Source organism: Acidobacteriota bacterium (assembly GCA_028875575.1).
In the GTDB taxonomy this organism is placed as follows: domain Bacteria; phylum Acidobacteriota; class Terriglobia; order Versatilivoradales; family Versatilivoraceae; genus Versatilivorator.
On record JAPPDF010000002.1, the window covers coordinates 1 to 52,461 of the forward strand.

40 protein-coding genes are annotated in these 52,461 nt (G+C 63.7%); 21 read left to right on the plus strand and 19 right to left on the minus strand.

Going from position 1 to position 52,461, the window contains the following annotated elements; genetic code table 11:
- Nucleotides 1-602, minus strand: a 602-nt coding sequence (locus OXI69_00385) for a hypothetical protein (GenBank protein MDE2664585.1), incomplete at its 3' end; no start/stop codon positions are given.
- A gap of 390 nt (nt 603-992) precedes the next feature.
- Between OXI69_00385 and OXI69_00390 the strand changes: the two genes are divergently transcribed.
- Nucleotides 993-2,348, plus strand: coding sequence for a hypothetical protein (locus OXI69_00390; GenBank protein MDE2664586.1), 1,356 nt, complete (start codon nt 993-995; stop codon nt 2,346-2,348).
- 185 nt (nt 2,349-2,533) lie between these two features.
- On the opposite strand, the gene OXI69_00395 is transcribed toward OXI69_00390, so the two are convergent.
- The 3 genes from OXI69_00395 to OXI69_00405 all read right to left on the minus strand — a co-directional run bounded on the left by OXI69_00395 (nt 2,534) and on the right by OXI69_00405 (nt 5,537).
- Nucleotides 2,534-3,616 (minus strand): amidohydrolase family protein, encoded by a 1,083-nt coding sequence (locus tag OXI69_00395; protein ID MDE2664587.1) that lies wholly within the window; start codon nt 3,614-3,616, stop codon nt 2,534-2,536.
- An 85-nt stretch (nt 3,617-3,701) separates the two neighbouring features.
- Nucleotides 3,702-4,727, minus strand: a complete 1,026-nt coding sequence (locus OXI69_00400; GenBank protein MDE2664588.1) for a cyclase family protein — start codon at nt 4,725-4,727, stop codon at nt 3,702-3,704.
- 24 nt (nt 4,728-4,751) lie between these two features.
- Nucleotides 4,752-5,537 carry a phosphodiesterase gene (locus OXI69_00405; GenBank protein MDE2664589.1) on the minus strand — a complete coding sequence of 262 codons (786 nt, stop codon included), beginning with the start codon at nt 5,535-5,537 and terminating at the stop codon, nt 4,752-4,754.
- Between the two features lie 287 nt (nt 5,538-5,824).
- On the opposite strand from OXI69_00405, the gene OXI69_00410 reads away from it, so the two are divergent.
- The 5 genes from OXI69_00410 (at nt 5,825) to OXI69_00430 (ending at nt 13,099) form a co-directional block, all read left to right on the plus strand.
- Nucleotides 5,825-6,571 carry a phytanoyl-CoA dioxygenase family protein gene (locus OXI69_00410; GenBank protein MDE2664590.1) on the plus strand — a complete coding sequence of 249 codons (747 nt, stop codon included), beginning with the start codon at nt 5,825-5,827 and terminating at the stop codon, nt 6,569-6,571.
- Nucleotides 6,572-6,709: 138 nt separating this feature from the next.
- The gene (locus OXI69_00415) at nt 6,710-9,091 is read left to right on the plus strand and encodes a penicillin acylase family protein (GenBank protein MDE2664591.1); all 2,382 of its coding nucleotides are present in this window, start codon (nt 6,710-6,712) and stop codon (nt 9,089-9,091) included.
- Between the two features lie 33 nt (nt 9,092-9,124).
- Nucleotides 9,125-10,321 (plus strand): DegT/DnrJ/EryC1/StrS family aminotransferase, encoded by a 1,197-nt coding sequence (locus tag OXI69_00420; GenBank protein MDE2664592.1) that lies wholly within the window; start codon nt 9,125-9,127, stop codon nt 10,319-10,321.
- A gap of 22 nt (nt 10,322-10,343) precedes the next feature.
- Nucleotides 10,344-11,141 carry a creatininase family protein gene (locus tag OXI69_00425; protein ID MDE2664593.1) on the plus strand — a complete coding sequence of 266 codons (798 nt, stop codon included), beginning with the start codon at nt 10,344-10,346 and terminating at the stop codon, nt 11,139-11,141.
- A 149-nt stretch (nt 11,142-11,290) separates the two neighbouring features.
- Entirely contained in the window at nt 11,291-13,099 is a 1,809-nt protein-coding gene (locus OXI69_00430) for a family 10 glycosylhydrolase (protein ID MDE2664594.1), read from the plus strand.
- Nucleotides 13,100-13,101: 2 nt separating this feature from the next.
- On the opposite strand, the gene OXI69_00435 is transcribed toward OXI69_00430, so the two are convergent.
- The 3 genes from OXI69_00435 to OXI69_00445 all read right to left on the minus strand — a co-directional run bounded on the left by OXI69_00435 (nt 13,102) and on the right by OXI69_00445 (nt 15,973).
- Nucleotides 13,102-14,049 carry a carbohydrate kinase family protein gene (locus OXI69_00435; protein ID MDE2664595.1) on the minus strand — a complete coding sequence of 316 codons (948 nt, stop codon included), beginning with the start codon at nt 14,047-14,049 and terminating at the stop codon, nt 13,102-13,104.
- A 296-nt stretch (nt 14,050-14,345) separates the two neighbouring features.
- Nucleotides 14,346-15,128, minus strand: coding sequence for an aldolase/citrate lyase family protein (locus OXI69_00440; protein MDE2664596.1), 783 nt, complete (start codon nt 15,126-15,128; stop codon nt 14,346-14,348).
- Nucleotides 15,125-15,973 (minus strand): hypothetical protein, encoded by an 849-nt coding sequence (locus tag OXI69_00445; GenBank protein MDE2664597.1) that lies wholly within the window; start codon nt 15,971-15,973, stop codon nt 15,125-15,127. Before OXI69_00445 ends, OXI69_00440 begins: the two co-directional genes overlap by 4 nt.
- A 353-nt stretch (nt 15,974-16,326) precedes the next feature.
- On the opposite strand from OXI69_00445, the gene OXI69_00450 reads away from it, so the two are divergent.
- Complete coding sequence (locus OXI69_00450) at nt 16,327-17,313, plus strand: NAD(P)-binding domain-containing protein (protein MDE2664598.1); 987 nt, start codon at nt 16,327-16,329, stop codon at nt 17,311-17,313.
- A 7-nt stretch (nt 17,314-17,320) separates the two neighbouring features.
- Here the strand turns inward: OXI69_00450 and OXI69_00455 are convergent, their stop codons facing one another.
- From OXI69_00455 to OXI69_00480, 6 genes are all read right to left on the minus strand, one after another.
- Nucleotides 17,321-18,304 carry an NAD(+)/NADH kinase gene (locus OXI69_00455; protein MDE2664599.1) on the minus strand — a complete coding sequence of 328 codons (984 nt, stop codon included), beginning with the start codon at nt 18,302-18,304 and terminating at the stop codon, nt 17,321-17,323.
- Between the two features lie 82 nt (nt 18,305-18,386).
- Nucleotides 18,387-19,448 (minus strand): alpha/beta fold hydrolase, encoded by a 1,062-nt coding sequence (locus OXI69_00460; GenBank protein ID MDE2664600.1) that lies wholly within the window; start codon nt 19,446-19,448, stop codon nt 18,387-18,389.
- A gap of 40 nt (nt 19,449-19,488) precedes the next feature.
- On the minus strand, nt 19,489-20,526 hold the full coding sequence (locus OXI69_00465; protein ID MDE2664601.1) for an alpha-ketoacid dehydrogenase subunit beta: 1,038 nt from the start codon (nt 20,524-20,526) through the stop codon (nt 19,489-19,491).
- A gap of 51 nt (nt 20,527-20,577) precedes the next feature.
- Nucleotides 20,578-21,546 (minus strand): thiamine pyrophosphate-dependent dehydrogenase E1 component subunit alpha, encoded by a 969-nt coding sequence (locus tag OXI69_00470; protein ID MDE2664602.1) that lies wholly within the window; start codon nt 21,544-21,546, stop codon nt 20,578-20,580.
- Between the two features lie 154 nt (nt 21,547-21,700).
- Entirely contained in the window at nt 21,701-23,245 is a 1,545-nt protein-coding gene (locus OXI69_00475; GenBank protein MDE2664603.1) for a M81 family metallopeptidase, read from the minus strand.
- Nucleotides 23,246-23,306: 61 nt separating this feature from the next.
- Nucleotides 23,307-24,488: a mandelate racemase/muconate lactonizing enzyme family protein gene (locus tag OXI69_00480; GenBank protein MDE2664604.1), complete on the minus strand. Its 1,182-nt coding sequence runs from the start codon at nt 24,486-24,488 to the stop codon at nt 23,307-23,309.
- A gap of 403 nt (nt 24,489-24,891) precedes the next feature.
- Here OXI69_00480 and OXI69_00485 point away from each other — a divergent pair, with 403 nt between their 5' ends.
- Entirely contained in the window at nt 24,892-26,598 is a 1,707-nt protein-coding gene (locus tag OXI69_00485) for a radical SAM protein (GenBank protein MDE2664605.1), read from the plus strand.
- 423 nt (nt 26,599-27,021) lie between these two features.
- Nucleotides 27,022-28,317 (plus strand): MFS transporter, encoded by a 1,296-nt coding sequence (locus OXI69_00490; GenBank protein ID MDE2664606.1) that lies wholly within the window; start codon nt 27,022-27,024, stop codon nt 28,315-28,317.
- A gap of 125 nt (nt 28,318-28,442) precedes the next feature.
- On the opposite strand, the gene OXI69_00495 is transcribed toward OXI69_00490, so the two are convergent.
- Together OXI69_00495 and OXI69_00500 are read right to left on the minus strand one after the other, a co-directional pair.
- The gene (locus tag OXI69_00495; protein MDE2664607.1) at nt 28,443-29,057 is read right to left on the minus strand and encodes a polymer-forming cytoskeletal protein; all 615 of its coding nucleotides are present in this window, start codon (nt 29,055-29,057) and stop codon (nt 28,443-28,445) included.
- A 128-nt stretch (nt 29,058-29,185) separates the two neighbouring features.
- Nucleotides 29,186-32,353 (minus strand): TonB-dependent receptor, encoded by a 3,168-nt coding sequence (locus tag OXI69_00500; GenBank protein MDE2664608.1) that lies wholly within the window; start codon nt 32,351-32,353, stop codon nt 29,186-29,188.
- Nucleotides 32,354-32,517: 164 nt separating this feature from the next.
- Here OXI69_00500 and OXI69_00505 point away from each other — a divergent pair, with 164 nt between their 5' ends.
- The 3 genes from OXI69_00505 to OXI69_00515 all read left to right on the plus strand — a co-directional run bounded on the left by OXI69_00505 (nt 32,518) and on the right by OXI69_00515 (nt 36,098).
- Nucleotides 32,518-33,309: a nucleoside-binding protein gene (locus tag OXI69_00505; GenBank protein ID MDE2664609.1), complete on the plus strand. Its 792-nt coding sequence runs from the start codon at nt 32,518-32,520 to the stop codon at nt 33,307-33,309.
- A 141-nt stretch (nt 33,310-33,450) separates the two neighbouring features.
- Nucleotides 33,451-35,244 carry a hypothetical protein gene (locus OXI69_00510; protein ID MDE2664610.1) on the plus strand — a complete coding sequence of 598 codons (1,794 nt, stop codon included), beginning with the start codon at nt 33,451-33,453 and terminating at the stop codon, nt 35,242-35,244.
- A 125-nt stretch (nt 35,245-35,369) separates the two neighbouring features.
- Entirely contained in the window at nt 35,370-36,098 is a 729-nt protein-coding gene (locus OXI69_00515) for a class I SAM-dependent methyltransferase (GenBank protein ID MDE2664611.1), read from the plus strand.
- A 21-nt stretch (nt 36,099-36,119) separates the two neighbouring features.
- Here OXI69_00515 and OXI69_00520 read toward each other — a convergent pair whose 3' ends face one another.
- A complete protein-coding gene (locus tag OXI69_00520; GenBank protein ID MDE2664612.1) occupies nt 36,120-38,891 on the minus strand; it encodes a TonB-dependent receptor in 2,772 nt (923 codons plus the stop codon).
- Between the two features lie 12 nt (nt 38,892-38,903).
- Between OXI69_00520 and OXI69_00525 the strand changes: the two genes are divergently transcribed.
- The 5 genes from OXI69_00525 (at nt 38,904) to OXI69_00545 (ending at nt 43,138) form a co-directional block, all read left to right on the plus strand.
- Nucleotides 38,904-39,080, plus strand: coding sequence for a hypothetical protein (locus tag OXI69_00525; protein MDE2664613.1), 177 nt, complete (start codon nt 38,904-38,906; stop codon nt 39,078-39,080).
- 300 nt (nt 39,081-39,380) lie between these two features.
- On the plus strand, nt 39,381-40,676 hold the full coding sequence (locus OXI69_00530; protein MDE2664614.1) for a hypothetical protein: 1,296 nt from the start codon (nt 39,381-39,383) through the stop codon (nt 40,674-40,676).
- Nucleotides 40,673-41,542 carry a DUF547 domain-containing protein gene (locus tag OXI69_00535; GenBank protein ID MDE2664615.1) on the plus strand — a complete coding sequence of 290 codons (870 nt, stop codon included), beginning with the start codon at nt 40,673-40,675 and terminating at the stop codon, nt 41,540-41,542. Before OXI69_00530 ends, OXI69_00535 begins: the two co-directional genes overlap by 4 nt.
- Nucleotides 41,543-41,764: 222 nt before the next feature.
- The gene (locus tag OXI69_00540) at nt 41,765-42,139 is read left to right on the plus strand and encodes a hypothetical protein (protein MDE2664616.1); all 375 of its coding nucleotides are present in this window, start codon (nt 41,765-41,767) and stop codon (nt 42,137-42,139) included.
- Between the two features lie 48 nt (nt 42,140-42,187).
- Complete coding sequence (locus OXI69_00545) at nt 42,188-43,138, plus strand: hypothetical protein (GenBank protein MDE2664617.1); 951 nt, start codon at nt 42,188-42,190, stop codon at nt 43,136-43,138.
- A gap of 274 nt (nt 43,139-43,412) precedes the next feature.
- On the opposite strand, the gene OXI69_00550 is transcribed toward OXI69_00545, so the two are convergent.
- A complete protein-coding gene (locus OXI69_00550; GenBank protein MDE2664618.1) occupies nt 43,413-44,384 on the minus strand; it encodes a hypothetical protein in 972 nt (323 codons plus the stop codon).
- A gap of 109 nt (nt 44,385-44,493) precedes the next feature.
- Here OXI69_00550 and OXI69_00555 point away from each other — a divergent pair, with 109 nt between their 5' ends.
- Nucleotides 44,494-45,324, plus strand: a complete 831-nt coding sequence (locus OXI69_00555) for a MerR family transcriptional regulator (protein MDE2664619.1) — start codon at nt 44,494-44,496, stop codon at nt 45,322-45,324.
- A 199-nt stretch (nt 45,325-45,523) separates the two neighbouring features.
- Here OXI69_00555 and OXI69_00560 read toward each other — a convergent pair whose 3' ends face one another.
- Nucleotides 45,524-46,690 carry a Fic family protein gene (locus OXI69_00560; protein MDE2664620.1) on the minus strand — a complete coding sequence of 389 codons (1,167 nt, stop codon included), beginning with the start codon at nt 46,688-46,690 and terminating at the stop codon, nt 45,524-45,526.
- A 254-nt stretch (nt 46,691-46,944) separates the two neighbouring features.
- Nucleotides 46,945-47,802, minus strand: a complete 858-nt coding sequence (gene aroE / locus OXI69_00565; GenBank protein MDE2664621.1) for a shikimate dehydrogenase — start codon at nt 47,800-47,802, stop codon at nt 46,945-46,947.
- Nucleotides 47,803-47,988: 186 nt separating this feature from the next.
- On the opposite strand from aroE, the gene OXI69_00570 reads away from it, so the two are divergent.
- The 3 genes from OXI69_00570 to OXI69_00580 all read left to right on the plus strand — a co-directional run bounded on the left by OXI69_00570 (nt 47,989) and on the right by OXI69_00580 (nt 52,290).
- Nucleotides 47,989-48,966 carry a substrate-binding domain-containing protein gene (locus OXI69_00570; protein ID MDE2664622.1) on the plus strand — a complete coding sequence of 326 codons (978 nt, stop codon included), beginning with the start codon at nt 47,989-47,991 and terminating at the stop codon, nt 48,964-48,966.
- Nucleotides 48,967-49,112: 146 nt separating this feature from the next.
- Nucleotides 49,113-50,480: an ABC transporter permease gene (locus OXI69_00575; protein MDE2664623.1), complete on the plus strand. Its 1,368-nt coding sequence runs from the start codon at nt 49,113-49,115 to the stop codon at nt 50,478-50,480.
- A 133-nt stretch (nt 50,481-50,613) separates the two neighbouring features.
- Nucleotides 50,614-52,290 (plus strand): family 10 glycosylhydrolase, encoded by a 1,677-nt coding sequence (locus tag OXI69_00580; GenBank protein ID MDE2664624.1) that lies wholly within the window; start codon nt 50,614-50,616, stop codon nt 52,288-52,290.
- Nucleotides 52,291-52,461: the final 171 nt, after the last annotated feature.

The following is a 52,461-nucleotide window of genomic DNA, read 5'->3' on the forward strand; positions in this document are numbered from 1 at the left end:
TCGAGGAACTCCACCTCCAGGGGTTGATTGACGTGGGCGGAGTAGTCGTAGCCGGACGTGCTCTGATCTTCTTCCCAGTGATAAACGAAAGTGTGCGGGTCCAGGGTCGCCAGGACGTATTCCCGGTCAACCTTACCGGGCGGAGGGGATGTGATCACGCCGCCTTCCAGGCGGAATCTCCTGGCGGGCGGCCCCCGATAGCCCGTCTTGCGCACCGTGACCACGTAGTCGCCGTCCGGCAGCCCTGCAAAGGCAAAGCCGCCATCGGGCCCCGGAGCAGTTGTTTCAAGTACTCCGTTGCCGCAAGTGAGCAGCACCCTCACATCGTCAAACGCGCCCGGCCCTTCAACTCCGGACACGTGGCCCATGTAGACTCCGGTGCCAACGCCGCCGTCACTGCAACGGAGCGTGGCATCTCCGCCATCGCCAACGTCGCCGGCCTTGGGGCCGCGGATGCTTTCGTTCTGCCGCTGTCTGTGTTCGAGGTCGGAGACCTGGCCCAGCAGGAATCGCTCGCCGTTGCCGCCAACGACTCCAGCCAGGACAATTGCAATGATCGCAAGGCGAGCGAGGCTGCCCGCAACCCGCTTCGTAAGATTCATCCTGCCGGCCTGAGCCGGTGCCGGCCGGGACCAGAGTGGACCCGAGGCAATCGCAGGCGCCCGTCCGTGGCCATTCCCGGTCAAACATCTACCGATGATGATTGGGCGTTCCAAGTTCCTCTTCTCTCAAAGTGATTGCCCAGGGTTAGGGGGCAGGGCTGGCTTGCTCACTATCGGCCGGAAAACTATCAAAATTCAGTGAAATGTGCCACAGATGGCGTGAACAACACGTGGAATCTTGTAGATAGAAGGGGGGGAAAAGAGACAGAATGTCTGAGCCCTTTTGCTGGTTTCTTAAAAATGCCGGCCAGAACGAGCCTCTCTTGCCTCTGCCTTTCTCTCCCAGTCGAGAGCAGGTCGGAGACTGGCTGGACAGTTAGGAGAAAAGTCATGCGAATTCTTGAGCGGACAATATGGTGCCTGAGCGGTCTGCTGCTGCTTTCCTCGGCCGTGCTGGCCCAGAATCGGGCAATTGGACTTCACGGGGTCGATCAATGGCAGACCATGCAGGATCGGATTCGTGCCATCCGGCTCAGCCTGTCCAATCCCACGGCATCCCTGTCGAAGCTTCCGACCCAGGTGGAGCAGGCCAATCAGGAGGGGCTCGGGGGCGACAACTTCGTCAACATCATTCCCTTCGTGACCAGTGCGAACGGCGCGCGGACCAACATCGGGATCAACAACTTCAGCCAGTCTTCACTGGCTCAGGGTGAGAGCCCCTCGGCCAGTGTGGTCATCGGTCTCTACGGCCGCTCCGGAAGCCTGGACCGCACGGGCGCCTTCTCCGTACGGTCGAATGAAATGCGTCAGATCAACGGGATCATTAACGCCCTCACTCCGGTACAAGGGGGCGGAGCAGCCACCACCGGCTGGCTGTTGATCTTCTCGGACGAACCGGTCACCGCCTGGGCCTCCGTCATCCTGGACGAGACCAGCAACGATCCGGCCATGCTGGTTGCCATTGCCGACCAGATCTTCAAGCCCGCGGCTTTTGTCGAGAGCCAGGGGACACCCTCGAATCCGCTTCTGATCCACTCCTCGGTGAAGAGGGGGGCCTTCAAATCCCGTCTGACCGTGGTCAACATCGGTTCCGGGCAGGGACGCGTCAGCGTGAAGCTCCATACCCAGAGGGGAGTCCTGCAGGAAACACTGCCGGCCGTCGATCTCGATCCGAGCGGCATGTTCGTCAGCGACGATATCCGCATGTCGGTTCCCGGCACTTTCGGGCCAATCACCATCGAGGTTGAGGATCCGGATCCGGAAGATGACGGCATTCCGCGTATTGTCGCCACCTCTCTGATTGAGAGCACCACCGGGCCCTTTGCCGGATTCCTGCCGGCCTTCGCCCTGCCTCAGCACACCACTCCGGCGATGGCGGGTGTCTGGGAGGGTTCCGTCACCGGGGCCAGCACCAATGCCGAGGTGCGACTGACGCTCTACCAGGAAAGGGACATGCTCTACGGAAGACTGGATATCCTCAGCGGCACCTTTCCCACGACCGACCGTTTTTTCAGCGTCAAGGGGGACATCATCGAAGGGTCTGTATTGCTGGAGGTTCAGCAGGTGCTGGACGACTGTTCGTCCACTGGCAGGTCGCCCTGCACGATGTTCGCCTATCGGATGTTCGCCGAGTCTCTCAGCGGCAGTTCCGTGAGCGGCGATACGGTTTACGTCGACCGATCGGACCGTTCCGACAGCGGCAGCTTCGCGCTGGAAAGGGTCGGAGCCATTTACCCGTCCGAATAGCGTGGTCGGGGGGGACGGAATCGGCAACTCCCCGATGCCGATGCAGGAAACTCGATTGGGAAGAGAGTTGCAGGACAATGAACTAAAGAAGGACCAGGACGACCCCGTACTATCCTGCCCTGACCGGAGACTGCCATTGACGATTGCGTGATTCAGGTGGGGATGATCTCAAGAAACTTCCGTGGCTACTTCCGGGAGGCGGGGCCGGACCCGGCGCCACTTTGCCGCCGCTCCCAGTCTCGCACCTTCTTGTTGGCGGCATCGAAGATGCGCTCGTAGTTGCCGTAGCGGGTCTTGCGGCTGACCGTTTCATCCAACCGGTCCCAGAGAGGCTGGTAGTCCCGATAGGTTTTCAGGTAAGCATCGAGGTTGGCAGGCGCCACCGAGTCGGTGCCGAATAGGAAACGCTCGGGGTAGGCGTTCAGCAGCTCGGCCCAGGCCCGGACCGACCGGGGGCTTTCGACCACCCACTTGGCGACTTCGTCCCAGGAGAGGTCGCAATAGACGTGCGGGAGGGCGGGGTCGCGAAAGAGTTCCTCCAGCAACTCCAGGTGGTTGGGCGTGGGTCCCACGAAACGGCCCAGACCGGAGTGGGCCCAGATGATGGTGGTTTGGGGATGGGCCCTGAATATCTCTTTCAGGGCGTCGAAATGGGCCGGCCGGTCGCCCTTGACTGGCCTCACGGTGTTGATGTCGCAGTGCAGGATCACCACCAGCCCCACCTCCCCGGCAAACTTCAGAATCCTGTCCAGGGCCGGGTTGTGCAGGCCGGCGGTGTGCCCCAGCACCTTGGAGGAGACGAACTCCTTGTGAACGGAGAACTCGCCGATACCGCTGAACACACCGGGATAGAGGTTCAGCACCCGTCGAATATGGTCGGTTGCGTACATGTCGGTCGGGTTGAAGCCGGTGATCATGGGATCGAAGCGGCGCTGGTCCTGGGGTGAAAGGCCCCGGTAAGCCTCGGCGACCATGGCATCCACAAAGGAGTAGTAGTAGAGGGCGGAATCCGAAAGAAGATAGTAATCGGGCGCCCGTTCTCCCGACTCGAAGTAGTCCCACTTCTGCTGCAGCGGAATGCCGAACAGAGCCACGCGGCCCACCCTGTCTCCCATGATCTCCAGAAAGTCCGCCAGGCCGATGCCCCGCTGGACGTAGTTGGCAATGTGAAAGTGCGCGTCGTGGAAATCGACCTCCTCGGCCGGCGCCGGCAAAGCCCACAGGGTGCAGCCGGCCAGGATGGCCACGGCTGTGAACGGTGCTCTCATTGGTTTGGTCTCCTGGCTTTCCCGATGTTCCGAATCCCGGCCCGGCGGGAACAAACCCCGGTCGAAGTCGGCACTGGCAGCCGGCTTAGAAAGTGGCGATGGGGTTGAGCGGCGATCCGGTGCCGCCGCCGACCGGCAGCGGGGCCGCCGTGATCAGGAACTCCCAGCGGTTGAGGCGGCGGGCGGTGGCGCTGAGGGCCTCCAGGTCGCAGTTATCGAAGATGGGAACCCCCATGGCGATGATGGAAAGCTGATGCATGGGTGAGACGATGCCTTCGATGCCCGAAGGAGCCACCTCGCTGGCGGCATCGCTGCCCAGCAGGGCGATCTCCCGCTGGTGAAACCAGCGGGCGCAGGAAGCGTACATTCCGGCCGCCGTTTCGGAAACGTCCCAGGCTCCCTTGGCGTCCCGTCTGGCCCAGCGCCCCGTCCGGACCAAAACCACGTCCCCCCGGCCCACTTTCACTCCGGCCTTCTTTTCCCAGGCGTCCAGATCTTCCGGATAGATCGCTTCTCCCGGTTCCAGAAAGTCGACCCCTTTGAGGGCGGGAATGTCCATCAGGATACCGCGGCTGAAGACGCCGTCCTTCACCGTCTCAATGCCCAGCTTGTTCGCACCCCCGTCGGTGACCTCCATGCGGGAGAACCCGTTGAACATCTTGCCCCCGTAGAACATGTGGCACAGGGAGTCCATGTGGGTATGAGCCCAGCCGTGGTATTGCATGCGATAGGCGTCATTGGAGAACATCCCCGGACTCTTGCCGGTCAACAGCATGGCATGCTCGACCGGGAAGGGATTGTCCACGGACTCTTCCTTCTCGATGTCCCGGGCCAGAGAGACCGAAACGCCTTCCCGAACCAGAGCGGCAGCCTGCTTGCGCTTGGCCGGAGTAATGAAGTTCAGCGCACCCAACTCATCCGAGTCTCCCCAACGCCCCCAGTTGGACAGCTCTTCCATCCACCGGTCGATATCGGCCTTGGTCAGGCTGCGGCTGCCCTTTGCCGACATGTCCGGGACCTGAGAAGACCGTTGCCAAAAGAACCAGATCGCCAACAGAGCCACCAGCAAGGCGATGGGCCGCCAGTAACAGCATCCAAGAGGAATTCTCATTCGACTGTTCTCCTTGATTGACCTTCAGGCACGCCGCAGCTCGTCGGCGGTCAGCCGGTGCACCACCGTTCGCAGTCCCTGTTCTCCAAGGGAGATCACCCGGTAACCGCCCGGCAGCGACACCGACTTTTCGGACCAGGGGCCTTCTCCGAATTGGAATGAGATGGCCGGCACCGACATGAAGTGGATGCCCGCGTAGTGAAGGTGGCACTCGAAATGGATGTGGCCGAAAAAGACCGCCTCCACGCATTGGGACCCTTTGAGGATCTCCAGCAGCGGCTCGGCATTCTTCAACATCAGCGCGTCCATCCAGGAAACACCGCTGGTCAGGGGATGGTGGTGCATGAAGACCAGGGTGGGTTGGCGTTCCCGGAGCAACCGATCCAGCCATTGGAGTTGCTCCTCCTCCATCCCTCCCCAGACCTCCCCGGGACGGGAGGTGTCCAGCACCACCAGCCGCCATCCCGATCGATGCAGGCAGTAGTAGTAGGGATCGTCCCCCGGCTGCTCCTGGTTCAGCAGGTGCCGCCGCAGGCTCCCGCGGTCGTCGTGGTTGCCGACGGCAAAATGGACCGGAGGGTCGACCGTTTCCATTTGCGCCTTGAAGAGCCGGTAGGCGGCCTCGGTTTGCTCGGAAACCGAGTCGCCGGTGTAGATGCACAGGTCGGGGCGCGGCCGGATGGCGTTGATGGAGGCGATGGCGGCCTTCAGGGCGCGGGCGGGCTCCACCCCGTAGATCACGTGGGCAGGATCGCCGAACAGATGAGCGTCGGAAAAGTGGACGATCGAGAACTCGGAATCGGCGGTCATGGCGCAACCCCGGCAGACCGGCGCCGGAAGGTCGATTTCCGAAGCTCCTCGAGTCCGGCTTTTGGCCCGCCGCCAACTCTATCACGACCCTGAACGGGAGCCAAGTCGACGAAAACAGCGGTCAGCCGGCCGCGGTTGAAGCAGCCCCAAACCTGCCGAGGAGAAGGGTTTGACTTCCCCGGACACCGGCAATATCATTTCCGCCCTGACCGGTCCGGAACCAGAAACAGACCCGCATCCTTGCCCCAAGCCGGCCTCCGCAAGGACGAGGCCGCGGTGAATGACACATGCCCAGGCTAAGCCAGCAAACGCTGCAACAGTATCGGCAGCAGGGTTTCGTCCGGGGCGGGAAGATTCTGTCCGACAGCGAGCTGGCCCGGTTGCGGGAGGAGATCGACCGACTCATCTCCGGACTGCCGGCGGGAACCCGGCCCGAGAACATGCCGTCGGTGCACTACCGCAACCGCTACTTTCTGGATCTCTTCCTCAGCGAGCCCCTGGTGGACATTGCGGAACAGATTCTCGGTCCGGACGTGGCCCTCTTTACCTCCTACGTCATCAGCAAACGCCCCGCGGACGGGCTGGAGGTGGAGTGGCACCAGGATGCCGCCTTTTTTCCCATCGACCCCATGGAGACCTTCACGGTGTGGCTGGCCGTTGACGATTCGGACCGGCAAAACGGATGCATGCAGGTCATCCCGGGATCCCACCGCAACAAGGTGCTCTTGAACCATCGGGTCGACACGGACCGGCACACCACCCTGCCCCTGGCCTTCCAACAGGTGGATCAGACGCGGGCCGTCGACGTGGAGCTCAAAGCCGGGGAGTTCTCCGCCCACGACGCCTTCCTGTGGCACGGGTCCAACCCCAACCGTTCCCGGCGGCGACGCTGCGGCATCACCATCAAGTACATTCCGACTTACGTCCGCATCGATCGCACCTTCGTGTCTCCCACCGGGTTCGATTGGTCCGGCTTGAGACTCTATCTGGCCCGGGGCCGCCCGGGCGGGCACAATGAATATTTCAACCATTAGAATGCATGTCTCGGCCCGCATGGCTCTCCGCGGTCCGCAGTGTGCTTCCAGCCCAGCGGGCCAGCGGGTAAATCGGCGGCGGCCCGCTTCTCCGGAGCCAGGATACCGGTGGGCGATGACTCAATGCGGAGTTCCAAAATGAAAAAACCCATTGACGACCGTCTCAGGAGACTTGGGGCGGGCGAGTCCATCCAATCCCTTTGCAAGGCCTCGGGCATGTCGAGGCAGCAGTTTGATGCCTGGTGGCGGGACGAGATTCGTTCCAGAGTGCCCGAAATGGAAGCTCGTCATGAGCTGGCGGTGAAGCGTCCGGTCCGGATCGAGCGCGACTCCTGGGGAATTCCCCACATCTCGGCCGAGGACGACCTGGACCTGTTCTTTGGCTACGGCTTTGCCATGGCCCAGGACCGGCTGTTTCAACTGGACTACCTGCGGCGCAAGGGACAGGGAAGGCTGGCCGAGATTCTGGGTCCGGAAGGCAGCGAGTCGGACCTGCTGGTCAGAACCGTGGGGCTGCCGGGCATCGCGGTCGAGGAGGTGAGCCGCCTCCCGGAAGAGGTAGCCCTCAGGCTCCAGGCCTTTTCGGACGGGATCAACGCCTGGATGGAGCGCACCGCCTCTTCCCTGCCCATCGAGTTCGACCTGCTCGACTATGAGCCCGAGCCCTGGTCCCCAGCCGGCAGCCTGGCCATACAGGTGGAGTTTCAGTGGTATCTGACGGGCCGCTTCCCGGTCATCGTCATTCCGGAACTGGCCAAACGCCGCCTCCCGGATCCCGCTCTCTACCGTGCCTTCCTTCAGGGAGAATCCGACGAGGAGAGCATCCTGCACACCGGCGACTATACGGCCCGGCCCCGGCAAGCCGGGGCTCATCCGGCGGTGGGCCCCTCCGGCGGGGACCCCTGCGAGGGGGAAGGGAGCAACAACTGGGCGATCGCCGGATCGAGGACCCGAAGCGGCAAGCCGCTGCTGGCCAGCGATCCCCATATCGCCTTTGCCGCCGTCTCCTGCTGGTATGGAGTGCACCTGCGCAGTCCCTCCCTCGGTGTGGCCGGCACCGGATACGCGGGTGTTCCGGCCGTGATGATCGGCCGCAACCGGCGCGTTGCCTGGGGGGTTACCAACAACATCTGTTCCCAGCGGGACCTCTATCAGGAAAAGACCGATCCCGGCCATCCCGGCTGTTTCCTCCATGACGGAAACTGGGAGCCGGCCCGCGAACGCAACGAGGAGGTCAGGGTGAAGGGAGCCCCTTCGCTGACTCTGACTGTGCACCATTCCAGAAACGGCCCCATCGTGGACTCGGTGCTGCCGCCGTTGGCGAGGGATACGGGACCGGTGTCGCTCCGCTGGCTGGGCGCCCAAGGCTCGGGATGGCTGCCGGCCTTGCAGCGCATGAACCGCGCCGACAGCGCCGACCAGTTTCGCCAAGCGTTGAAGGAGTGGATCATGCCGACCTGGAACCTGGTGTTTGCCGACGTGGAAGGGAACATCGGACAGCAGTCCACCGGCAGGATTCCGATCCGCCAAATCTGGGAAAGAGGCTACCGTCCGGGTTGGGATCCTGCCCACCAGTGGAATGGGCTCATTCCATTCGAGGGCATGCCCGGACTGAAGAATCCGGAACGAGGCTGGATCGCCAGCGCCAACAACCGGCCGGCTCCCGACGACTACCCCTATCCCCTCTCCGGCACCTGGAGCAGCGGCCACCGGGCCCGCCGGGTTCGCCAGAGGATCGAAGACAGGAGAGACCTGTCACGGGAGGACCTGGTGGGGATCCAGCACGACGTTCTCTCCCTTCGAGCCCGGGAGTGCCTGCCGCACCTGCTGCAGATCCTGGACGAGCATGGCCCGGAGAATGAAGAAGCCGTGGAAGAGCTCAGGGGCTGGGACGGCCGCATGGAGACCGACAGCGCCGGCGCCTCCATTTTCGAGACCTTCTTCACCCACTGGAGCCGCACCGTGGCGGGCGAGCACTTTCCTGAGGACGAGGTGGAGCTGGTTTCGGGGGCCATCGGTGGATTGGCCACACAGATGCTCAGGGAAGACCCGGTGGGCTGGTTCGAGCGCCAGCCGCGCCCGAACGCGGTGGTCCGGGCCTGGCGCGCCAGCCTGGCCGAGCTGTCCCGGCGGATGGGTCCCGAGGTCTCAAGCTGGATCTGGGGACGGGCTCATCGGATTCATCTCAGGCATGTGCTCTCCGGCCGGGGCGATCTGGGACGCCTGCTGGATCGGGGAGGTCAACCGGTCAAGGGAAACGGGATCACCGTGTGTAATACCGGGTATGACCCCAACTGGGGCGCCACCATGGGGGCCAACTTCCGAATGATCGCCGATCTGGGCAGTCCGGAATCGGGCTTGTGGACGGTGGACGCCCAGGGACAGTCGGGACATCCCGGAAGCCCTCACTACGGCGACCAGTTGACCCGGTGGCTGGGAGCCCGCTACCACTACCTGGCTCTGGAGTCCAGGTCTCCCGACATCAAGACCGGAACCACCTTGAAACCGGCTGGCGGGTAGTTTCGGCGGCAACCCTAAAGAGAGCGAGTTACCTTGCAAGACATCTACCGGAGCCTGGGCGTGCGGCGGGTGATCAATGCCGCCGGGACGCTGACCCGCCTGGGCGGACCGCCCATGGTGCCGGAAGCCGTGGAGGCCATGCGGGAGGCCTCCCGCTGGAGCGTATCCATCGAGGAGCTGCAGGAGCGGGCGGGGAGCTATCTGGCCCAGGTGACCGGCGCCGAAGCGGGATATGTCACCTGCGGGGCCGCCGCCGGATTGCAGCTTGCGGCCGCGGCCTGCCTGGCGGGCCTGGACATTCACAGGATGGAGCGCCTGCCCGACAGCAGCGGCATGCCCAACCGGATCGTCGTGCAGCGCTGCCAGCGCAACGCCTATGACCATGCACTTCGCGCTGGGGGCGCCATACTGGAAGAGGTGGGGCAACTGGGAAACCCGGAGGTACGGCCAACGGCGCCCTGGCAGATCGAGGCGGCCATCCATGCCGGGACGGCAGCGGTTCTATGGGTGGACATGCAGGCCGAGGGCGCGGTCTCCCTGGAGGACACGGTGGCGGTGGCTCATCTCCATCGACTGCCGGTCATCGTGGATGCGGCCGCCTCGCTGCCCCCCAGAGATAACCTGCAACGTTTCGTTGGCGCCGGAGCCGACCTGGTGGCCTTCTCGGGAGGCAAGGCTTTGGGCGGCCCGCAGGCTTCGGGGATTCTGGTGGGCCGCCGGGACCTGATAGATTCGGTGGCCCTGCAGCACCAGGACATGGACGTCTGGCCCGAAACCTGGATGCTGCGCGATCGTTTTCTGGAGTCGGGCAGGCTTCTGGGCCCGCCCCTGCAGGGAATCGGGCGACCGCTCAAGGTGGGAAAGGAGGAAATCGCTGGCCTGGTGGCGGCCGTGAGAGCCTACCTCAAACAGGATCCCGAGGCCTGGCGTCAAGATCAGGCCGGCAAGATTCAGACCCTCCGGGCCGGTTTGGAAGGACTTCCCTACCTGGGGGTCACCGTCATGGACAGCGGTGAGCCGGGCTACCCGCTGCTGGAGGTGGAACTCGAAGAGAACCCCGCGGGGCTGACGCTGGTGGACCTGGTGTTGGGCCTGCTGGAGGGAGACCCGGCAGTGGCGGTCGGCCAGCAGGAGATGCCCCGGGGCCGCCTGATCCTGAACCCGGTGAGCCTGGGTGCAGACCAACTGGAGCTGGTCATCGAGCGCTTCGGCTCGATTCTGACAGGCTGACAGGCACTGAAACGAGGCTGTTATGGAACGCAAGAGCTACTGGTATCAGCAATACACCTGGCAGGAATTGAAGGACTTGGTGCCGCGCCAGCCGGTGGTGGTCCAGCCGATCGGCTCGGTGGAAGACCATGGACACCACCTGCCCCTGGACACCGACAACTTCCTGATCCAGTCCATCTGCGAGGAGGCGGCCCGCCGCGCCGATGGAGAGATCCTGCTGCTCCCGCCGATCCCCTATGGTTTTGAAACCCATCACATGGATTTCCCGGGAACCATCGACATCCGCATGGAACACCTGCTGAACTTCGTTCTGGATGTCACCAAGAGCGTGGCTCACCACGGATTCAAGCGCATCCTGATTGCCGACGGTCACGGCTCCAACATGCCCATCCTGGAACTGGTGGCCCGCAGGACCATTCTGGAAACCGACAGCCTCTGCGGAGCCTTCATCTGGCCCTCCCTGGCCGCCGAAAAAATCCAGGAGGTGCGGGAATCGGAGCGGGGAGGCATCGCCCACGCCGGCGAACTGGAGACCTCGGTCTACCTGCACCTGGACCCTGACCGGGTGCAGATGGACAAGGCCGTCAAGGAAATGGGCCTCCCCCCCTCCAACTTCATCTTCCTGGATCTCATGGCAAGCTCCCCGGTGCTCTTCATGGATATCTGGACCCGCTTCAGCAAGACGGGCGTAGTGGGAGACCCCAAGCTGGCGACCGCCGAAAAGGGCCGGGTGATCTTCGAGGCGGTGGTGGAGGCGTTCCTGCGGCTGGTCCGGGAGTTCAAGAACCGCCCCGACGGCCAGCGGGTGGATCACCACTAGCGCAAGGATTTTTTGCTCCCGGGGCGCCGCGTTTGCCTCCCTCCGGCTCGTAGGCGGGCTAGGCCCTTGTCTTGCCGACGCCCACTCAAGGGGGAGTGATCTTGAGATCCTGGAACGGCCGGAGAGGCACGTTTTGAAGGAGGACAGCCATGATCGATAACCATGAAAGCTCCCAAGGGCGGGGTTGGCGGCTCAATCGCCGGCAGTTTCTGGAAGCGGCAGCGCTGGCCGGTCTGACTCTGCGATTTCGGTCCCAAGCCTCGGGCGCCACGGAAGGCGGGACGCCCACTCGGGACGGAGCTGTCTACCTGACCGACCTGGACCGGTGCCGGCCCGCTTCAGCCCTGTCCACCCGTCTGAAGCGCGGGACCTGGAAGACGCTGGCGTACGAAACCGACGACTTCAGCGGAACCATGCTGGTGGCCTTGGAGGAGAGCGCCGCTCCCGATTTGACCTACACCCTGAAACGCAACGGGTGGCACCGGATCTATGTCGGCATCTACCGGAAGCCCTTCGAACAACCCAAGCAGGTTCAGGTCAAGTTGTCGGGGGATCCTGCCTACACCACCGTCACCGGCCGGCGCGGAGAAACCGACCATCGCGAAAACTGGATCGACGATATCTACTGGAAAAGCGCCGACCTGAGCGGGCGCGACCTGCTCATCCGCCAGACCCGGGTGCCTCGCATCCAGCACGGGTGGCTGGCTTACATCAAGCTGGTCCCCCTGTCGGCGCAGGAGGTGGAGCGACTGCGGCAGGATCGCGCTCAAAAGGCGAGCAAGCGCTTGTTCGTGCACACCGATGCCCACTTTTCCAACGTTTCCGGATCGGCCGAGGAGGTGCTCAAGTACCTGGAGCCTCTGCGTCATACCGACGTGTCGCGGGTGTACTGGGAGGCCGGCGGCGGAGACCGGGCTCTTTACCTGTCCAGGATCGCCGAGGACTACGGGCGGGCCTTCAACCAGCCCGACCCGGTCTTCCCCAGGGCCGTCGATCGGGAGCTGGCCGTGACCTGGAGAACCTATCGCCAGAAAGGGGTGGATCCCCTGCGCGCGGCCGCCGAGTTGGCTCGGGAGATGGGAATCGAGCTGCACGCCTCCTACCGCACCGCCGGCTTCGTCTACCCGGCGCCCCACGACCACATTGCGGGCAGCTTTTACGAGAAGCATCCGGAACTGGCTTGCCTGGATCGACAGGGCAGGCCCATGCCCCGAATTTCCTACGCCTTCCCCGAGACTCGCCGCTACGTGATCTCTCTTTTCAGGGAGATGGCCGAATACCCCATCGACGGGGTGGGAGTCCTCTACAATCGCCGCCCTCCGCTGGTGGCCTACGAGGAACCGCTGGTTAGCGAATTCCAGGCCCGCTACGGCCAGGACCCCCGCCGGCTGGACGAGCTGGACCACCGCTGGCTCACTTTTCGAAGCCAGGCCCTGACCCGGTTCATGCGGGAGCTGCGCCAGGCACTGGACGAGGTCACCCAACGCACCAGCCGTTCCAAGAGGCTGGCCATCTCGGCGGTGGTGTTCCGTCCCGAGGAGAACCTGTTGCACGGAATGGACCTGAAGACCTGGATCGCCGAGGGCCTGGTGGACACCATCATCCCCTATTCCTCCACCATTCGGCTCAACAGCTACCAGCCCGCCTGGGATAAGCCCGAGGACGTGGACTACTACGTCTCGCTGGTTCGGGGGACGCGCTGCCGCCTGGCGCTCAACCTGATGCCTCGAGGGTTGACCACCGAAGAGTACCACCGCAAGGCACACCGGCTCTATGAGGCCGGCGTCGAGAACTTCTTTTTCTGGGATGGAATCGTCCGGGCTCGCAAGGTGCCTCGATTGGGGCACAAGGAGGAGGTGGCGGCCTGGGCGGCTGCCGGCGAGCCGCAGATTCTGCCCACGGCCAAACGCCTGCGCAAACTGGGAGAATGGGAGCTCACCCTTGAGACGCCGGGGTAGAATTACCCCAGATTCTCGCCCCAACCCAGGACGCCGCGTCCCCGTTCCACCACCGTGGCAGCTATTTGCTGGGCCCGGGCCACGGCCTCGGCCAGGGGGCGATCCTCGGTGAGGCCTGCGATCAGGGCTCCGTTGAAGGCATCCCCGGCTCCAATGCTGACGTTGCTGGATGCCACCCGGACCGGGGGTTGGTGGGCATAGGGTTCCTTCACGGACTGGTAGGCGGCCCCACCGGAGCCCATCTTGAGAACCACCGTGTGGGGGCCGGCTGCCAGCACGCGCTCGGCTACATCCCGGCCGGTTCTCCCGGAAGTCCAGACCGTCAACTCTTCCAGGGTGCCCACCACCACCTCGGCCCGCGCCCACAGCTCCCTCACTCGCCCGGGCTCGGCCTTGCCCGTCCAGCCGAGACCCGTATCCAGCACCCGCACCCGGCCCCCTCCGCCGAAATCCTCCAGCAGATTCAGCACCTGGGGCAGCACCTCCAGCGGGATCTGTCCCGGCAGGCTGGCCAGCAGCCAGGTTGCTTCTCCGTCCTGAGCCGACAGGCTCCAGTCCAGAGCCGGGCCGACGTGCTGGAGTGTTCCCAGCCGCCTTCCGGAGGCGTCTACCGCGGTGATGGCCTGCATGGTAGAGCGGCCGGTCGGCGCGGTGCACTTCACCCCGGCCCGCTCCAGCCAGCCTCGGACCAGTTGCCCGGACGGATCCTGGCCAATGGGCGCGTTCAGGTGAACCCTTCGACCCAGTTTCCCCAGCACGTAGGAAGCCGACCCCCCATTGCCGCCCAGGCCCATTTCAGGGGGTGAATGCAGCGGCAGCAGGGTCCGGTGGGTGTAGACGTCCCGCGGCACCTCGCCGATCCAGTGGCGGGGCGGATCGCGCAGGGTCACGTCCAGGCCTGCTGACCCGGACACAGCCACCACCGTGGCTGGGATTTTTTCAGTGGACATGGCTGGTTGAAACGGGAGACCCAGTGTTCTGTCTCAGAAATAGGGTTGCCCTATTTCGGAGCGCAACGGTACCGGATTCCAGGAGCGACGACGATGCAATGCCCCTTCATTGTGAGGAGGAGCGACGACGAAGGCGGTGCCGTTCCGCCCGAACCCGGAGGGCCGATGGAGGTTTCCTAGAGGGGGAGCACCACGGTGCCTTTTGGCTGAAACCCAATGGGCCTCTCCTACCGACCGTTTCTCGGTGGAACCTCCGTCGGAGATGGCAGCCCTATTCCTGAGACAGGACAGCAGCCTCAATCGCCACGGTCTATGCCGCCCAGGATGTCGGCGGAACCGCGCTCCAGCAGCAGGGTATCGGAGCCGGCGAGAATGATTCGGTACCCCCGGCCGATCATGTCGTTGGCGGTGGCGTTGTCGAGGGCCAACCCGCCCAGGTAGGTGGGGCCGGCCAGAATGACCTCCTCGGCCCGACCGATGGCGTCCTGGACTTCCGGGTGGTCCGGACCATCCCGATACCCGTAGCTCATGGCCAGGTCGTTGGGGGCAATCTGGCAGGAATCCACGCCCGGAACGGTCACGATCTCACGGATGTTGTCGATCGCCTCACGGTGCTCGATCAGCAGCATGCACAGGATCTGGTCGTCCGCCGCGTCCACATAGGATTCACGGGGTGTTCCAAATCTGACAGGCGCGTAGAAGGGGCCGTAGCCGCGGTTGCCTCGCGGCGGGTAGCGAACGGACCGGGCGGCTGCTTCGGCCTCGGCCCGATTGTGGATCATGGGGAAGACCATCCCCATGGCGCCGGCGTCCAGCACCGGTTTGACCAGCCAATGCAGGTTCCAGGGCACTCGAACGATGGGGGTGGCAAGGGTCCCCTGGGTGGCCGTCACCATGGCATGGACCGAGGCAATGTCGATCGGTCCATGTTCCATGTCGAAGAAGAGCCAGTCGAAGCCCGCGGCAGCCAGAATCTGGGTAGTGGCCACACTGGGCATGGAGACCATCATGCCGATGGCAGGCTTGCCTTCAGCCAGGCGAGCCCTCAGGGGGTTGATGGCGGGGGTGGCGGGTCTCAAAGCTCCAGCTTGTCGTTGTAGACCATTTTCTTTAGCCTGAACTTGCGCTTGATCTTGAAGGGGCCGACCTGCGTTCGCAGCTCCACGTCCTTGTCCTCGAGGGCGATGGCTTCGTCTCGAGGGAAGAACATGAAGATCTCCACAAACTGGTCCCGGGGCAAGACCTCCACCGAAGCGGCCGCGATGGGTTCCTTCTTCTTCCGATGCAGGACCGACATCTGCTTGATGCGCTCGGTGCTTCGTTGCAGACCGCGCGCCATCCTGCTGGGCAGACCGCTCAACAGGACCACGTACTGCTCGTCCTTCAGGTTGAGAAGCTGCTTGTCCTGTTCCGATTCCTCGAAGTCACCCCGGTAGCGGGCCCGAATGACGGCCTGCTTCACCGGCAGGGCGCTGGCCCAGCGGACGGTCACATTGATGGGAGGCGGGCCACGCCGCGCCGCGGGCCGCCGGCCGCCCAGACCGGGGCCGCCGCCACCAAGCGGGCTACCGGATGGAGGGCCCGCTCCGCCGCCGGCACCGACGCTGCCGCTGGGAGGACTGGCGCCGCCGCCACCGAAGCCGCCATCAAGGCCGCCGCCTCCACCACTGCCCCGAGACTGGTCCGGATCGCCACGCCGCGCCGACGGATCCTCCGTGGGGCCGCCTTCAATGTTGTCGAATCCTCCCCGTCTCATCCGCATGGGGTCGAGGGAGACATTCTGGGCCCAGGGAGATTTGGTCAACAACTTGTGGACTTCCTTGGGCTTCCATTGCTTGTATTCCTTTTTTTCCCAGAAATCGGCGGCCCGGAGCCCGGCGCTGCCCAACAGGAGCAGCAGGGCCAGAAGGATGGATTTTCTCATGAGACTGACCTCTATGGTTCAGCGCATCCAGGGATGCGCCCTGACACAAAATCCGGACTCCCTGCAATCTGAATCCGGCGACAGCAGTATGCGTACCAGCCATCGCGCAAATTCTAACGGGGTCCTTGCCTGCAGCTATTCTAGCCCATCCCTCCGGGAATCTTCAAAGTTATCTTCCGGCCGGAGCGGCGCTCCCTTGGAATCGGAAATCCGCTTCTGATAGGCTTTTTCAGAGGGCCCTTCCCCGGCCGCTTGCGCGGCCGAAAGGTTGCTCAACCGGTTGCAGCCGCCCGCGGAATCCACCGACGGCGCAGAGGACCGCCGCGGCTCAAATCTCATTGAGGAGAACCCCCATGAGCCAACGACTGAACATCCTGCTTCTTCCCCACCCGCTCCGGGAGTCGATGTTCCGCCCCTGGGGCGAGGATGTGATGGCGGCGATCGGCGACCGCCATCGGTTGAGGGTCTACGATCCCTCCCAAGACCTGACCCGGCAGTTCGAGGGCGTGGACGTGGTGATCGACCAGAGCGGTTCGGCCGGGACCCGGGAAATGGCCGACCTGGCTGCCGGACGGTGCCGCCTGTGGCAGGTTCTGGGAACGGGCGTCGATGCCTTCGATCTGGACTACTGGCGGTCCAAGGACATCCCGGTGGCCAATACCCCCGGTCCCTTCAGTGGAGTGGCCCTGGCCGAATGCGCCATGATGTTCATCCTGATGCTGACCCGCAAGTATCCCGTGACCCAGACCTATATGCGGCAGGGGGACTTTTACGAACCGGTCGGCCTGGAGCTGGTAGGACTGAAACTGGGGATCATCGGCTTCGGCGCCAGCGGCAGCGAGCTGGCCAGGCGGGCACGCCCCTTCGGCTTCAAGATCCTGGCGGCAGACGTCCGGCAGATCACGCGGGAGGAAGTGCAGCAGTTCGGTCTGGAGTTCGCCGGCAAGGCGGAAGACATCGATCGCATCGTGGCCGAGTCCGACATCCTGTCGGTCCACCTGCCCCTTAACTCGAAGACCCGCCACATCATCGATGAGCGGCGGCTGGGCCTGATGAAGTCGTCGGCCTTTCTGGTCAACGTGGCCCGAGGAGCCCTGGTGGACGAGCCGGCCCTGAGCCGGGCCCTGGTGGAGGGACGCATCGCGGGGGCGGGACTGGATGTGTTCGGGAAGGAACCGCCCGATCCCGAGGACCCCATCTTCAAGCTGCCGACGGTTGTGACCACGCCCCACATTGCCGGAGTGACCGACGGCACCTCCCGCAAGCGGGCCCGGGTGGCTGCCGACAACGCCGACCGGGTAGCGGCCGGCCTCGAGCCCCTCTACCGCGTGGACCTTTAGGCAGTTCTCAGGTAAGCCCCAACGCCAAGCCGGCTGTTGCCGCCCGGGCCGTGTCCAACACCCAGGGACCGTCGGGGCTCAACCGAACCTCCAGCTCTTCGCCGATGCCGGCCAGCCGGTCCCGCTCTCCATCGAAAGCCAGGGTCACCGGCTCTCTCATCTCCAACGGCTTTTTCTCCTCCAGCGACAGGCGGTGCACGGCGCTGATGGAGATCTCCCGGAACAGCCCCGGCCCCAGCGGCGCCGTCACTCGCCGGCCATCCGGACCGAAGACCAGGTGAAGTCCCCGGGGACTTTCGGCGGTCACCGTTTCCACGAACCCCCCGATGGCCGACAGTCCGATGCTCCAGGGCTGGGCGCGGGTCAGGAAGAGCTCCTGCAGGTGGTCCACCTCCCAAATGGCTCGGGCTCCGATGAAGGTCCGGGTGGTGACGGCCAGGTCGACCAGGGCCAGGTCGACCACGCCCGAGGGGTCATGCAGCCACAGCACCTTGGACCGGGTGCAGGCCGTTTCCCGATCGGTCCGGCCCGTGGCCAGCAATCCGGCGGCAAGTCCGGCGGTGGTGCCTTCCTGAAATTCGGAGAAGACGTTGTTGGTCCCGGTGGAGATGGGAAGTAGAGGAACCTCGCTCCCGCTGCCCTTGAAGACGGCGCGATTGGTCCCGTCGCCGCCCAGGGTCACGATACATCCGACCCCGGCCTCCACCATGGCCGCCGCTGCCCGGGTGGAATCCTGGGGACCGCCGCTGACCGGGATCTCCAGCGGAGACACCCGCAACCGGGTCTCACCCATTTTCTGGCAGGCCTTGGGGCAGATTCCGGCGGGCTCGGGCATGTAGAGCACCTGCTCCACCCCGGCTGCTTCCAGGCCGCGCAGCAGGCGAGCGGTCAAGGCCGATTTTTCCTGGTTGGAGACCACCCAGGCCTGGGCCACCAGGCGACGGATGTCTCTACCCGACGCCGGATTGGCCACGATCCCGACTTTGCTCATGTCAAATTAATGCGGGGAGTAGCCCCAGCGCTGCACGACCAATCTTGCAAAAGGCTCATCCAGGAGAATGTCGGCTGCCCGGTCAGACGAACTCGGCCAGTAGCCGGGTGACCGGGGCGGGTTGCTCCACCGGGGCGGCGTGCCCGCAATCGGGCAGTTCGTGGAGTTGAGATCCCTCAATGGCGGCAGCCAACTGGCGGGAAAGGTCCGGCGGCGTAAGGCTGTCTTCCGAGCCCACCAGGACCTGGGTGGGGCAATTGAGGCTGCCCAGGCGAGGGCGCAGGTCGGCTTTGGCCACCATGCGGGTGGCGGCCACGATGCTGGCGGCGTCGCTGGAAAGGATGCTGCGACGTATGGCCTCAACCACTTTGGGATTGGCGTCCCGAAAGGCGGGTCTGAAGGTCAGCTCGATGAGGGTGTCGGCAATGCCCTCCATGCCGCCGAAGGTGGCTGCCGATGCCAGCTCGAAGAGGGTGTTTCGGGTTTCCTGGGGGAAGGCGGCCGTGGTGGACAGCAGCGATAGCGAACGCACGCTCTCGGGACGGCTGGCGGCCAGCTCGACCGCAATCATGGCGCCCAGCGAGTGGCCCACCAGGCTGGCTTGCTCAACCTGAAGGGTATCCAGCAGAGCGACCAGGTCGGCGGTGTGTTTGCGGAGGGTGTGGGCGCCCGGTGTCTGCTCGGAACGGCCATGGCCGCGCAGGTCGTAGCTGATCAGGGTGCGGCCCTGAAAACCGGCCTGATCCAGGCCGGTCCATAGCTCCATGGAGCTGCTCAGGCCGTGGATGAAGACCACGGCAGGCCCTTCGCCGGTCTGCTGCACGTTCAGGGCGATGCCGTTGGCCTGCAGGATCTCGGCGCTGGGACCCTCGGCCGCGCCCGGAGCCCGGGGCTTGACGACGGCCCCTTCGGCGGGCTCGATCCGACCCAGGACCGTCCCCACGTCCACCACCTCTCCCTCGGCCACCACCACGCTGATGACCCCGTCCACGTCAGCGGTCATCTCCGCCGTGGCCTTGTCCGTCTCCACCTCCAGGACAACCTGGCCGGCCTCCACCGAGTCTCCGTCCTGAACCTGCCAGCGGGACAGCTTGCCTTCGCTCATTCCCATGCCCATCTTGGGCATGATGACGTCAATTGGCATCAGACCTTTCCTCGTTCGCTATCGATCAGCGGCCACTCTCTCAAGACACCTTGGAGCAGGTCTCTTTCACGGCGGCCACCACCTTTTGCGGATTGGGCAGGTAGGCGTCCTCAAGCACCGGGCTGAAGGGCACCGGGGAGTGGGGGGCGGTTACCATGCCCACCGGCGCCCGCAGCCAGTGGAATCCCCGGCTGGCGACCATGCCGGCAATGTGCGAGGCCAACCCGCAGAGAGGATTGGCCTCGTCGACGATCACCAGGCGCCCGGTCTTTTCCACCGATTCCAGAATGGTCTCCTCATCCAGTGGGGACACGGTGCGCAGGTCGATCACCTCGGCGTCGATGCCCTCCTTGGCCAGTGTCTCGGCGGCGTTCAAGGCATGAACGGCGGTGAGGCTTACCCCCAGCAGCGTTACGTCGCTGCCCGGCCGGGCCACGGCGGCCTTGCCGATGGGCACGATGTGCTCTCCCCCGGGCACCTCGCCCTTCATGGTGTACATGGTGATGTGCTCGCAGAAGATGACCGGATCGTCATCCCGGATCGAGGCCGTCAGCAGGCCCTTGGCGTCGGCGGCGTTGGAGGGGGCCACCACTTTCAGGCCGGGGATGTTGGCGAACATGGGATAGAGGGTCTGGGCGTGCTGGGCGGCGGCACGAAAGCCGCCACCGATCATGGTGCGAATGGTGACCGGAACCATGGCCTTGCCGCCGAACATGTACCGCAGCTTGGAGCCCTGGTTGAGCAGTGAATCGAGGCAACTCCCCAGGAATCCGCAGAACATCAGTTCGGCGATGGGACGCAGCCCGGTGGCCGCGGCCCCAACCGCGGCTCCGATGAAAGCAGCTTCGGAAATGGGGGTGTCCAGAACCCGCTCGCGTCCGAACTCGTGCACCAATCCCTTGGTCACACCCATGACGCCCCCCCAGGCCTCGTCATCTTCCAGGTGCTCCACCTGGGCTCCTCCGGCGATGTCCTCGCCCATGATGACGATCTTGGGATCGGCGCGCATCTCCAGCCGAATGGACTCGTTGAGCGCCTCGGCAATAGTGATGGTTCTGGCGGCAGTGGCTACAGCCATTTCAAGACCTCCTTGATCGTACGGTGGACCTCAATTCTCAACGACTCTCAACTAGGGGTAACTGACGTAGACGTCGCTGGTGACCTCTTCCACCTGGGGCAAGGGACTGGACTCGGCGTAGGCCAGCGCTTCGTCAACAGCCTGCCTGGCCTCCCGGTCGATGGCATCCAGCTCCTCGGAAGTGAACCAGCCGTGCTGGGTGACCAGGGTCCTGAAGTCCCTGATGGAATCCTTGCCTTGGGACCCGCTCATGTAGAGATCATCCTTATAGGTCTGCTGGTCCCCCTCGAAGTGGCCGTGGTGGCGATAGGTCTTGCACTCCAGCAGGCTGGGCCCCTGTCCGGCCCGCGCCCGCTTCACGGCTTCCACGGCGGCTTCATGCACGGCGAAGACGTCGCTGCCGTCGACCACGGCCCCCGGGATGCCGTAACTGGCCGCCCGCTCGGCGATGTTCTCGATGGCGCAGTGATAGCTGGCAGGGGTGCTCTGGGCATAGCCGTTGTTCTCGGCCACGAAGATGACCGGAAGATTCCAGATGGCCGCCAGGTTGGCGCTTTCATGGAAGGTTCCCTGTTCGCAGGCGCCGTCCCCGAAGAAGCAGGCACAAACGTCCCCGCTGCCAGTCACCAACGAGGTCAGACCGGCGCCGCAGGCCAGGGGCGGCCCCCCGCCCACGATCCCGTTGGCGCCCAACATGCCCTTGCCCACATCCGCGATGTGCATGGACCCGCCCTTGCCCTTGCACAACCCGGTGGCCTTTCCATAGATTTCGGCCATCATCGAGTTCATGTCGCAGCCCTTGGCGATGCAGTGCCCGTGCCCCCGGTGGGTGCTGGTAATGGTATCGCTGGCCCGCAAGGCGCTGCAGACACCGGTGGCAATGGCCTCCTCGCCCACGTAGAGGTGCACGAATCCGGGAATGTGGCCCTTGGCAAAGGCCTGCTTGACGGTTTCCTCGAAGTTTCGGATGGACACCATGGTCCGGTACATGGACCGAAGCTGGTCCTGGCTGAGGTTCATGACCTGATTCCTCCCGTTTACAGGATCAGACACCAAGACGCGACCGCTTCGCAAGAGCGGGCGCCGGCGGATCCCCATCGCAGACAAGATAGAGGGAAACCATACGCGACCGGCCCCCCGACTTCAACCCTTATTTGCGGTCCATTGCCGGGGTTCAATCCCAGTCCACGGAGGGTGGGGGTTCCGACAGGAAAACGGTGGGCTGCAGTCCGGGAATGTCCGGAACCAGCGGGAAGAAGGGACGTTTCATCCGCTGGTAGGGGAGATGGCGCACCGAGGCCGGCGTCGGTCCCGGAGTGTCCACCACCAGGGCTCCCTTGGAAATTCCGGCATAGGCGTAGTTGAAGTTCATGGGGTTCTTGACGCCGATGAACTTGGCCTGAAGGGGATCCAGGCCGGCGGCCTGGAATTGCTCGGTCTTCCATTCGTAGGTAGGCCTGGAGGTTACCAGCACCTGGAAGGCGCCGATCCGCAAAACGGCCGAAGCCCCCATGGAAGCCCGGGTGCCTCCGTAGATTCCTCCGGAATAGACGAAGGCGCCGTCCAGCAATCGCGAGACCTCGCCCTCTACCTGCAGGGGCTGTCCCCAACGAGGGTCCAGCTTGTGGCCCAGCGGCAACCGGACCCTGCGGCCGGCCCCTGCCTGAAAACAGGCGCCGGCCGCGTCCGGGTCCACCACCGTCAACAGGGTCGGCTCCTCCACACCGATCCGGATCAGCTCTTTGAGCAGGGCGACACTGTCTCCGGCCGCGCCCCCTCCGGTACAGTCCGCCGTATCGACCAGAAGTACCGGCCCCCCGGAAAGGCGCCGCCCCCGATCTACTGCCTCGGCAACCGTCATCATTCCACACTCGAATCGGTATCGGTTATCCCAGTACTCCTCGGCCAGCGTCAGGGCAAGGCGCCGGGCCAGCTTGTGGTCGTTGTCGCTGATGACCAACCCGCCCGAGCCCAGCCCGGGCAAGTCGTTGTAGGGGTGCACCCCGAACACCGAGACCGACAGGATTCCGGGATCCTGTTCCATCTCCCGGGCGCGTCGGGTCAGGTGCGCCATGGGAGCATCCCCAAAGGTCATGCCATGGATACCGCTGGTCAGCACCGGGACCTTGGCCATGGCGGCGACGGGCCTCTCCCGGCCTCGAAGCAGGCGGAACAGCAGTTGGGCGGCCCGCTCCCCGGTGGTGAACGCATCGTCGTGGGGGTAGCGGGTGAAGGCCACCAGCCCGGAGGCCTGCCGGACCATGCGCCGGGTGACATGGGCATGCATGTCCAGGGTGGCGACGACGGGGACCTTGTGCCCGACAATCTTGCGGACCGACAGGAGCAGATCGCCTTCCGGGTCGTCTTCGGAAACCGTCGTCATCGACCCGTGCAGCGCCAGCAGGACGCCGTCCACCCGACCGGCTTTCCGAAGGGGGGAGAGGAGGGACTGCTTGAGGGCCCGGTAGCAGTCGTCGGTGCTGGGCCCGCCGGAAACGCAGCGAGCCGCCACCAGCGGGACCGTCCGAGCCCCCTCTGCCTCGCAGACTGCAAGCATGCCGGCATTCTCGCAGTCGGTTCCGGCCAGTTGAAGCAGATCCTCACCGTGGTGAATATAGGTGTTGTTCCAGAGATCCAGTTCGGTCCGGGTGGTCAGGAACTGACTGGTCTCCTGAAAAATTCCGCCGATGGCGATGCGAAGATTTGTTGAGCGCGCCACAAATCCTCCATCCCGGCCGGCATCCTCGGCCGAGGGGTCGTGGAGATACCGCCACCAGGACTCAATATGGCTCCCGGAAGACCCAGTACTCCTTGCCGAAGGACATGTCGGAGTAGGCCCCGGTGGGCAGCCGTTGGCCGGCAGGCAGTGTCCAGCGGCGAATGACCGCTTCGTTCAGGTCAACCCCCAGGCCGGGAGCCTTGGGAAGCCGGAAGCAACCGTCTTCGATCCGGTGGGGCTCCGCCAGCAGGTCGTCGATGAAGGGATTGCCGGTTCGGTCCACTTCGACCGTGATGCCGTTGGGGAGAGCGGCGATAACGTGCATGTTGGCCGTCAGGGCCAGGGCGTCGCTCCAGGTGTGAGTGGCGACCCGGGCCCCGTGCTCCTCCGCCAACTGCCCGACCCGATGGCACTCGCTGATGCCGCCCGCTCGACAGGCATCGGGCTGGACCACATCCAGGGCTCCGGCCCTGAGCATTTCCCGGAATCCCTGGAGGCCAAACTCGTTTTCACCCGCGGCCACCGGGACCTTGCAGTGCCGCCTCAAGGCAACGTAATTGTCGATGTCCTCGGGCTCGAAGGGCTCTTCATACCAGAAGACCCGGTTCTCTTCCAGGACCGTCGCCATCCGCCGCGCCACCTCCAGGCTGTAGCGCATGGAGGCGTCCACGATCACGTCCACGGCGGGCCCCACCGCCTGGCGCACGGTACGGACGGAGGCCACGTCGTAGTCTTCGTCCTTACCCAGCCGCATCTTCACCCGGCGGTAGCCCTGGTCCACGTAGCCTGCCGCCTCTCGGCCCAGCGACTCCAGGCTGTCCGTCCACAGCAGCGCGCTGGCATAGGCCGGCACCCTGTCCCTGGATCCCCCCAGAAGCTCCTGCACGGTCTTGCCCAGGGCCTTTCCCCTCAGGTCCCAAAAGGCGATATCCAGCGCCCCCAGGGCCGACAGGGCCGCTCCCTTTCTCCCGTACCAGCGGGTGGCCTGGTACATCTTGGACCACAGGGCTTCCACCTCCCTGGGATCGTCTCCCAGCAGCAGGGGCTTGAGGTGATCCTCGATGACGATCCTCACCAGCTCCGGATGGCTGTAGGCCGAACCCCAGCCCACCCTTCCGTCACTGGCCGTGACCCGAACCAGAGAGGTCAGGCGACCCGTCAGCTGTCCTCCGGCATAGGTCGATCGCCGCTCCGGCGGGATCTCATAGCGCAGGTTGATGACCTCGATTTCTTCGATTCTCATGGGCTTTTTCCAGGCGTCAATTGCCTCTCCGAAACTTTTGATCCTACCACACCACTCCCCTTCCAATAGCAGTCACCCAAGCCGGGCCGCCAAGACGAGAACCCCCGGCGACGCGGTGACCAGCTAAGCTCGACACCGGGTTGCCCCCGGAAAGTTGCACGACTGTTGAGGAGTTGTTTCGCATCTGCGACCGGATGGGGTAATATGACCCGCACCAATCGAGAGGTTACACCACGGGGGAGGTAATCTGCGCGCCGCCGGCCCGCAGACAGCACCTTCCGTGACTCTGCGTCGGTTATCGGCTGGCGGCTTTACAACCACTGCCGTTAAGGATATGGAATGAGCGCCCTGCCGGGAGTCACTGAAGCAGAGCCGAGACGAAACCGATCAAGAAGGGACCACGATGCATATTCTCCTGTACGTGCCTGACAATCAGGTGACCAACAACTTTGTTCCGCAACTTTGGCCCTTCGTCCTGCAGAGACTGACGCCGAAGGAACATCGGGTCAGCATCATCGACGGCAATGTGCGTCACCTGAGTGCCCGGGAGTTGGTCGACTTCATCGTTGAGAACGATGTAAGTCTGGTGGGCATGGGCTTCATGACCCGTATGGCCCAAAAGGCGTATCACATGGCGGCAGCGATTCGAAAGGAAACAAACGTGCCGATCGTGATGGGAGGTCCGCACGTGACCGAAGTCCCCAACGAGCCCCTCGGCCTCACCGGTCATCCTCAATACGCCGACGCGGTAGTGTTGGGAGAAGCGGACGACACTTGGCCTCTGGTGGTGCGGGATGCGGCCGCAGGAACCTTGCAGCAGTTTTACCAGCCCGCCGTCATCGACGGGAAGGATGTGAAGCCGAGCCTCAAAAACTATCCGCAGGTAAGGTGGGACCAGATCGACCTCTCGCTTTTCGATCTCATGCGATTCGTGCCGTCCACGGCCAAACGGATGCTCAAGAAGCTAGGCCTGAACTATGACGAGCTCTACGTGGTGCCCGTGGAATCGGGGCGGGGCTGCCCCTACGGCTGTGAATTCTGCACCGTGACCGGATTCTTCGGAGACCAGATTCGCTTCCGCGACAACCAGAACGTCATCGACGAACTGCTCTGCCTGAAGGCCTTGGCCAAGGAAAAGAACGCACTGGTCAGTGTCTTCTTCATTGATGACAACTTCGCGATCAATCGCAAGCGCACCAAATCCCTGCTGCGCGACATGATCGCCCAGGATGCCTGTGTTCCCTGGATTGCTCAGATCAGCATGAACCTGTTGCGAGACGAAGAACTGGTGCGGCTCATCGCCGAAAGCGGCGGGCGCTGGATCTTCATGGGTCTGGAGTCCATCGATGCCGACAGCCTCAAAGTCGCCAACAAGTCGTTCAACAAGCCCGGCGAGTATGCGGAAATCCTGAACCTGCTGGCCAAGTACGAGCTCTATGCCATCACTTCTTTCATCTTCGGCATGGAGGGGGATCGCCAGGGCGTCTCGGAAAACACCTTCCGCCAGGTCGACGGCTGGCCTCCGGGACTGCCGGTTTTCGGGATACTCACCCCTTACCCGGCCACACCGTTGTACGATCGCTTGCAAAGTGAGGGGCGGCTGACCCGACCGGAACATTGGCTGGACTTCCAGGCCTTCAAGGCCGCCTATCTCCCCAAGGGCCTTTCCGCAGACCAGGCGGAAGAGGAGGTTCACCGCGCCTGGGCACACTGCTACAGCTCACAAGCCTTCCGCAGGTCTCAAGACTGGCTGCTCCGCAACCGGAAATCCTTCGGGTATCAGGTCATGCACTTCGTGGCGCGCTTGCTCTTCCGAGGCATCTATTTCCCGCAGTTGACCCGCTGGGCGTGGATCAAGCTCCTGGCCCGGAATTACAGCACGATTGGGAACCTGGTGTATCAGGGGCTCAGGAAACAGCGCAGGGCTCGCCGAAAACCGCCGGCGCCAGCGCTCGCACAGACTCCGGCGGGGGGTGCATCAGGGGTCTTGCGCGATAACGACCTCAAGGGAATGGTCAGGGAAGCGCCGGTCTGGAAGGCTTCGGAGTCCCTCGGGGAAGGCGAGGAACCCCCTCGAGAATCCATCCCCACTCAATCCAGGCTTACTTGAGCAAGAACTTCTGAACCCGCCAGCCGACCACTTCGGCTACGTAGCTCGCATTTCTCACCAGGGGGCGTGATCCTGGCGCAGTAATTTTCCCCTCAGCGCGTGCTCGGGAGCGAAGAGCGTAGCGGTTTCTACGGTCGAGCGAGCATGTGCGCGCTGAGGGGAAAAGGACAAGCCAGGGCGCGCCCAGCGCCGCGTATAGTCGCAAGAAGTCCCAACAGGTTCGATAAAGTGCTGAATATAAAAGGTCTTCTTGAAGTACATTCAGCGACCTGGTGAGAAATGCGGGCTTGAGTTCGCCGGCCTTGCCCAGAGCAAGGTGGTGAGACTCGGACAACTGCCCCGGCCCCTTTCCCGGCTGGCCGAGAGCACCCAGCACAGGTCCCTCCAACACAAGCTTCAGCACTCTGTTTCGTAAACACACTCATGACGACTCAACTCACGACGGACCCGCGACGTCGGACCCTTCTGGTCTTCATCTTCGTGATGGCCTTCCAGCAAGGGGTGACCATCAACCTGCTGCCGGTCCTCTTCACAAGCTTTGCCGAGACCTTCCAGTTGGACCTTCAACAAAGGGGTCAGATCCAGTCCTTCTTTTTCGTGGGAGCCATGGTGGCTCTGTTCGCTTCCGGGTTCGTGACCGAGCGCATTGCCGCGCGCCGCTCGGCGCTGCTGGCCCTGGGGCTCTCCGGCCTGGGGTCGATCCTGGTGGCCATGGCGCCCGACTTTGTCCTGCTGCGCCTGGGAGCCGCGGTGATGGGTATGGGGACCCTTTGGGCACTCTCGGTCACCAGCGCCACCATCGCCGCTCACTTCGCTCCCCAGAGCCAGCGGCTGTTCATGTGGACCATGGCGGTTTTTGCCGCCTCCGGGACGGGCGCACCCTATGGCCTGGGACACCTGGCGTCCTTCCTGGAGGTGTGGCGGCCCATTCTGTTCGGGGTCGGCCTCTACCTGTGGGTGTCGGGAGTGGCCGTCGCCTTCCTGTTTTGGAGAAGCCTGGGGGATACCGGTCGTCGCGTCCGGCCGCCCGGATCGGCTGCAGGGCTCCGGCCTGCCGGGCACTCAGCCGGTAACGCAACGCCATGGGAAACATCCGCGGGCTGGCTCACCGGGATTTTCCGCCGCTACCGTGGTTCGCTCCTGGGACAGGGAGCGCTGCTTCTCATCGGCTTTCTGGTGATTCTGGACAACCTTACCGCCGGCAACATCGTGGCCTGGACGCCCAACCTCTGTGAAATGCGCTTCGGCCGAGACACTGCCCTGGCCGGTGAGATCATGGGCGCCAACGCGGGCGGCTACCTGGTGGGTCGCATCATCCTGGGTCTGTTCCTGACAGGACGCTATTCGGACCGGGTCCTGTTGGGATTGTGCTATGCGGGGGGCATGCTGGCCTACAGCCTGCTGCTTTGGGTTCCCGATCCTCGAATGGCCATTGCCATGATGGTGATGCAGGGGGTGTTCCTTTCAGCCCAGGCTCCCACCGTCTATTCCCTGGCCTCCACAAAGTTTCCGGATCGGGCCGGAACGGCCGTTCCTCTGGTCGATGCGATCGGAAGCATCGGAGCCATTTCCGCGCCCCCGCTAATGGGTTGGGCGGCGCAGCGAATGGGCAGCCTGGAGCGTGCAGCCTGGTTCCTTCCCCTGACGGGATGCCTGCTGATAGCCATCAGCCTGGGCTGGGAAGCAAAGGATCGGTCGAAGAAGGAGGGACAGGGGTAACCGGTTGTCCACGGGGAAGCATTGCCGGGTGGAGTAATTCAGAAGCCGCCCAGGGCCGGGGCGCACCCCTCTCTTTCAGTGGGGCTGGATTCGGGTTCGGCGGAACAGAAGGTCGGGAACCGGCCTCAGGGAGAGGCTTTGGTGATCGGCGGCGTTTCAGGAGGTTTGGCGCGCGGTACCGCGGCTGGCTTGGTCTCGACGCGTGGAGTTTTGGGCGCCGCCGGCTTGGGGGCCTTAACCTCAGGCGCGGTTTTCACCATCTCGACACTGCCCTTGAGTCGGGCGCCGTCGGCAATCGAAATCCGATTGGAACGAATGCTACCCACCACCGAGCCCACCGGGGTGATCTCTACCCTGTCCTGGGCAACCACGTCCCCAACCACGGATCCGGCAACGATGACGTTGGCGGCTTGAATATCGGCCTGAATCCGGGCCTTGGGGCCAACCCGAAGCACCTGGTTTCGAAGGTCGATCTTTCCCTCCACCCGCGAGTCGATGGTCACGTCCTGGCTTCCCGACAATTCGCCTCGGATAACAAAAGTATCCCCCAGGTAGTTCTCTTTCCTGGGCTCTGCGGGAGCGGGCGTCGGCTTGGGGGACGACTGCGCTCGCGGCTGCACCGGGGTTTTGCTTTCCGGGGCACCAGCGAAAGTCTGCTTCTCTCTTCCGGGGAGGATGCGGCCCGCCCAGCCCTTCAGCGACCCGGTTTGCTTTGCCTTGGAATCCTTGGAAGTGTCCATTTTTAGTCCCAATCAGACCGAAAGGAAAATTGCCTGGGCGTCCCGGCGTTTGGACCTGACTTGCCGTTAGCCGGCTGGAATCAGCACATTATAACCCGCTCAAACCAGGATCGAAAGCCTCAAAGCCTTCAGAAATTCAGGCGCAGCGACAACTGGAACTGTCTCGGATCGAATGCCGAGGTGAAGGAGAAGGGCTCGGTGACCGGTCCCCGGCGGCCTACCAGCCGGGAGGGGAGTTCATCGATGCTCACGTCGCCGACCGTGCTGTTGATTTGCTTGAAGTTGGTGCGGTTGAACAGATTGAAGGCCTCGGCGATCAGCCCCAGAGTCCAGGTCTCGGTCAGCGGAATCTCCCGGTTCAGCCGGAGGTCGACGGAGAAGAAGTCGGGCCCAATGCCCACATTGCGGCCTACGCCCCAGGGACGGTGGGTGTCGACATGGCGGTCACCCACGCTGTCGAAGCCCGAGTTGAGATTGAAGGGAGCACCCGAGCGGGCGCTCATGATGGCCGAGACCGTGAAGTCCCGGATCAGGGCGTGACCGAATCCTCTGCCGGTGCCCGATCTCCAGGGGAGATCCACCACGGTGTAGGCCACGAAGTTGTGTTTCCGGTGGAAGGCGGAAAGCGCCCACTCCGACCTGGCGTCCCACTGCAAGTGCGGCTGGAACGCAGAATTGTAGTCGGTGTTCTCGTCCATGGTCTTGCTCCAGGTGTAGTGGGCCGAGAGGGTGAATCCGTCGAAGAAGCGTTTCCGGAACTGGGCCATAAAGGCGTGGTAGGAGGAATTGGCCCAACTGCCGTAGATGTTGTTCTGCAGCACCAGCGGATTGTGAAAGCCCACGATGGGGCGTCCCAGCTCGTTGGTTCCCGCCTGGTAGACGTTGGTGTCCAGGGGGCGGATGATGTGCACCCCCCGGTTGAAGTTGTATCCCAGCGAGACGGTGTAGCCGTCGGCCACCTCGCGCTGGATCTCGAGGCTGGCCTGCTGGGAATAGGGATTGACGGTGTCGTCGGCCACATCGAACTGCACCCGCAGCGGAAGCCCCGGTCCCGGATCGATCCCGTGGATGGCCAGGTCCTGAGCCGTGATGGAACGGGTCCCCAGGATGCCCCGCTGCAGGGCGGTGTGGTAAATCTCTGCCGAGGTAAGCAGATCGCCGGTCAGCGCGCTGTTGATTCCCTCCAACCCGGTCAGCGGGATGAACACCTGGAAGATCCGTCCCTGCTCTCCCAGCAATTCCCGGATGTAGGTGATATGGCTATCGATCCTGGCGTAATAGATTCCGAAGCCCCCGCGTACCACCATCCTTGGATCGGGGCTCCAGGCGAAACCCAGCCTGGGCGCAACGTTGTTCTTGTCGGTCGGGAATTGGGTCTTGACCTCGAACTCGTGACGGCCGCCCAGCGTCAGTTGCAGATTGGGTCTCAGGCGCCAGGAGGCTTCGGCGAAGAAGTTGAAATAGTTCTTCCATCCGATCCAGTAGGGCTCGCCGAAGCCTTGCTGGTAAATGAGCGGCAGCCCCAGGGCATAGGCCTGCAGGGAGGAGATCGGTTCGTCGATCGCGGCCGCATGCTGGGGCTGTCCGAACGCCGTCAGAGCGCCCTGCAGGAGTTGCGCCCCCCCTCCGCCGATGGCGTTATCGATTATGACGTAGAGCGGTATCGCCTCGCCAAACTGAAAGCTCCCTCCAAAGAAGGTCTCCGACCTGACGCTGAAACGCGAGCCCCCGGCGTCGACGCCGAACTTGTAGGTATGCGGGCCGGAAGTTCGGGTGAAATTCTGCCGCACCTGGCCGGCGCGTTCCACGACGCGGGCCGGCAGGATCAGGTTCCGTCCGAACAGGCCGAACCCGTTGATGTCGATCGCCGGGCCATAGGGGTCGGTCGGAAACACGCCGAAGTCGTGATAGTTGAATCCCAGGAGGGTTTCGCTGGCCAATTCCGGGTTGATCAGCAGCGTATTGCCCAGTGCCACCCCGAAATCGTTGGTGTGGGCACTCCGGCCGCGGCTGTTTGAGACCAGCGATCCGAACTGCGTATTCTCGCTGTCGGAGCCGGTCCAGTTGACCCGGGTGAACAGCGTGTGTCCATCCCCCACCGTGTGGTCGAAACGCCCTAGGAACTGCTGGCGTTCCTCCCCGAACGGAAACACCCCGCTGTTTTGCTCGAACAGGGAGACGACGTGGGGGTAGTTCCCAGGAGTCAGCGCTGCCGCAAACTCGTCCAGCAGCGGCGGCGGGATCAGCCCCGCCGCGCCCAGACCCGCCATCAGGCCCTGCTGCGAGGGCGGCAGCTCGTAGAGAAACGAGTCGTCCCGCAGCAGCGGAACGAAGACCGATTCGTGGCGGTCCAGCCGTTCGTAGGCGCCGTAGAAAAACGTCCCCTCCCGGCCCAGCGGTCCGCCGATGGAGGCGCCGCTCTGCGCTCGCGTGTAGGCCGACTTCTCCGGATCGAAGTAGTTGCGGGCCTGCACGTGGCGGTTGCGGAGCAGCCCGAACAGGCTGCCGTGCAACTGGCTGGTTCCGCCCTTGGTCACGATGTTGATGGCGCCGCCCGGCGCCCCGCCCAGCTCGGCCGAGAACGTGTTGCGGTTCACCTGGAACTCCTGCACCGCCGCCTGGGTGACGGTGGAGCGAACCGTTCCCGTGTCGAAGACGTTGTTCAAGCCGTCCAGCATGAAGGTATTGTTCCGCCCGCTGCCCCCCCCGATGCCCAGCCCGGAATGCGGCGTGACCACGATGCGGCCGTCCCGGTCATCGACCATGTCGTTGGTGCTGACCACTCCCGGGGTCAGCAGAGCCAAGTCCAGGTAGTCCCGGCGGTTGATGGGGAGGTTCTCGATGCGGACGGAGTCGATATAGTCGGCCTGCGTCGTCTGATGGGTGTCGATCGCCGGGCGCTCGGCTACGGCTGAAACCACGATGCTCTTGGTGGCCGCGCCCAGGGTCAGCTCCGGCGAAAAGGCCGCGGTCTCTCCCACGCGGACCTCGAAGTTCTCGGCCACGTAGGGGAGAAAACCGTCCGCCTCGAAACGCAGCGTGTAGAGCCCAGGCATGACGTGGCTGAAGACATACTTGCCCAGCGGGGAGCTGACGGTTTCCCGCTCCACATCGCGTTCCTGGTCCAAGGCCGTCACGGTGACGCCCGGTATGACGGCTTGCGTCTGATCGAACACGTACCCCTGGATGCGGCCGCCCTTGGTCTGGGCGCCCGACAGGGAGGCGCCGGCCAGAACCAGAATGACGGCTGCCGCCCATCGACGGCCCCAGGCGTAGAGTGGTGGTGTCAATCGCATCTGTTGGCTTCCTTCGTTGGCAGAACAGGCTTCTGACAAACAGAGTATTGTGTTGAATAGCGGAATGCCTGACTGTACATTCTACGGCCAAAGTCAAGCGAGAGGCGGTTTTCTCACCGGATTTGTCCGTTTTTGGGGTATTGTTCCGCACAAAAGGAGCACCTGTGGCCCGACACCCCTTCCGGACCGGACTGCTGAGATGGATTGCGACCGCCTGCCTGGTGCTGGCGGCCACGGCCACGGCAGCCAGCCAGGCCGAATTCCACTACCAGTACGGCAAGCTCGCCAACCCCTTCTCCGGCGCTCAGGAGAATACCTCCATCCTGACCGTGCAGCATGCGACCGGATGGAAGTTGGGAGACAGTTTCTTTTTCCTCGACATTCTCAACGACGGACTCCAGGACGGTTTCAACGACAAGGACCTCTACGGCGAATGGTACCCGACCCTGAGCCTCGGCAAGGTATCCGGCAAGAAGTTCCAACTGGGACCGATCCGGGATATCTCCATCATCGGCGGCATCAACTTCGGCGCCGACGCCAACGTCTTCAAATATCTGCCCGGCGTGCGAGCCTCCTGGAAGGTGCCGGGCTTTGCCTTCCTCAACACCGACGTGATGGCATACATCGACGGGAACAGCGGAGCCGCCAGCGGTGGCGCGCCCCGGACCAGCAACAGCTTCACGGTCGACGTCAATTGGGCGCTGCCGTTCCGAGTGGGCGGCCAATCCTTCCTGATGGGCGGTCATGCCGAGTATGTGGGTGCGAGCACGGACGAGTTCGGCAACCGTGTCAAAGGGTGGGTTCTGGCGCAGCCCCAACTCACCTGGGATCTGGGCGCCGCCTTCGGAGCGGCAAATCACTTGCTGGTGGGAATCGAGTACCAGTACTGGCGCAACAAACTGGGTGTGGAGGAAGACGAGTACGCCCCGCAGCTGCTGCTGATCTGGCGGTTTTGACAGACCCTGCAATAGAGGTCGGGGCGCGGCCGAGGCGCACCGCCGCCTTGGCCGCCGTCCGAGTTTCACCCGCCGGGGCCGCGTTCACGAGGTCCCGCCAAACGTTTCACCCGTATGTAAAGCATGTAAAGGAAGAACAACATGGAAGCTCAAGACACCGCCCGGAATGCCGCCGTGCGCTATGAACCCGACGAGAAGCCGCCGATATTGCTGTCGCTGGGCCTCGGACTGCAACTGGCCGTCCTCTGCGTTGCTGGCGTCGTACTGACTCCAGCCATCGTGATTCGGGTGGCCGGAGGAAGCGAAGCCTTCCTCTCCTGGGCCGTGTTCGCCGCGTTGGCTGTCAGCGGGGTCACCACACTCGTCCAGGCGGTACGCTTGGGCCGCATCGGCGCCGGCTACGTTTTGTTGATGGGGACCTCGGGCGCGTTCATCGCGGTCTGCATCACGGCCATTGCCGAGGGCGGGCCGGCGATGCTGGCCACGCTGGTGATTGCCTCCTCGCTTTTCCAGTTCGGACTGGCCGCCCGGCTTTCGCTCTTTCGGCGGATCCTGACACCGGCGGTGGCGGGAACCGTCATCATGCTGATTCCGGTGACGGTCATGCCCTTCATCTTCAAGATGCTGAACGATGTGCCGGAAGGGACCCCGTTGAGCGCCTCCGGGACCTCCGCCCTGGTAACGCTGCTGGTCATCGCCGGTCTGGCGCTGAAGGCCCGTGGCAAACTGCGGTTATGGGCGCCGGTGGTCGGTGTGGCGACAGGATCGGTGGTGGCCGGGTTCTACGGAATCTACGACTCCAAGCTCATCGCCGAAGCGGCCTGGGTCGGACTTCCCACGGAAGGATGGCCGGGGCTGGATCTGAGCTTCGGACCCACCTTCTGGGCACTGCTTCCGGCATTCGTGTTCGTGACCCTGGTGGGCGCCATCGAAACCATCGGGGATGCCGTCGCCATCCAGCGCGTCTCCCACCGACGGACCCAGGCCGTCGATTTCCGTGCGGTGCAGGGTGCGGTGGCTGCCGATGGATTGGGAAACCTGCTGTCCGGACTGGGCGGCACCGTTCCGAACACCACCTATTCGAGCAGCGTATCGGTGACCGAGCTCACCGGGGTCGGTGCCCGCCGGGTCGGTATGGCGGTGGGCGCCGTGTTCATTGTGATTGCGGTTCTGCCCAAGGCGCCAGCGGTGCTGCTGGCGATCCCGGGGCCGGTCGCGGCCGCCTACATCACGGTTCTGCTGGCGATGCTGTTCGTGATCGGCATGAGGATCGTCGTACAGGACGGCATCGACTACCGCAAGGGGGTTGTGGCCGGGGTGGCTTTCTGGATTGGCGCGGGTTTCCAGAACGGCGCCATATTCCCCGAGTATTTCAACGACTTCGCCGGCGGACTGCTGCAGAACGGGATGACTGCCGGCGGCCTGGCCGCCATTCTCATGACGATGTTCCTGGAGTTGACCCAGCCCCGCCGCAGACGGATGGAGACCGAGTGTCATCTGGCCGCCCTGCCAAAGATCCAGGAGTTCCTCAAATCTTTCGCCGCGGACAACGGCTGGGCGCAGGCGATGCGGAACCGGCTGGACGCGGCTGTCGAGGAAACCCTGGCGACACTATTCCATCGGGGAGATTCCGACGAGAAGCGAGAGCCGCGCCGACTGCAACTGGTGGCCTTCAAGGAGAACGGCGGCGCCGTCCTGGAACTGATCGCCTCCAGCCGCGACGAGCAGAATCTTCAGGATCGAATTGCCCTGCTGGGCCGATACGCCGAAGGTCCGGGGGTCGAACGGGAAATCTCTCTGCGGTTGCTGCGGCACGTCGCCTCATCGATCCGTCACCAGCAGTACCACAACACCGACATTGTCACCATTCGGGTAAAGGCTCCCCAGCCGGAGGCAAGCCAAACCTCCGAAAGCGGGTCCGGCAAGGCAGAATAGCGGCTTTCAGCCGGGCTGGCGCCGGCCTGGGGGTGCCCATCCGGCTCTCTGTTGCCATTGCATCCGTTGTCAGGACGCCGTGTGGCAACCGGGGCGCCGCGCTCCGACGGCCAGGGCCAACGCCAATGTCAACATACGACGCCATTGCCGAAGAGTACCGGGACTCCAAGCAACTGCCGTTCCGGGAGCACCTGGAACGTTTCACCCTGTTCCAGCTGCTGGGCGACGTGCGCGGGAAAACGGTCCTGGACATGGCCTGCGGTGAGGGGTACTACACTCGTCTGCTCAAGCGAGCCGGCGCCTCGGAGGTCACCGGGGTAGACATCTCCGCGGAGATGATTCGACTGGCCGAGGATCAGGAAGCAGGGCAACCGCTGGGTTGCACTTACGTCCGGGCGGATGTGACGGCGTTTCGGCCCGAAGTGCCGGTCGACCTGGTGGTGGCCACTTATCTGTTCAACTATGCAAGTACCGCCGAGCAACTCGGCAGATTTTGCCGGGTCTGCCATGGCGCCCTGAGACCGGGCGGCCGCCTCATCGGCGTCAACGACAACGTGCGGAATATCCCGCCCGGCCCCGCTTCGCTGAGGAAATACGGACTGGAGAGATCCTGCCCCAATCCCGCGGCCGAGGGGGATGTCGTCCGCTACACCATCACCAATGCCGACGGACACCGGTTCCAGTTCGACAATTTCTACCTGACACCCGAGACCTACGGGGCCGCGTTCCGAAAGGCCGGATTTCGAGAATTTCGGTGGGTGGACCTCTGGCTATCCCCCTCGCAGAGCGGCAATCCCTTCTGGGACGATTTCTTGAGCAATCCCCCAATCGCCGCTTTCACGGCCACCAGGTGAGCAATCGGGCCAAGCACCCTCCTACTGTCCCAGCTTCTTGAAGGAGTAGGACAGGCGGAAGTAGAAATAGGCGCCGTTGAATCCCCAGGGCGTGTATTCGCTGTACTGCTCTCCGACGCTGGTCGCGTTGGGAGAAACATCTGGAAAGGTGTTGAAGGCGTTGCGGGCACCCATCGCCAGGCTCGTCTCTTCGCTAAAGGGCAGACCAACCTCCAGGTCGAAGACCGGCTTGCCGTTGAAGAGGGTCTGAGCGCTGTCCCAGTCGAACCAGGCGCCATAGTAATTCAACCGTCCAAGGACATTCACCGGGCCGATTTTCTGGCTGACGCTGGCGTTCCAGCGGTTCCTGGGGAGGGCTTCCTGAAGTTCCCGCAGGCGGCGGGCCACATTGAGCAGTTCCGGATTGAAATGGGTCACCTGGGTGTCGGTGTGGTTGAAGACGGCGCTGAACACGGTGCCACCCTTCAGCCGGGGCGGCGCGTAGCTGAAGACCAGGTCGATTCCCTGGGTGGTGGTGGTGATGTCGTTGGTGAAAAAGCGAAAGCTGGCCAGGCCGCGAGCGTTCGCCACTCCCGCTTCCAGGAGCTGATCGACCTCTGTCGGCGTAAGGGTGAAGTCCTGGGTTACCGCCAGGCGGTCTGCCACATCGATGCGGAAATAATCGGCCGTGAGAATCAGCGTTCCCTGTTCCAGAACCGCCCCGGCTGTGTAGTTGACCGAGGTCTCGGGTTTGAGTGGCTCACCGCCCCGCAATCGGGCCACGGGGAAGATCGACGGAACCGTGCCCCGTTCCACCAGGTCGCCCAGGGTGGGGTCGAAAATCGTCGACAAGTTGAATCCGTTCTGCTGGCCCGGGGTGGGGGCGCGGAACCCGCTGCTCAGGCTGGCGCGGAGCGAAAAGGGATCCGCAAGCCGGTAGCGGCCCGACAGCTTGCCGTTGACCGTGGTGCCGAAGTCCTCGAAGTTCTCGATGCGAGCCGCCGTACCGACCGTCCATCGGTCCTCCGCACCCGACAGCTCGACATCGCCGTAGGCCGCAATGTTGCTGCGGTTCCACTGGCCGGCCGCTTGCGGGCTGTAGCCGCTGAAGCCGTTGGAACCGGCGCTGAAGCCTTGAGCTGCGTAGGGACCGACCTCCCAGGACTCCCGTTGTCCCAGCCGCGTCTCATACTGTTCGTCCCGCCACTCGGCCCCGGCGGCAAGGTTGAGCCTGTCGCTGACGGCATAGGAGACATCCAGGTTGAGACTGATCTCCTGCTGCCGATTGCTGCCCAGGTCAAAGTAGGTGGGAGTCTCCGGTCCGAGCGAGGCGTTGACCGTGTTGCTGATGAACAGATCGGTCTGGTGGGACCCGACGCTGATGCTGCCGTCCCAGACGAAACCCTTGCCGGTGAAGCCGCGGATCCCGGCGACCACCGAACCGTCGGATACCGAGCCTCCGAAGTTGGGAGTGAACCCTCCGGGGAAGATCTCCTGGAACGAGAAGCAATCGGGGTCGGCCGTCACCCGTCCCATGGTGATCGGGTCGGGGACGTGATCGGTGACGGCCACCGTGGGACAGTTGGCCGAGGGTTCGCCGCGCGCGGCCGCAACGTCTCCGATGAGCAGGGTTCGACCCCGGTCGGCGGTGAAGACGCCCCCGCGCGTGTTGGGGTTGCGGAAGAAGAAGCCGCCGGTCACTTCCTTGCCGGCATAGCCGGTGTGCCCGTAGAACTGCAGGCGATCGCTGAGAGGGAAGCCGAAATTACCGAAGAGCTTGAGGTCGCCGTCAATCTCCGGAGAGCCCCAGATCTGGGCGGGGTCTCGGACGTGGGTATTGCCTGCTGCCATGAGAGCCGCCACGTCGCTGCGCTGAACGCTGCGGTCGGTCGGTTCGGCGCCACCGTACTCGAAGCTGAGGTTGGCGAAACCGGTGGAGCCCAACGGCAATCCGGCGTTGCCGGCCACACGGTAGGTGGCGCCGTCCCATGGCTCCGCGTAGGTGCCCGCGTTGAACTCCAGACTGGCGCCCGATCGGCTGTTCTTGGGCAGCAGATTGATGACTCCGGCAATGGCATCGGAGCCGTACTGGGCCGCCGCGCCGTCGCGCAACACCTCGGCCTGCCGCAGGGCAATCGCCGGTATGCCCGAGATGTCGGGTCCCTGGGATCCGAAGGCCACGCCGTTGCCGCCGTGCCAGTCGATGATGGAGGAGCGGTGGCGGCGCTTCCCGTTGACCAGAACCAGCGTGTGGTCGGGGGCCAGATTGCGCAGCATCACGGGCCGCACGATGGTGGAGGCGTCGCTGATGGGCTGGGTGTTGACGTTGAAGGAAGGAACCACCGCCCGCAACTGGTTGGCCAGGTCCCGGCTCCCCTGACTGGTGAAGTCTTCGGTGCGGATGACGTCCACCGGGACCGTGGACTCGGTCACCGACCGCGGCTCGGCCCGGCTCCCTACGACCACAATGGAGGTGGTGACCGCTCCCAATTCGAGCGAGAAGTTGCGAAGGACCAGTTGCCCGGCCCTCAGCTCGACGTCGCTGGCAGTGACGGTTTCGAAGCCTGAAGCCTCCACCGCAACCGTGTAAATCCCGGACTCCAGGGTCAATTGGTAGGCGCCCACGGCATCCGTCAAGCCCGTAACCTCCGCTCCGGTGGCATTGTTGGTCGCCGTGACCTCCGCGGCCGGGATGGACGAGCCATAAGCGTCGTTCACCTCACCTCTCAAGGTAGCGGTATCCTGAGCGTAGGCTGTGCCGGAGATCGCTATCAGGAGCAAGACAAGTGCCGGGACAGCAAGTCTTGGGAACATGAACCTCTCCAGTTGGAACGAATCATTAATACTCAAAGCCCTTTGCAAAATTCGGAAGCGGGACGATTACCGGAAATGGCCACAAAAGGCACAAAAACACAATTTGTGCCTTTTGTGGTTAAAAAGCAGTTTTACCAGGCCGCACCCGATATCGAAAAAGGCAAAACCCAAGGTTTGCCGGCAAGATGACCTGACGCCCTGCGAATTTTGCAAAAAATTCCACAGCCATTGTACTACCTACCAGCGGGCTGGCATCTCTCACTGGGTCGCCGGGCATCGGGGATTCCGATGGCTTGCGCCAATGGCAACCCGCAGACGCCGTAGCCACAGTTTACTGAAGTCTCTACCGATTCAGGGTTTTCGATAGACTACAATTCCAAACAAGTTTGGTGGAGTATCCCCTTGGATCTCAGAAGAGTCCTCCGGGCTGCGGACTCAGCGTCACTCGGAGACAAGTTGGTGCTGCCCCGCCGCGAGGGTGGGCGCCCAATGCCCACCTGGTACGTGGATGCGGTCGGCTTCTGGTGTGTACTGGGATACGCGGCGCTGGCCCTTCTCGCCCGGCAGCCGGGAGAGCCGCCGCTGCCGGCTTTCTTCCTGCTGATCGCCTGGACCGGCTTGCCGGTGTTCGGCCTCTATCTGCACTTCCGCCGGCGAGAGGAGCCCTTTCCGCTCGGCCGCCTGATTTTCTGGACGGTAGCCTTCCGCATCTGCGGGCTGGCGGGCGGTCCCTTCTACGAGGACGACTTTTACAGATACCTGTGGGACGGATACCGCTTCGCCACCGCCGGCACCCCCTACGGCGCGGCCCCGGAGGCTTTCTTCATCGACCCCTCCGTGCCGCCGGCCATGCAGTCCCTGCTCAGCGGCATCAACTATCCCGAACTTCCGACCATCTACGCCCCGGTGACGCAGGCCATCTTTCTGTTTGGCTATTGGGTGCATCCGGGCAGCGTCGCAGTGCTGCAGGCAATCCTGATCCTGTTGGACCTGGCGCTGGTGGTCCTGCTGTTGCGCCTGGCGCCGGCGCGGAACGTGCTGCTCTATGCCTGGTGTCCTCTGGTGATCAAGGAGATCGCCTTTACCGCCCACCCGGACGGCGCCGGCGCCTGCCTTCTGCTGGCAGCTGTTCTGTTGTCCCGGAACCGCCGCTGGCAGGTGGCTGCCATCACGCTGGGGCTGGCCGCGGGAGCCAAGGCGTTCGGCCTGGTGCTGGCGCCGCTGGTGCTGGCCGGAGCCCGCCTGCGGCACTGGATGATGTTCGGCGCCACGGTGGCGGCTGTCTATGCTCCCTTCGTGTTGAGCGGCGGGAGCGATCTGGCATCGCTTCAGGTGTTTGCACGGGAGTGGGAATTCAACTCGTGGCTGTTCGGGCTGCTTGAGACCGCGCTGCCGCCGTTTGAGACCAGACTTGCCCTGGGGCTTGCTTTTGCGGCATTCTGGGCCTGGTACCACGTCGAATACTTTCGGAGCCCCGCTCGGGTGATCCCGCGGGGGGATTGGATCTTCGGCGGGCTGCTGGCGGTATCTCCGGTCATCAATCCCTGGTACCTGCTTTGGCTGTTGCCATTCGCGGCGATTTATCCGACCATTTGGGCCTGGACGGCCTCCCTCGCCGTGCTGCTCAGCTACGCGACCGGGCTGAACCTGCAGGACTACGCCATGCACCCCTTTGGGCAGCCCTGGTGGGTGCGTGTACTGGAGTTCGGGGTGATTCTGTGCGGGCTCGCCTGTGACCTGGTGCGGCGCCGGCGGGCCGGCAATAATGAGGATGAACGACCATGAAAAAAGACCGGATTGAAACGGCGACGGCACGCATGTGGCTGCAGCGCAATTTGGCCTTGACCCTGCTCGCCACGGCTATTCTGGCTACCGCCTGCGCTCCCCCGCAACCGGAACGGATCTCCGATTGGGATGCCAGCGACGAGTCCAATGTCGAGCCTATCGATCACGGCCCTTGGCAGAACATCCTGGACGCCTACCTCGATCCCGATCCCCAGGGCGTCAATGTCCTCGACTATGCCGCTCTGGCAGCCAGTTCCGATGACACGGCCAAGTTGGCCGGATACCTCGAGCACCTGCAAGGAATCGACCCCCGAGATTACCGCCGGGCGGAGCAGATGGCCTACTGGATCAACCTGTACAACGCCCGCACCGTGAAGATGGTCTCGGACTCCTATCCGGTGGATACGATCAGGGAGATCCACCAGGGCGACGTCCCGATGACCGGCCCCTGGGGAGACGTGTGCGCCAATGTCGCCGGCCAGGACCTAACGCTCGACCAGATAGAGCACCACATTCTCCGCCCCATCTGGCGGGACAAGCGGATTCACTACGCGGTGAACTGCGCCGCCTACAGTTGTCCGCAACTGATGGAGACGGCCTTCACTGCCGCCAATACCGAGTCGCTGCTCGAAGCAGGGGCGCGGACCTACGTGAACAGTGCTCGAGGTGTGGACGTGGTCGACGATGAGTTCATCGTCTTGTCCAGCATTTACAAATGGTATCCCGAGGACTTCGGGGATACCGAGGAGTCGCTGTTAGAGCATCTCGTCCACTACGCCGACAGCGAGTTGGCAGACTTTCTCGAAGGGTTCGAGGGCACGATCGACTACGACTACGACTGGAAGCTGAACCAACCCCAGCCCTGATTACACACTTCACACCCACGGGAGACAGACGCCAAACGCCGCTCCAACGTTACTTCGCGAACTCTCGTCGGCCGAGGCACAAAGCACGCGCCTGCACCCGGCGACACCACCACTTGAAATTCGGTAAGATCACCTTTTTTTACCGCAACCGTTCGGTTTTCGTTTGTCAAACGTCACAAACGGCAATAAGGTATTTGAGCGCAACAAGAGGAGGATAGAGACATGAAGAAATTTGTATTGGCAGCCATCGTTCTCGCCGCCGGCATAGGGCTATTCCAGCTTTGGGTCTCGGCCTCCGGCTCCATCGGACCGGGATCCGGCAAGGTGAGTCCGCGCGCGGCCTACTCGAAAGGCAAGGCTCTGACGTTCGACCTGCTGGTCTGCGATACCTGCCCGCTAAAGAAGGGCGAACTCGATCGTGACCGTGCCAGGAGCCTCAGGGCCAGTCTGGAGGCGGTCTACAACGGCAAGACAACGGGATCGCCGGACGACGATGCGGTCACCGCGCTGTGCGGTAAAGACGACGTACAGGGCGAAGAATGCAAAATGAGGATGGAAGTGGTTCACTACTTCCTGACCCGGCGCTTCAAACTCTAGCCCGTCTTCCTCGCAATCCATTCGATAAACAAGGAAGGTATCTACCCTATGATCCGCAATAGTCGTTCGTTCGTGACCGTTCTGGTCGGCTCGGGGCTTGCCCTGTGCTTGTGGGCCCCTCTCTCGTTCGCCCAGGGCACGCCCTGGTTGGCCGAGCCGGGGACCGGCAGCGTCAACATTTCCTTCGTCAACCAGAATGCCACCGAGTTTTTCCGCCAGACCACCAAGGTGAAGGGACCTCTGGAGGCGACCGGGGCCAACCTGGCGCAAAACACCATGTGGTTCGGGGTCAACTACGCCATCAATGACTCGGTAGCTATAGACGTGCAATCTGCTTGGGCGCGGAGCTTCGTGGCGGGCGCGGTCGGACCGTCGGGCGGCCAGGAGAGCTACAGCGGGATATTCGATTCCACCCTCGCCGTCACCTGGCGAATCGTCGATGAGCTTGTCAGCGACGCGCCCAGCGTCGCCGTGCGGGTGGGAGCGATCATCCCCGGCAGCTACGACACCGGCTATATCAACTCGCTCGGCGACGGCGGCGCCGGGGTCGAAACCTCGCTCATCATCGGCAAGTTCGGCAGCGCGGCAGGAGTCTCGGCGGAGATCGGCTACCGGAACCGCACCAGCACCGAGGTCAACACCCAGGCGCTGGGCGGCGCTGCCTCGGGTGGGGAGAAGGTCGACATCCCGGCGGACGTATTCCTCAACCTGGGTCTCTTCATCCCGGCCGGCGACTATTTGACTGTCGGGGCGGACTATCGGATGGTCAATGCACTTGACGGCATCGACATCGGCGGGCCGGGCTTCTCGCCGAGCCAGTTTCCCGGCTTGCAGGAGGACGCGCACATCGTGGGCGGGCGGCTGATGGCCGACGTCGCCGACAACGTCAGCCTGAACGGGTTCGTCGGACGAGTGGTGGCGGGGCGGAACACGGCAGCCTCGCTGCTCATCAGCTTCGGCGTCAGCCTCGGCTTCGGCGGAGGCGGCGTCGGGTTCTAGCCGGAGATATTGCTACAACAGCATGTTCAGGGAAAGATCTTCACCTCAGGACTGACTATGGGCTCTGAATAGGGCCGACTACCCTTTCAAAGGCGAGTTCATCACCAATAAAAGGGATCATATGTTGAAGCCACCCGGAGCCTCAGGGAGCCCTCCGTATATCGGCGCCTGCTCCTGTCCCACTACCTCCCTCAGTTGCAAGATAACCTAGCCAAGACAGGTCCCGTGAGGGACGTGACGCGCTCAGGGGTCCAGTCTCGGTGAATCATGCCGGCTATCGGTAGATCGCGGGGGGGCGGACCGAGCCGGATCCGGCTCGTCGGCGACGGGGACCGGAAAACGCAGCCAGGTGCACCACAACCTCATCCACCAGGAGAGCGCCGGCCACCAGGTGGTCGGCCACGCAGCCGAGGTCTCGGCCCAACCCCAAAGCCGGGCGGTCCTCGAAGGACGCCTTGAGGATGCCGGCAAGGAAGGATCGGGCTTCCGCCGCCCGGCCCGACCTCTTTTGCGAGATTGGACGTTCGATGACGTCGACGGCATAGCTTCGAACGAGCCTGGGCAGCATCGAAGCGAAGGTTTCGGGTTGGTCGAACAGATCCAGGCCGAGTCGCTCCTTTCCGACCATGAAGACGGCACCGACTTGACCGGGAAGCGAATTGACGGATTCGACGTATTGATCGAGCGTCGCGGCATGCCGTTCAAAGATCGAACTCATGGCTCTGCTGGGCGATGCCGCATCCATGGCGGCGGCTTTGGCCGCAATGGAGTGCCAGACCTGGGCCTGGTCGGACACCCTTTCACCGGTCTCAGCCAATGAATGGAGCACGCTGGCGAGCCTCTCAGTCCTGCCCCGCGCGTACTGCAGCTGCTCGGTCACGACGAAATCGTCTCGCTCATAGTCCCAACGGCCCTCCTCCACGCACGACACGGGAATGACCACCGTGTGTTGCTCCGGGATGAGCATGGTGAGATTGGCAACGCGATTCTGCTTGGCCCCGACCAATTCTTCCCCGTCCAGGATCAGCACCGGCAGCTTCGATCGGTTCTCCACCGCAAGGTCAGGCACGCTTCCGGCTCGGGACACCTCTTTGACGGTGACCAAGCCTCCCCGCAGGCCGTCGGCCAGCATCAGGTATTGGAGGCTGCTGCGGACGTCCGACAACAGCGGAAACATCGTCAGTCCCTTCCACGCCTGGGGATCTCCAAGTTTCAGGTTGGAGAGGGCGGCTTTCAGTGGATGCATGGGCGACTCCTTGATATGGTCAGCAAAAATCAGTAAAGTGCATAATTATCGATGTAGAGGGGATTCTGTCAACAGTAAACAACATTAATCACCATTAAAAACCACTTCTATGGCTTTTGACCGGGAAACGGAAAGCTACACGGCCGCTGAACTGCAGCGGGAGACCGGGTTCGATCGCAGGACCATCGCCTACTACGTGCACGAAGGCCTGCTGCCCAAGGTGGGAAGGCGCGGGTCGCGAACCCGATACCCGAAGCTGGTCCGGGACCGCCTGCTCTTCATTCGACAGGTTCGGGAAGCGGAGCAGCGAGGGATTGTGGCGCCGGTGTCCCTCCGCGACATGCGCAAGATCTTCGAGCACACGCCGCCGGAGCTGATTTCCGGTGTCGCCGACGGGCGGATTCCCGTCAACCCGGAAGCCGTCTCCACCATATCTCCCAGCATCCGTCCACTAGCCCGGCGGCGGGAAGCCATCGAGGAACGTTGGGCGCCTGTGCGGAAAGACCGACCCAGCGCCGAGTTTCCCGGAAGATTGGCCGATTCACGCTTCCACGAGCCCGGCCCGGAAGAAAGCGAGGCGCCCGAGAGGCACTACTGGCGGGACAGCCACCCGGAGGAGAAAGGGAACCGCCGGGCCACGGACCAGGACGACCCGAACCTCGCGTACCAGCCGATACCGGTTGAAGATTCCGAACCAGGCCGGGAATCGGAGCTCGGCGAACTGCTGGCCGCACTACAGGACATCGCGGACCACCGCCGACAACCGTCGCCCGCAATGGACCGCTGGCTTCAAGTAGAGGTTTCTCCGGATATCACGCTCTCGGTCCGGGGGGTGAACGACGAAGCAGCCGCCTTACTGGAGAGAGCGGTCCACCGCCTGCGCCGCCTCATGCGCGAACACGCGGAAGTGGGGATGGATGAGGAGGAAGATGAGTCGTGAGGGTTGTGAAGCGGGCTGGCGTGCTTCCCCGGGACGATTGGGTGTTCAGCGCTTATTCTGGGGTGGACCTAAACTGTGGGGTAGACCACTGCAACGTTCGTTATCCGCTGCGCCCCCCAATGTGCCGACACCTGCCCCTGCCAATCCACGCCCGAGCACTTTTGGGCTTGGTCGGGTGTGACTTTGACTTTTCCCGAGATCAGGAAGTCTCGGTTTCCTCGTTGAGGACGGAAAGATACCGGTCATAGACAAATAGGCGGTTCCGTCGTTTTCCGGTAATCTCCCGCGCGATCCCCTGAGTCGCGAGCAGTTCCATGGCTGAGGCAGTTGCCCGAAAGGAGAGCTTGGTCTCTCGGCACGCCGCAGGCAACGATAGAATAGGCCTCGCCTTGAGCGCGTCGTGTACACGCAGTGCCGACCCGGTCTTCCGCCCCCCTGACACTTGAATGCGGTTGCGGTCATCCTGGAACATGCGGGACAGACCCTGTGCACTGGAGACTGCACCCTCAGCCGTTCGCTTCACTCCTTCCAGGAAGAAGCCAAGCCAAGCCTCCCAGTCGCCTGTGCGGCGCACGTGGTTCAGCAAGTCGTAGTAGTCACCGCGGTGTTGCTTGAAATACAGGCTCAGATAGAGGAGCGGCTGGCTTAGCAAACCGGCTTGACACAGAAGTAGCGTTATGAGAAGCCGGCCAACGCGGCCGTTTCCGTCCAGGAAGGGGTGAATGGTCTCGAACTGCACGTGTGCAAGCCCCGCCCTTAGAAGTACGGGCACCCCATCGTCGGTGGCGTGGAAAAAGCGTTCTAACGCCGTCATGCAATCGGGCACGACCGTGTGCGGCGGGGGCACGAAAGCAGCATGACCCGGCCGGTTGCCGCCGACCCAATTCTGCGAGCGGCGGAACTCACCGGGTGTTTGGGACTGTCCCCGCCCGCTCGACAACAACACACCGTGGATCTCGCGGATCAGGCGATTCGACAGGGGGAAATTCTGCTCCAGGCGACGCAAACCATATCTGAGCGCCGCCACGTAGTTGGACACTTCGGTCACATCATCAAGCGGAATCCCGGGCACTTCCTCAAGCTCGAATAGCAGAAGATCCGACAGAGAGGACTGCGTGCCCTCGATCTGAGAGGAAAGCACCGCTTCCTTGCGCACATAGGCATACAGGAAGAGCGCGTGGTCCGGCAGCAAAGTCGAGACCGCGTCGAGGCGGCCCAAGGCAAGTACCGCCGATTCCAGAAGCTGTTGCAGCGAGCCGTCCAACATCAGAGCAGGTGTTGGGGGCAACGGCAGCGGCACAAATGCCCGAACCCGCTCACCGCCGACGATCGTCACTTCATAGCTGCCGCTTTCTCCGCGCCGCATGATGGGCTGTCCTTATTTACGGTTGTTCAATAACACTATTTGCTATTTAACTTTAGTGTCTAAATTACAATAACGAAGGTTCCAATGCAAATCCAGCGGGGACAATCACGATAAGGGATACTGCCGAGCGCACATCTTGTACTGCCGGGCATTCACCGCAGTCTCAGTCGAAACCGACAGGCCCACGCCTGGGTAGTCACTGGCCTTCGACACCTACGGCTACGATGGCAGGAGTGTCCCCGCCCCCCATCCCCTCACCCCGCAAACACTTCCTCCAGAGCGGCGCGCATGACCGCGCTGTCGGGGTCCTGGCCGGTCCAGTAGCGGAAGCTGATGACGCCCTGGTTGACCAGCATGCCCAGGCCGTCCAGAGCGGTGCAGCCTCGGGCGGCGGCGTTCCGCAGCAGGCGGGTTTGAGGGGGGTTGGCGATGACGTCGGCCACCACCATAGCAGGCGTGAGGGTGTCTGTGCGGAGGGGGATTCGGGCGCCGGCATCGGGGTGCATGCCGATGGAGGTGGCGTTGATGAGGATCTCGGTGTCTTCGGACACGGCGTGGTCTCCCTCCCAGGGAAGGAAGCGGGCCTCCACCTCGGTTCGGGTCTGAAGCAGCTCCACAAGTTCCTGTCCCCGCCGGGGGCTGCGGTTGACAATGGTGATGCGGGAGGCTCCGGCCAAGGCCGTCTCGACCGCGATGGCCCGGGCGGCCCCGCCGGCGCCCAGGATCGTCACCCGCTTGCCTGCCGGTTGGGTCACCTCGCGCAGCGACTGCAGGAATCCCTTGCCGTCGGTGTTCTCGCCCACCAACTCCTCGCCGTCCACCACCACGCAGTTGACGGCTTCCATGACACCCGCGGATTGGCCCAGGCGGTCCAGGTGGGGGATGACCGTGACCTTGCAGGGCATGGTGCAGTTGCCGCCGCGGAAGCCCAGGACCCGGACCGCCCGCACGGCTTCGGCCAGCCGCTCGTTGCCCAGCTCGAAGTTGACGTAGCGCCAGTTCAGGCCGTGGTGGCGAAAGGCCTTCTCCAGCATGTGCTGGGTGGGATTGTCGGCCAGGTGGTGGCCGAAGCAGAACACCAGCTCCTGTCTGAAGTTCCACCGCTGGGCCATGGGTTCCTCCGGTTGTGTAAGCCTGTGGATTGAGACTGGGCAGGCATTCTAATGGGGAAGCCGAACCGCGTCAATTTGGGCTTGACCTCCCGGCAGGGATGGGGATTTACTCTAAGGGTTCCGATTTTCCGAGCGTTTCGAATCGTGGGACGGGACCGGATGGTTAAAGCCCGAGGAGGTTCCCAAATGCGATCCTGCCTGTGGAAGCTTTCAGCCCTGGCGATGCTGGTATTGCTGGCGGGATGCCGTGCGGAAGAGGGCGGCAAGACCCCGGGCGACGGGACGCCTTCCCGGGGAACCATCGGCCTGTCGGTGATGACCCTGACCAATCCCTTCTTCAAGGTGATTGCCGACACGCTCACCGATGAAGCCCGCAAGCATGGCTACGAGGTGGTGGTGACCAGCGGCGAATTCGACGTGGCTCGCCAGCGCAACCAGGTCAAGGACTTCATCGTGCGCAAGGTGAGCGCCATCGTGCTCTGCCCCACCGATTCCAAGGCCATCGGAACCGCCATCCAGGAGGCCAACCAGGCCGGCATCCCCGTCTTCACCGCCGACCTGGCCTGCCTGGCCCCGGGCGCCAAGGTGGTCTCTCACATCGCCACCGACAACTACGCCGGTGGCAAGGAAGCCGGCAAGGCCATGATCGAGGCGTTGGGCGAAGCCGGGGGCAAGGTGGTGGTGCTCCACTATGAGCAGGCAGAGTCCTGCCTGCTGCGGGTGCAGGGGTTTAACGAGATCATCGACGAATACAATCGCGATCGCCGGGCGGGCACCATCGACATCGTGGCCGTGCTGCCGGGTGGAGGGGCCAAGGACGGCGGCTACAAGGCCGCCGAGGACGCCATCCAGGCTCATCCAGACCTGGTTGGGATCTTCGCCATCAACGACCCATCGGCCCTGGGGGCCAGGGCGGCGCTGGAGAAGGCCGGCAAGGCCGACCAGGTCAGGATCATCGGCTTTGACGGCCAACCGGAGGGCAAGCAGGCGATCAAGGACGGGCTGATCTACGCCGACCCCGTGCAGTTTCCGGACCGCATCGGCCGCCAGACCATGCAGACCATCGCCAGGCACTTCGAGGGAGAGGAAGTGCCCCCGGAGATCCTGATCCCCACCGCCCTCTACCGCAAGGCCGATGCCGAAAAGGATCCAACCCTTCAATAACCCTGGAGCCGGCCGCTTGGCGGCGTCCCGGTCGGCTTGTCCCCCCAGCCCCCCGCCACCGGCAACTCCAGACGCCGACGCCGTTGTCCGAATGGGAATTCCGGGCTGTTCTCCTGCCTGAGACCCCGTCGCCGGAAGTGAACTCCATGGGCCATCCCCGCTTTCATCGGCTGTTGTCCCGACTCCTCTCCGACTACGGCATGGTGCTGGTGCTGGTGCTGCTCGGGGCCTGCTTCAGCTACGTCACCTGGGACGAGCAGCACCCCACCGGCGTGGAGGCCGCCGAGCAGTTGACCGACCGCATCACCAGTGAATTTTCCCCGGGCGCGGCCGTCCTGGTGGTGGCCCGGGAGCACGGCGAGGATGCGCTCTTTGCCGACTCCCTCGAGCGCCGGCTGAGCGACGCCGGAATGAGGGTGCTGGGAACCGTCAAGGGCCAGCCCTCCGACGCCCGGGAACGCCTGGATGGGCTGTCCAGGTCGGGCGGGTGCCTGCACGCCATCGCCTGCACCGACGTCACCGGCCGCTGGGCTGTCTTCGACAGGCTGGGCGAGAAGTTTCCCGGCCTGGCCGGGGCCAGCGTCCTGACGCCCCCTAGCTACCGCTGGCCCAACTTCCTCAAGCGCGACAACCTGCTGAACGTGGCCAACCAGATCGCCGTCATCGCCATTCTGGCGGTGGGAATGACCATGGTCATCATCACGGCGGGGATCGACCTTTCGGTGGGCAGCCTGATCGCCTTCTCGGCGGTGGTGTGCACCTGGTTGATCCGGGAGGCGGCCTCGGCCGAAGCCGCCGGCCCGCTGGACATGGTGCTCTGCGGCCTGGGGGCCATCCTGCTGTGCGGCCTGCTGGGGGCCTTCTCCGGGGTCATGGTCACCTGGTTCGCCATTCCCCCCTTCATCGCCACCCTGGGAATGATGCTGGTGGCCAGCGGGCTGGCCTACATCCTGGCCGAGGGTCAATCGGTCTACCAGGTTCCCGACTCCTTCGTCTGGCTGGGCCGCGGGGCCGATTTTCTGAGGATTCCCAACGCTGTGCTGCTGATGCTGGCGCTATACTTGTCGGCACACTTGTTGATGACCCAAACCGCGCTGGGGCGCTACATCTACGCCGTCGGCGGCAATCGCGAGGCCGCCCGGCTCTCGGGAGTCCCGGTCACGGCCGTGCTCATCTTCGTTTACACCCTGTGCGCGGCCCTGGCCGGGCTGGGCGGAGTGGTCATGGCCTCCCAACTGAAGAGCGGCTCCCCCACCTACGGGCTGATGTACGAGCTCTACACCATCGCGGCGGTGGTGGTGGGCGGAGCCAGCCTGGCGGGCGGCGAGGGCCGGATCTTCGGAACCCTCATCGGGGCCTTCATCATCGCGGTGATCCAGAACGGCATGAACCTGACCGGCGTGGAGAGCTACACCCAGAAGGTGGTCCTGGGGGCGGTGATCCTTGGCGCCGTGCTGCTGGACATCGCCAAGAAGCGGGGCTGGGGGAGATTGCAGAGGGCCAGACAGGCGTGAAGCGGCCGCGGCTCCCCGGTGCCGCGAGCTTGCAGGATGGGCGGTGCGCCCCCGGCGCGTCCGCAAGAGGAGATTGCAGGGATCAGAAGGGTAAGTCAACCGCAGGTCATTGAACAAAGGAGGAACTTCAACCATGAACATCAAGCTACTGGGCAGGGCAGCCGTCGCCGGACTTTTCCTGATTGGGGTTGTCTTGGCCCTGACGGCCCCGGCCGTGGCCGGGGAGGGAGACGGCCAGAAGGAAGTGATCTTCTATTCGGACGGACGCCACTCCAGCGTCTACCTCTATGAACCCCCCATGAGCGTTCGCCAGTACGTGGAGCCCATCGACGAGCTGCTGGACCTGGGCATCGATACCATCACCTACGCCGTGGGCGACTGCAGCGTGCTCCTCTACGACACCAAGGTGGGGGAACGCTGGGGGCACAACCTGAACCTGGTCAACCACATCGTCTGGTATCGGGCCGGCCAGAACGCCCATTCGTTCATCCAGCGGGGCATGGACCCCCTGGACGTGGTCACCAAGCACGCCCAGCGCCGGGGATTCAAGTTTCTCCCCAATATCCTGCTCAACATGCTGCACACGGCCCCCAACAAGGTCACCAACAGCCGCGTGGCCGACTTCACCACCCGGCATCCGGAGTGGCAGGTGGGGCCGGAGCCGGACTTTCCGGCGGCAGTGCACGATCTGCCCCACCGGCTCTCCTACGCCCGGCCGGAGATCCGGGCCGACCGCCTGGCGGTGATCACGGAGCTGGTGAGCCGATATCCCACCGACGGCATCGAGATCAATTTCAAAGATTACGCTCCCTTTATCGCCCGGCGGGAGGTCCCCGAGCACACCGAGACCATGACCGGCTGGCTCCGCGAGATCCGGCAGGCTTGCGACCTGGCGGCCAAGGAGCAGGGCCGTGAGAAGCGGCTGGTCATTCGCATTGCCGGCACTCTGGAGGGCAACCGCACGCTGGGAATGGACCTGGAAACCTGGATCCGGGAGGAGCTGGTGGACTCGGTGATCGCCATGCCGGTGACCCACGGGTATGAAGCCGGAACCCCCGAGCTGCGGAAGGTGGTCGAGGCCACCAAGGGCACCAAGGTCAAGGTGCTGGCCGGCATCAACAACTCCGCCAATCCCCAGGACACCCGCGAGGTCTTTGCCGCGGCCGCGGCCAACGCCTACGCGGCCGGAGCCGAAGGCGTGCTCTTCCACACCTACTACCCCGACCCCGACCGCTATCCCTACGACGACTCGGCCATGGAATCCATGCGCTTCATGGGGTATCCGGACGTGCTGGCCCACAGGGACAAGCGCTTCCGCATCGGAAGCAATCCCAAGGCGGACACCCCCCCAAAGTACGGGGTCCCCTGGCAGCTCCCCCTGGAGCTGGTCCCCGGTGAGAAGGGGAAGGAGATCCACCTGGACGTGGCCGACGACCTGGCGGCCAAGGCAGGCGAGGGTGAGCTGTGGCGCTGCGAGCTGCAGGTCATGGTGCAGCACATGATGCATACCGACAAGGTCAAGCTGTGGTGGAACGGGAAGGAACTCCCTGAAGCCAAGTGGCGCAAGGCGGACTGGACCTACCAGATGCGTCCGCGGCCCCAGCGCTACCGGGGATACCGGCTGCACGTGGACCTGCGCGGCGAGGACCTGCCCAAGATGGGCCGGAACACCATTCGGGTCGACGTCCTCGAGAAGGACAGCAAGCTGGTCTTCCCCATTATGATCAGCGACGTGGAGCTGGTGGTGGAATACCTGCCCGGCAAGAACGGTCTGCGTCCGGGAGAAGGCGGGCCGGGACTAAAGCAATAGATTTGCCCGCACTCCTCACCTGGTCGCTGAGCATAGGGGGGACGGGTCCTTGTCTTCAACATCTTGCGGCGTTTAGTTAGGAGCTTTCAGCGTACAGACTGTGCTGGGCGCGCCCTGGCTTGTCCTTTTCCCCTCAGCCCATCCATGCTCGCTCGACCGTAGTGACCGCTA

Bases quoted from the DNA above. Each gene is read 5' to 3' on its own strand.
- OXI69_00390 (MDE2664586.1), top strand. From the start codon at position 993: ATGCGAATTCTTGAGCGGACAATATGGTGCCTGAGCGGTCTGCTGCTG.
- OXI69_00395 (MDE2664587.1), bottom strand. From the start codon at position 3,616: ATGAGAGCACCGTTCACAGCCGTGGCCATCCTGGCCGGCTGCACCCTG.
- OXI69_00400 (MDE2664588.1), bottom strand. From the start codon at position 4,727: ATGAGAATTCCTCTTGGATGCTGTTACTGGCGGCCCATCGCCTTGCTG.
- OXI69_00405 (MDE2664589.1), bottom strand. From the start codon at position 5,537: ATGACCGCCGATTCCGAGTTCTCGATCGTCCACTTTTCCGACGCTCAT.
- OXI69_00410 (MDE2664590.1), top strand. From the start codon at position 5,825: ATGCCCAGGCTAAGCCAGCAAACGCTGCAACAGTATCGGCAGCAGGGT.
- OXI69_00415 (MDE2664591.1), top strand. From the start codon at position 6,710: ATGAAAAAACCCATTGACGACCGTCTCAGGAGACTTGGGGCGGGCGAG.
- OXI69_00425 (MDE2664593.1), top strand. From the start codon at position 10,344: ATGGAACGCAAGAGCTACTGGTATCAGCAATACACCTGGCAGGAATTG.
- OXI69_00430 (MDE2664594.1), top strand. From the start codon at position 11,291: ATGATCGATAACCATGAAAGCTCCCAAGGGCGGGGTTGGCGGCTCAAT.
- OXI69_00435 (MDE2664595.1), bottom strand. From the start codon at position 14,049: ATGTCCACTGAAAAAATCCCAGCCACGGTGGTGGCTGTGTCCGGGTCA.
- OXI69_00445 (MDE2664597.1), bottom strand. From the start codon at position 15,973: ATGAGAAAATCCATCCTTCTGGCCCTGCTGCTCCTGTTGGGCAGCGCC.
- OXI69_00450 (MDE2664598.1), top strand. From the start codon at position 16,327: ATGAGCCAACGACTGAACATCCTGCTTCTTCCCCACCCGCTCCGGGAG.
- OXI69_00455 (MDE2664599.1), bottom strand. From the start codon at position 18,304: ATGAGCAAAGTCGGGATCGTGGCCAATCCGGCGTCGGGTAGAGACATC.
- OXI69_00460 (MDE2664600.1), bottom strand. From the start codon at position 19,448: ATGCCAATTGACGTCATCATGCCCAAGATGGGCATGGGAATGAGCGAA.
- OXI69_00465 (MDE2664601.1), bottom strand. From the start codon at position 20,526: ATGGCTGTAGCCACTGCCGCCAGAACCATCACTATTGCCGAGGCGCTC.
- OXI69_00470 (MDE2664602.1), bottom strand. From the start codon at position 21,546: ATGAACCTCAGCCAGGACCAGCTTCGGTCCATGTACCGGACCATGGTG.
- OXI69_00480 (MDE2664604.1), bottom strand. From the start codon at position 24,488: ATGAGAATCGAAGAAATCGAGGTCATCAACCTGCGCTATGAGATCCCG.
- OXI69_00485 (MDE2664605.1), top strand. From the start codon at position 24,892: ATGCATATTCTCCTGTACGTGCCTGACAATCAGGTGACCAACAACTTT.
- OXI69_00490 (MDE2664606.1), top strand. From the start codon at position 27,022: ATGACGACTCAACTCACGACGGACCCGCGACGTCGGACCCTTCTGGTC.
- OXI69_00495 (MDE2664607.1), bottom strand. From the start codon at position 29,057: ATGGACACTTCCAAGGATTCCAAGGCAAAGCAAACCGGGTCGCTGAAG.
- OXI69_00500 (MDE2664608.1), bottom strand. From the start codon at position 32,353: ATGCGATTGACACCACCACTCTACGCCTGGGGCCGTCGATGGGCGGCA.
- OXI69_00510 (MDE2664610.1), top strand. From the start codon at position 33,451: ATGGAAGCTCAAGACACCGCCCGGAATGCCGCCGTGCGCTATGAACCC.
- OXI69_00515 (MDE2664611.1), top strand. From the start codon at position 35,370: ATGTCAACATACGACGCCATTGCCGAAGAGTACCGGGACTCCAAGCAA.
- OXI69_00520 (MDE2664612.1), bottom strand. From the start codon at position 38,891: ATGTTCCCAAGACTTGCTGTCCCGGCACTTGTCTTGCTCCTGATAGCG.
- OXI69_00530 (MDE2664614.1), top strand. From the start codon at position 39,381: ATGCCCACCTGGTACGTGGATGCGGTCGGCTTCTGGTGTGTACTGGGA.
- OXI69_00535 (MDE2664615.1), top strand. From the start codon at position 40,673: ATGAAAAAAGACCGGATTGAAACGGCGACGGCACGCATGTGGCTGCAG.
- OXI69_00540 (MDE2664616.1), top strand. From the start codon at position 41,765: ATGAAGAAATTTGTATTGGCAGCCATCGTTCTCGCCGCCGGCATAGGG.
- OXI69_00545 (MDE2664617.1), top strand. From the start codon at position 42,188: ATGATCCGCAATAGTCGTTCGTTCGTGACCGTTCTGGTCGGCTCGGGG.
- OXI69_00550 (MDE2664618.1), bottom strand. From the start codon at position 44,384: ATGCATCCACTGAAAGCCGCCCTCTCCAACCTGAAACTTGGAGATCCC.
- OXI69_00555 (MDE2664619.1), top strand. From the start codon at position 44,494: ATGGCTTTTGACCGGGAAACGGAAAGCTACACGGCCGCTGAACTGCAG.
- OXI69_00560 (MDE2664620.1), bottom strand. From the start codon at position 46,690: ATGCGGCGCGGAGAAAGCGGCAGCTATGAAGTGACGATCGTCGGCGGT.
- aroE (MDE2664621.1), bottom strand. From the start codon at position 47,802: ATGGCCCAGCGGTGGAACTTCAGACAGGAGCTGGTGTTCTGCTTCGGC.
- OXI69_00570 (MDE2664622.1), top strand. From the start codon at position 47,989: ATGCGATCCTGCCTGTGGAAGCTTTCAGCCCTGGCGATGCTGGTATTG.
- OXI69_00575 (MDE2664623.1), top strand. From the start codon at position 49,113: ATGGGCCATCCCCGCTTTCATCGGCTGTTGTCCCGACTCCTCTCCGAC.
- OXI69_00580 (MDE2664624.1), top strand. From the start codon at position 50,614: ATGAACATCAAGCTACTGGGCAGGGCAGCCGTCGCCGGACTTTTCCTG.